This window comes from Deltaproteobacteria bacterium, assembly GCA_019310525.1.
In the GTDB taxonomy this organism is placed as follows: Bacteria; Desulfobacterota; DSM-4660; order Desulfatiglandales; family HGW-15; genus JAFDEE01.
Window position 1 is genome coordinate 1 of record JAFDEE010000011.1, and the last position, 52,337, is coordinate 52,337.

Here is a 52,337-nt window from a genome sequence, read left to right on the forward strand (position 1 = left end):
ATAGTCCCTAGAGGACAAATCTGCAGACCTCCCCGGGTAAGGGTAACGGCCTCCGCTCCACATCCGCCGCATTTACTGGGGAACCACTTGATGGCTATGGGCTTTGTCCTGTCATGTGGACTCACCCTGGTACCACAGCCTTTTATGCGATTCGTATTCCTCGGATCAGAGCTTTGCCTTAGGCTTCCTTCAGACCCCACCTCGCGGTGGACGCCCTTGCCCTCGGCTAGCAGTTTCCGCCATCAGGACCTGCAGGGGACTTCAACCCCCAAGCCGTTGCCCATGCCGGGCACACATGAACTACTATCGGCTGAAGCCGATAGCTTTAGGGGCCAAGGGTTCAGGGTTCAAGCGAAAATCATTTTACCTTTAATCCCATTACTGTCCAAAATAGAATTATTTTGCTGTTAAATAGAATTATTTTGCTGTTCATTTATAATAAAATCAGATGAATACCCATACATAACGTTTACTCTCAAATTCAGGTTCCTTTGCAGGTCAGCAGAAAGCAGACGCTTCGGATTTTCTCCGTAGCGGGCGTATTTCGGTCCTGAATCAGGACAGATGAAGGGCCAAAATCCGCAGTGAGCGAAGCCATGGAGGGCGGAGTGCTTGCCCGCCGGCTGTTTGGCGGGAACGTTAGCGAGGAGAACAAACAGCTCAGCCTCTGCTTGAAGCGGCAAACTCCTTATTAAAGCCATTGAAGTGGCTTTCTAATCGATGGACCCGGGTTCGGCTTATTCGAATTCGGCCACGAGAAAGGTATGATCGGAAGGCTTTGGTTTCAGCCGGGCCGCCGTGTCGACCCAGGCCTTGATGGATCTTTCGGCCAGGGGGGCCGTTGCGAGGATGTAATCGATCCGCCAGCCCATCTTCCTCTTCAGTGCGTTGGGGATGCGGTAGTCCCAGAAGGTGTAATGCCCTTCCCCCGGCTCGTGTTTCCTGAAAATATCCACCAGCCCCCAATCCAGGAACTCCCTCAGGATGGACTGCTCGTCGGGATGGAAACAGACCTCCCCCCGAAAGGCGTCCGGATCGTACACATCAATGTCCTCCAGGGCAATGTTGAAGTCCCCTGCCACCAGGAGGGGTCGGCCCGGATCATAGGTGGTCCTGATGTGGGCGAAAAGATCCTTTAACCACCGAAGCTTGTACTCGAACTTATCGGTGCCGACGGCATACCCCTGGGGAACATAGACGTTTACCACCGGGATATCCCTGACAACGGTACTGATGAACCTGGCCTGGGAATCCCCCTCTTCGTGCAGGTCCCGCCGAATCCCCTCCAGGGGATGACGGGATACGAGGGCAACCCCATTATAGGCCTTCTGGCCCCGAAAGGCCGTCCGATACCCGATCTCTTCAAAGACCCCTGCCGGGAAATCCTTATCCTGGACCTTGGTCTCCTGGAGGCAGAGGAGATCGGGGTTCCGTTTCTTCAGCCAGTCCAGGAGGATGGGCAAACGGGCCCGGATGGAATTGGTGTTGAACGTAGCGATGGTGAAAGGCATCATTTTTTCCCTCTCAGCACATTGCACTTGTTCGAAGTCGTTTCGACAATGGAGGCCGGATCTTCAGGATCGCCTCCAGCGGTGGATCACCCGATCACCCACGGCCACTGCCAGGTACACTGCCCCGGCCAGGGCTATGATGGTAGCCCCGGAAGGCAGGTCCGGGCCGTAGCTGACCATGATCCCCAGAGTAGTGAAGGATGCCGAAAAAAAAATGGAAAGGACCATCATCTGCCAGAGCCTCTTGGAAAAATGCCCGGCTATGGCTGCGGGCAGGGTGAGGAGCGCGATCACCATCACGATCCCCACCACCGTCACGAGGAGCACCACTGTCAGGGCGGTCATGCAGAGAAGCAGGATATAGTAGAACTCTACCCGGATTCCCCGGATCCTGGCAAACTCCTCGTCGAAACAGACGGCCAGCAAGGGGTTGTAGAAAAGGATCCCAACCAGGAGAATGAATACATCCAGACCGGCGATGAGCCACAGGTCATCCACTGAAACCATCAGGATGTTGCCGAAAAGATAACTCATGAGGTCCTCATTGTATCCCGGTGTCTTGAAGATAAAGAGAACGCCCACGGCCATTCCGATGGCCCACACGGCCCCGATCACCGTGTCTTCCCTCTGCCGTGCATTCAGGCTGACCATTCCTATGATGACGGCCGAAAGCAGGGCGGCCCCGACGGCCCCGTGTATGGGATTCAGCCATTGCCACCCGCAAACCGTCTCAAAATACCTTGCAGCCCCCATCCCCCCCAGCACGCTGTGGGCGATGGCCCCGGCGATGTAAGTGATCCTCCTCGTGACCACGTAACTCCCGATCATCCCGCAGGCAATGCTCGCCAGCAGGCCGGTCAATAGGGCGTACTGGAGAAAAGCCTGGCTCTCAAGATCCGACAAGAACTCACCCATGATCCTCGCCCCTTCCCTTCAGGGTGTCATGCCGGACCATGTGCATGTTGCACCCGTACATTTCATTGATCATTTCACCGGTGATCTCACTGGTGGGATGGACCACCACGCGCCGATTGACGCAGGCCACCCCCTTCACGTAGTGGGAAACAAACCCCAGGTCGTGGGTGACCAATACGATTGTCATTTTTTCGTTGAGCCGGTTCAGGAGTTCATAGAGCTCAGTCTCGATGGCCGCGTCCACGCTGGAAGTGGGCTCGTCCAGGAGGAGAATCTCCGGGTCCGAGACCAGTGCGCGGGCGATGAGGACCCTTTGCTGCTGCCCACCGGAGAGATCCGAGAAGGAACGATTCCTCACCTCGCTAAGTTCCACCTGCTCGAGGGCCTCCCTTGCGGCACTCCTGTCCCTTTTTCCAAAGAATCCGAAGTTGTCCCTGTTCCCCAGCCTGCCCATGAGCACTACGTCCATGACGCTTACAGGGAAAAGTGGATCCAGGGAGGCATGCTGGGGCATATATCCGATGCGGGCCCGGGCCTTCACCGGTGCTTGCCCGAACACCCTCACACTCCCTTGGGAAGGCCTGAGTAATCCCAGAATGAGCTTGAGTAGGGTAGTCTTACCTCCTGCATTGGGGCCGACGATACATAAAAAATCCTTCTCATAGACCCTGAGATAAACCTCTTCCAGAACAAGATGGCCGTCGTAAGAAAAGGAGACCTCTTCCATCTCTATTACCGGTTTCCTCTCCGCTTTCATTGTTTCCTCCCGGCCTCCGAAAGGCCCCCTTCATCCCTTTGAGTAAGGAGACCCTTTCGTAGCGCCTCGGCCATCCGCTCGAGGCCTTTCAGATAGTCCCTCGGGAGAGGATCTATGGGAACGACAGCCCCACCTATGGCCCGGGCTACCTTTTCCGCCAAATTTCTCGCAAACTGGGGCTGAACGAAGATAACCCTCACATGTTTCCTCCTGGCCCTCTCGATGAGTTCCGCCAGTTGTCTCGGGCCGGGTTGCTTTCCCGCTATTTCAACGGCCTCCTGCTTCAGGCCGTAGGAATCACCAAAGTACCCGAAGGCCGGGTGAAAGACAAAGAAGGTCCCCCCCTTCAAGGGCCCGAGAATATCCGCGATCCTTCTATCCAGCCGCTCCAGGTCCTCCAGGAAATTCTGGAGATTCCGTCTGAAGGTTTCGGCCCGCTCAGGGAGCAGGCGGCATAGGGTATCGCAGATGGTTGCGGCCTGGATTCTCACCCTCTTGGGATCCAGCCAGATGTGGGGATCCGGCACCTCGGTACCATCCCCGCGGCTCGTGGAAAAATAGCGGAGAGGCACTCCTTTGCGGGTATCCACGATTTCCAGGTTCTTGAAAGCAGCCTTCACCTTTCGGATGAATCCCTTCTCAAAAGGCGTTCCCACTCTGAAGTATACCCGCGCCCTCCCCAGCCTGGCCATCTGTTTCGGTGTAGGTTCATAGGTTGCCGGGGATTGACCGGGCCCCACCAGGACTTCTACATCCACGGCCTCCCCCCCGATCCTTTCCACGAAGTAGGCCTGGGGAAGGATGCTGACAAAGACCTTCAGCTTGTGGGATCCTGCGTCTACCTTTAGTCCCTGGCCAATCAGGAAACACCCGATGATCACCCAAAACCCTAATCTCCGCATCCTCTTTCTCCCGGGGTCTTTCCACTTCCTTCACTTTAAGAAGGCTCTTCACTTTTTGTGGTATGCGCACACCAGCACCCTTTCATCGCAGTCCCTGCATCGTTTCAAGGGGTGATGGAGGGCGAAGTCGTCCCAGTGGCGTTTCTGGTTCGGGGTGAGCATCCCGCTCCCGTTACAAAGGGGACATACGCTTCCCAGTGCGGCCATGACGGCCCTGCGGATAAACTCTGATCGGTTTGGAATGCCCTTGATGATTTCACGGAAGTCTTCATCCACCTTGAAGGTAATAATATCCTGCTTCTTTTTCATTTTCCCCCCGACTCCCCCTGTATTTTATTACTTTGTAACACCTACTGTATCACGATCGGGCATTCTGTCAATGCACCTTTTAAGTCAACGATCATCGGTCTAAGTCAATGGATTGAGGGTTATGGAAGGAAAAGAGGGGGCCAAAGAACACAGGACCACCGCGGTCAGGATTCAGAATAATTGGTGCAGGGTCAGCTCTTGGTCGGGGCCTGAAAGAGTCGTCTCGAGGGAACCGCCCGGATTTCAGGAGAGGTATTTAGCGCCCATCCATAAATGGCCAATTTCCGCAATCTCTGCGCCTGCCTGTGCCGGACCTATCTGCCATTCCAAGGGACAGGCAGGCACGGCAGACAGGTCAGACCCAGATTTTAATCCTCAAAATACTTCAATGTATGGTGCCTCTGCCGCTTGGCATTCTAAAGCGGGATGGTTAAAATCTTCGCCTTCCTTCGGCAAACTTGGCAATTGCTTAATCAGAGTTTAACGAAACCGACACGATGGCCCTTGATTCCGAGGGTGAAACGTACGATACTTTCCACGAGCATGAATGAACCTCTGTTTCGGGTATCTAGGGTGAACGCCCCAACCGATGGATTTGGCTCATGCTTTCAAGAGGGCTTTCTATCAGCAGATGGCTGGAGCTAAGACCATGAAGAAAGAGATGGATCCCCGGATGCACACCGCCGAACACATCCTGAATCAAACCATGGTCCGTATGTTTGACTGCGGCCGGGCCCTGTCCGCCCACATCGAAAAAAAGAAATCCAAGTGTGATTACCATTTTCATCGTCCTTTGACCGATGAGGAGATTCGAAAGATCCAGCAAAGGGTGAACGCCGTGATAACCGCCGATCTACCGGTCACGGACTTTTATCTGGACCGGGAGGAGGCTGCAAAAACATTCGATCTGGGAAGATTGCCGGAGGCGGCTGGCGAGAGCATCAGGATCGTGAAGGTAGGAGAGTATGATGCATGTCCCTGTATCGGCCCCCATGTGGAATCCACCAGTGAAATCGGGGCCTTCAGGATCGTGTCCACGTCCCACCATGACGGTGTCTTGAGGGTGAGATTCAAGCTCTCAAAGCCTGCTGCGGGGGTCTGAGGGATTTCCTGTGACTCCATCAGTGCTGAAGGAACAGAAAGGGCCTTCGCCATCGGTCTCAGCAGATGGCTGTTGACACCAGGATCCGCAGCCCCAGCAGCACCAGTGCGATCCCGCCGGCCCTTTCCGCCCAAGGCCCCAGGATAGACCCGATCCCCCGGCCCAAGCGTATGCCGATCCACGTCATTCCGATAGTCACCCCACCGATCACCGCAGCGGGAATCCAGACAGGGACCCCGATCAGGCCAAGAGAAATCCCCACGGCCAGCGCATCAATACTCGTTGCGACAGAAAGTCCTACTAAACTCAGGCCCCGGGTCGGGTCTAAATTCCTTCTTTGCTTTTTCGGTCTAAAGGATTCTTTAAACATTCGGGCCCCGATAAACACCAGAAGCCCGGAGGCGATCCAATGGGCAAAGGCGGCCGTGTAAGAGGAGGCCACCGATCCACCCAGCCACCCAAGAACAGGCATGGCGGCCTGGAAGAAACCGAAGTGCCAGGCCAAGCGGAAAACATGGCGGGAGGTCACCCTCTCGAGGCCCGCCCCGACCGCCGCCGCCACGGCAAAGGCGTCCATGGCCAATGCCCAGGCCGTACCAAGGATTGCAAGCACGTCCACTTTGTCCGGCTCAATCTCCTTCTATCGCAACGGGGAGCGGAAAAATCCCCAGGTTACTTTCACCTAAATTGAGCGATCTTCGAGTTTTCAGGAGACCTGCCCGAGGCAGGCAACGCAACGGATCCTGTGAAATCGGAAATCCCGAAGGGTTTCAAAATTTGATGATTTAAAGAAGATACATATGCCATGCCCTTGACCTTACTGGTTGAGACCTTACCCGAGACTACCGTGTACTCTTTTGATATATCTAAATAAAAGGATCTCGTCAAAATTTTGAAACGCTCGGTTTAGGTTTCAGCTGGGTGAATCTTCGTTCAACACTTCGCTTCCACGGGCGGCTCCACCGGGGACCCAACCCTTTTCCGGGAAACAACCTTTTCTCTCCAGCTTCACGTTGTTCCGAATGAGGCGCTTCACCAGTTCCAGGAGAACTCCTTTTTCCTCTGATGAAAGTCCTTTCAACATCAATTCCAGCCAATCGTCCTTTTCCTTCTCGATCTCCTTAAGGGCCTTTCTTCCTTTAGGAGTGATTTCCAAAAGGGTTACGCGTTCATCAGCGGGATCGGATTTCCTCACAATGAAACCCTTTTTTTCCATCCTCTTGGCGATCCCGGTCATGTTGGCGCCCGGCACGAGCATGATGCGACCCACATTGGTGATCCTGTTCCGGCCCCTGTCAGAGGCCTCCAGGACCCTCAAGATATTATACTGGGGGAAAGACAGCCCGAAGTTTCTGAATACGCCCGAATGGACCCTCTTGAAAATCTCAGCCGCCCTCACGATCGCCATGAGGACCTTCTCATTAGTACTCAGGTTGCTCCTGTAAGTGCTCTCCTCCATGGGTCCATCCTATACCCTTTGTCCAGCGTAAAAGCAATATGGAAGTTCGCCGGGCCCGGGGCTTTTCTCCCCGTGAGCCGGTGGACCTGCTCTCCGGCTCTTGAATATTAGCGGTTTACAGTGGGATGAGCCGGAGCACTTTCTATGCCGGAAACACTCATTTGTCTCCTTCAAAAAAAATCCTGTTTGGACAAACATGATCAATGATGTTAAACTATATTTTGGCCGGTTTTTTTCCACAAATGGAGCCACCCCCGGGTAATGGACCCTGAGGGACGTGAACTCCAAAGGACGCACCGAACCAGGAACGGTGACACCTCATGGAAAGGCCCGGTTTTCCCCCGATTCCCCTTTGTTCTTTACTGCGTTCTGCCAAGGATCGCGGGTCAGGGTGCTCCCTGATTTCCCGAACATTGATCATCCTTGCAATCCTTATCTGGCCCGCCCTTTCACCCTTCCCTTGCCCTGCCTCCCCACCCAGGCCGACAGAACTCGTTGTGGGTGGGGACCATAATTTTCCGCCTTACGAATTCCTTGACTCCAAGGGCGAGCCTGCAGGCTTCAACATCGATCTTATCCGGGCCCTTGCCCGGCGGATGGATTTCAGGCTTACATTCCGTCTCGGCCCCTGGTCCCGTGTCAGGAAAGAGCTTGTGACGGGGAAAATCGACCTGCTGGCAGGCATGTTCTTTTCGAAGGAGAGGGACCGGTTCGTTGATTTCTCAACACCCCACACCGTCTTACGCCATGCCCTTTTCACCCGCAAGGGGTCACCCGAAATTCGTTCCCTGGAAGATCTCAGGGGCAAGGAAATCCTGGTCCAGCGGGACGATATCATGCACGACTTCATACGGGAAAGGGTTCCAAAGGAGAACCTCTTCCTGGTAGACTCCCCCCTCGACGCCCTCAGGGTATTGAGCTCCGGCAAGCACGACTGTGCCCTGGTGGCGGAACTCCAGGGACTTTACCTGGCAAAGGCCTATGGCCTTAACAACCTCACCGCCAGGGACCTGGGCTTTCCCTCCAGGAAATACTGCTTTGCAGTAACCCAGGGGCGGGACATACTTCTGGGACAAATCAACGAGGGTCTGGCGATCCTCAAGGAGACAGGGGTCTACCAGGAGATCTACGACAAGTGGTTCGGGGTCCTGGAGCGGAAAGAAAGAACGCGCAGACAACTCTTTTGGATCGCCGGGCTGGCCCTCGTACCTATCCTCTTGATCCTGGGTTTTGTCTTCTTGTGGTCCTGGATGCTGAAAAAACAGGTCGCGAAAAAGACCCTCGAACTCAGGGAAGAAGTGGAGCGGCACCGGCAGACGGCCCAAGACCTCCGCGAGACCCAGGAACGTTTCAGACTGGCCCTGGAGGCCACCAAGGACGGGCTGTGGGAAATACGATACAGGGATGGCTCACACTTTTTCAGCGACAACATGTTCACCATGCTGGGATATGATCCCAAAGATCAAAAAAAATCCCTCGATTTTTTCATTTCCATCTTTCATCCGGAAGATCTCCCCGCCGTAAGGCAGGCCTTCCACAAGCTCCTTCATGACCGGGGCCGGGACGACTACGCCGTGGAGTTCCGCCTCAGGGCCCGGGACGGGGCCTGGCACAACATCCTCTCGCGGGGCCGATGCGTCGATAGGGGAGAGGACGGGAAGGCCCTCCGAATCATCGGCACCCACACGGACATCACAGATCTGAGGAGAACGGAGCAGGCCCTGGGCCTTGAAAGGGAGAACTTCAGGCTTTTGGTGGAGGAATCCCCATTAGGCATATCCCTCATCGATGGAAAGGGCACCTATCTTTACGTGAATCCCAAGTTCGTGGAGATCTTCGGGTACGACCTGAACGATTTTCACACCGGACGGGAATGGTTCCGGACGGCCTTCCCGGATCCGGAAACCAGGAGGCGGGTCATATCGGCCTGGACAAAGGACAACGAGGGTTCCAGGCCCGGAAACGCCGTGAGCCGAATATATACCGTGACCTGCAAGGACGGTAAGGAGAGGGAGGTCCATTTCAGGACGGTGCAGCTTAAAAACAACCAGTATCTTATACTCTACGAGGATATCACCGAGACCAGGAGACTCGAAAGACAGCTCCAGCAGGCCCAGAAAATGGAGGCCGTAGGGACCCTGGCCGGGGGGATCGCCCATGATTTCAATAACATCCTCAGCGTTATCATAGGCCACGCAGACCTGATCCTGACGGACCTTGACCCCCGCCTGCCTTTTTACGACAACATTCTGGAAATCCGGAAGGCTGGGGAACGGGCTGCTTCTCTTACTAGGCGGCTTCTGACCTTCAGCCGAAAACAGGTGGTGGAACCCCGAATCCTGGACCTCAACCAGGTCATTGACGGAACGAAAAAGATGCTGGAGCGGTTGATCGGGGAAGACATCATCCTGAAGACCCGGCTTGAGACCTCCCTCTTCCCGGTATTTATGGATCCGGGGCAGGTCGAGCAAATCCTTTTGAATCTAGCCTCCAACGCCCGCGACGCCATGCCCGAAGGAGGGACCCTGACCATTGAGACGGCCAACAGGGTCCTGGACCCTGCATTTTTCGCGGACCGGGGCGTCAAAGGCACCCCCGGGCCATATGTCATGATTCGGGTCTCGGATACGGGCTTGGGGATGGATGAGGCCACCAGGGAACGAATCTTCGAGCCCTTCTTTACCACCAAAGGGATGGGTAAGGGTACAGGTCTGGGTCTTGCCACTGTTTACGGGATCGTGAAGCAGAGCCGAGGGTTCATTTGGGCTGAGAGCCTGCCCGGAGAAGGCACCTTCTTTGAAATATTCATCCCCAGGACAGAAAGTGAGGGGGATTCCGCCCCAAGAGAATCCCAGAGCCGGAAACCGGAATCCGGAGGCACCGAAACGATCATGGTGGTTGAAGACGACAAGGACCTCAGGAATCTCGCCGCCAGGATCCTGGAAAGCCGCGGGTACACGGTTATTCTTTCCAGGGATGCAAGCTCCGCCTTACAGGTTGTCAGGGAATATCAGGGGCCTATCCACCTGCTCATCACCGACGTGGTAATGCCGGGGATGAGCGGCGTGGAGCTGGCCCGTCGGTTCCGTCCCCTGAGGCCCGGGGCCCGTATCCTATTCATGTCAGGGTACGCCGGTAACAACATCGAGCGTTACGGCCCGCTCGCCGACGGTGACAACCTGATCATGAAACCTTTTACCCCGCAGGAGTTCGTCCGCAAGGTACGGGAAGTGCTTGCCGGCGAACGAAGACCTGAACCCCCATGAGCCTGTATGCTGACCCGGTGAGGCCAACCATTCCATCCCTTTCATCCATCTTCCCCAAGATACCCCGCTGCTTGCAGCGGGACGCTTCATTTTCCTCCCCCACCGGACTAAACCCCTGGGCTGATTCTGCCGATATAGGGATGTGAACAAAAAGAAGGGCGAATCCGTTTTCAGGGTTCTCTACGAAAAGCACGAAAGAAAGGATCGATAGAAATGTCTCGGAAAATCCTGGTCATGGATGACGATCGGCATGTATGCAAGGTACTTAAAAAGCTTCTCGAGGAAGAGGGTTTCACTTGTACGCTGGCATACACCGGTGCAGAGGCACGGGAGCACATCAAGGAACAAACGTTCGACCTTGCCCTGTGCGACATCCGGCTGCCTGATGAATCGGGCCTGGATGTGGCCAGAGCCATCAAGGACCGGCGCCCCGAAACAGCCCTCATGATCATCACGGCCCTCGAGGACCAGGAAATCGCCAAGGAGGCCCTTGATATGGGGGTCTTCGGTTACCTGGTCAAGCCTTTTCACCGTTCCCAGGTATTGATCAGCGTGGTCAACGCCCTCAGGAGGCACGAACTCGAACAAAAGGAGCGTTCTTTTCGAAAGGTCCTGGAGGAAAAGGTGGCCGAGCGGACCAGGGAGCTCCGGGAAACCCTCCGGAGGGTCGAAGAGACCAAAGAGAAGCTCCGGGAGAGTGAGGAACAATTCCGCACCTTAGTAGAGCGATCTAACGACGGGATAGGGATCGTACAGGGTGAAATCCATGTTTACGTAAACAAAAAGTACCTGCAAATATTCGGCTATTCCTCCTTTGACGAGATCATGGGAAAACCCATGGCCCCCCAAATCCATCCCGAGGACCGGGAGAAGGTCTATGAGTACAGCCTGAGACGCCAGAGGGGTGAAAAGGTGCCTGAAAGGTACCGCTTCCGGTGCATTCGAAAGGACGGGAAGATCATCCACATTGAGGTCTCGGCCACCCGCATCCTTTACAAGGGAAGACCGGCCAGCCTCTCCATCCTCCGGGATGTCACAAAAGAGATCAGGATAACGGACGCCCTGCTGAAAAAAACACGGGAGCTCTCGGACAACAAGTCGGCCCTGCAAAAGGCCCTTTCCCAGACCTCCTCCCTGATCCAGCGGGTGGCTAAGGAAAAGAACTTCGGAATTCGGTTCGAAAATCCCAACCTCGTCACCTGCTACGAAATGATGGATTGCGAGGAAAAAGATTGTCCTTGTTTCGGCAAGGGTGCCACCCGGTGCTGGCAAACAAGGGGAACCTTTTGCGGCAAAGAGGGTGAACATCGATTCGAGGGTAAAGCCAGGGATTGCCTTGAATGCCCGGTCTTCCGCAAGAGCTGCTCGGACCCCTTCCACGAGATCGGCGAGCATTTCAACAACATGATGCATATCCTCGAGAAGAAAAACCTCCAGTTGCAGGAGGCGAACCGCGAATTGAAAGGGACCCAGGGCCGGATCATCCAGCAGGAAAAAATGGCCTCCATCGGCCAGCTCGCAGCAGGAATCGCCCACGAGATCAACAATCCCACCGGGTTTATCAACAGCAACCTGGGAACCCTCCTGGAGTACCAGGAAGACCTCCTGAAACTCCTCGGAGAATGCAGGGCATTGCTGGAGGAAATCCAGAAGAGTGAAAGTACCGATAACATCAAAGAGCGGGTGAAGCGCATTCTGGAGATGGAGGAAGAAGCAGATATCGATTTTCTGATGGAGGACATGCCTCAACTCGTCAAGGAATCCATCGAGGGGACTGAGCGCATCAAGAAAATCATAAAAGATCTCAAGGAGTTCGCCCATCCAGGAAAACAGGAATTGGTCTATGCCGACATCAACCACAACCTGGACTCCACCCTCAATATCGTCTGGAACGAGATCAAGTACAAGGCAACGGTAAAGAAGGATTACGGCCCTATTCCGGAGGTACGCTGCTATCCGCAGCAATTGAACCAGGTCTTCATGAACCTCCTGGTCAACGCGGCCCAGGCTATTGAAGAGAGCGGGGAAATCACCATCAAAACCCGGGAGGAGAACGGTTTCGTGCGGATCCAGGTAAGCGACACAGGAAAGGGCATTCCTCCTGAACACCTCTCACGTATCTTCGAGCCCTTCTTCACCACAAAGGAAGTGGGAAAGGGAACGGGTCTCGGTCTTCATGTAGCCTACGACATCGTAAAAAAGCACGGGGGAAGGATCCTGGTGGAGAGTACCCCGGGCAAGGGGACCACCTTTACCGTAGAACTCCCGACCGATGCCGGGGAAGGAGAAGAACATGATGAACCGCACGCTGCTGCTGGTAGATGACGAGCAAAACGTCCTTGGGGCACTTAAACGTCAACTGCGCCGGGAAAGGTACAAGATCCTGGAAGCCTGCTCCGGGCCCCAGGCCCTGCGGCTCCTCGAGGAACAAGAGATCGGCGTCGTCCTATCCGACCTGACCATGCCCGGAATGGACGGAATCACACTCCTGGGAGAGGTGAAGACCCGGTTTCCCGATACCGTAAGGATTCTTCTTACGGGGAACGGGACCCTGGAGAATGCCATGGAGGCCATCAACGGCCTGCAGGTCTTTGCCTTCCTGTCCAAGCCCTGGTCCCGGGAAGGACTGAAGGGAATCCTGGCCAGGGCCTTCGAGCATTATAACCTCATCAAGGAAAACCGGAGGCTCCTCAAGCTCACCCAGGACCAAAACCAGGAACTGATGCGATTCAACAGGGATCTTGAACGACTGGTCCGGGAACGGACCCAACAGATGGACCAGGCCGTGCGGGAGGGCATCCGGATGCTTGCAATCGCCGCCGAAGCCAAAGACGACGATACAGGGGAGCACGTAAAACGAATCCAGGAAATGACCCTTGATATATGCAGGAACCTGGGGCTTTCAGACGAAGAATCGGACCGTATCAGTTTCTTCAGTACCGTGCATGATATCGGAAAAATCCATGTTCCGGATGCAATCCTCAAAAAACCAGGCCCCCTTGACCCGGAGGAATGGGCGGTCATGAAGGCCCATACCCTGGTGGGGAGCCGCATCCTGGGTGTCCATCCCTTTTACCGGACAGCGAGGGAGATCGCCCGGAGCCATCACGAGCGATGGGACGGGACCGGTTATCCGGACGAACTTCGCGGACACGACATCCCCTTGCCCGCCCGGATCGTGGCGGTGGCCGACGTTTACGACGCCCTTACCCATTCAAGGCCCTACAAGGTGGCCTGGCCCGTGGAGAAGGCCCTGGAGGAGATGAAAGCACAATCAGGCAAGGCCTTTGATCCTGAGATCCTCGAAGCCTTTCTCCATGTAATCTCCGAAGAAGGCCTTTTCAACAAAACCGGGAGGAAAAACCACGCATGCCCCTGAAACGTAAACACACGATCCTGCTGGTCGACGACGAAGCGGCCATCATCAATGCCCTTCAGAGACTCCTGCGCAGGGAGGGTTTCAATATCCACTCGGCCTCCAACGGGAAAGAAGCCCTCGAAGTACTGAAGAAGCTCGGGAAAAGGGTATCCCTGATCATCTCGGACCAGAGGATGCCGGGGATGACCGGGTGCGAGTTTCTGGAGAAGGCCAAGGAGATGGCCCCTGACGCCATGAGGTTTCTCCTCACAGGGTATACCGATATGGACGTGGTGGTGGAGGCCATCAACCGCGGAGGGGTTCACCGATACATCAACAAACCCTGGAACGACAAGGAGTTTCGTCTCCAGGTCATCCAGGCCCTGGAGCAGTACGAACTGGTCCTGGAAAACCGTCGACTGACATTGTTGACGAAGAAACAAAACAGGATCCTCAAGGAACTCAACCAGAATCTTGAAAAGAAAGTAAAGGAGCGGACCCGGGAGATCATCGAGAAGAACCGCACCCTTTCCCGGATGAACAAGGAACTGGAGTCCAGCTTTTTCAATACGGTTCGGGCCTTCGCCTCCCTGGCCGAGATGCATGCTCCTCTGCTTGCCGGGCACGGGAGGCGGGTAAGTCTTCTCGCCCGTGATATCGCCCTCATGCTGGAACTGCCGGAAAACGACGTAAACCATATCGAGGTGGCCGGTCTCCTCCACGATGTTGGGAAGCTGGGGCTGCCGGATAAGGTGCTCAATTACCAGGAGGAGGCCTGGAGCGAGGAAGACAAGGTCGCCTATCACAGGCATCCTGAAGAAGGACAGACGATCGTACGTTTCATCAACAGACTGGGCCATGTGGGTCTCCTGATCAGGTCGCACCACGAGCGTTACGACGGCCTCGGGTACCCCGATCGCCTGAGCGAGGAGACCATCCCCCTGGGCTCCAGGATCATCGCCGTTGCCAACGCCTACGATAAGATAGCCCACCTGAGGGTGAACGGAAAATCTCTCCTCAGCGAATACCTCAGGGAAAGGGACACGACCGCAGACGATCTACCCAGGGACGAACTCTACCAGCAGGCCGCCCTTTTTCACTTAAAGAAGCACGCCTTTACCCATTTCGATCCGGACGTGGTAAAATCTCTATTGGGGGTCCTAAAAACAAGGGGAATCCGTTACAAGCAGGAGCAACTGGTTCCTGTAGAAGATCTCCGGCCGGGCATGGTGCTCACCCGTTCCATTTACACGAAGGGAGGGAGATTTCTCCTTCCCCACAATACCACCTTGACCCGGGACTACATCCAGAAACTGCAGGAGATCAACAAACGGGACCCCGTCCTTGAAGGTGTTTATATAATGGGCGAGTGACTTTACTCTAAACTGAGCGTTTCAAAATTTTGATGAGACTTTTTATTAGATATATCAAAAGAGTACATGGTAGTCTCCGGTAAGGTACCATAACCTGTGAGGTCAAGAGCATGCCATATGTATCTTTTTCAAATCATCAAATTTTGAAACCCTTCGGGATATCCGATCTTACAGGATCTGCTGCTTTGCCTGCCTGTGCGCCGTCCCAACGGGACAGGCAGGTCTCCGGAAGACTCGGAAATCGCTCAACTTAGGTTTACGGGAGGAATACAGAGAGACCATGGGTCATCCGAACATCCTAGATCAACTGGATCGCATCCAGGACCTGCCCGCCCTCCCCGCTGTGGCCAGGGAGGTAAACGCCCTGTTGTGCGATCCGGACACTTCCATCGATAAGCTCAGCAGGACCATTGAAAAGGACCAGGCCATCGCCTCATCTATCCTGAAGCTTGTGAACTCGGCCTTCTTCGGCCTGTCCCGCCGGGTGGGAAACATCCCCCACGCCGTGGTTCTCCTTGGTTTCAATACCGTCAGGAACGCTGTTCTGGCCCTTTCCGTGGTCGATCTTTTCAAGCCCGTTCCTTTCCCCGGGTTTGACGCCACCCTTCTCTGGCGACACTCCATCGCCACTGCGGTAACAGGCAGGTACCTTGCACAGGCATCGGGACTCTACCCGCCCGACGATGCCTTTGTGGGGGGGCTGCTCCATGACATGGGGAAATTTTTGCTCTCCCAGTTTTTCCAGGAAGATTTCCAAAAGGCCTGGGAGCTTTCCGAGGAACTGGGAATTCCCCTTCACGAGGCTGAACGGGAAAAGATAGGGATCAACCATGCCCAGGTCGGCAAAAGGCTTGCGAGAAAGTGGAAACTTCCCCCCGGGCTCACTGACGCCATCGGTTCTCATCATGCTTACAAAAAAAGCGCCCAGGAACCCCTTCTGTTAATCCTTGTCCATGCTGCCGATCACCTGGTAAACAGCCTTACCCAGAACCGTTCCAGAGCGATTCGGCAAGGGCTTTTTCCAGAGGCGGAAAAGGCCCTTGGAACGATTCTTGATGATCACGAAAACTGGTTTCCTGAAATATGCGAAGAGATTGATTCCGCCTGCAGATTCTTCCTCAAGGAGCGAAAAGAATGAAACCGGATCTGAAAAAAAATGCCGTTCTCATCGTGGACGATGAGGAAAACATCCTTGGAGCCCTGAGACGGCTGCTCAGAAAAGAGCCCTACAAAGTATTCACTGCATCGAGCGGGGAAGAAGGGCTGAACCGGATCAGGGAGGAAAGGGTCCAGGTGGTGGTATCAGACCAGAGGATGCCGGGGATGAGCGGCACCGAGTTTCTCGCCCGGGTGAGAGAAGAGTTCCCCGATATCATCCGGATAGTACTTACGGGCTACACCAACCTGGATTCCATCATGGAGGCCGTCAATAAGGGGCATGTCTACAAGTTGTTCCTGAAACCCTGGAACGACGAGGCCCTGAAACTGGAGATCCGCCGGGCCCTGGACCAGTATCATCTCGTTCAAACGAACAAAAAGTTGAGCCGTCAGGTCCTTGAACAAAACGAAGCCCTGAAGGCCCTCAACGAGAACCTAGGGAACCTCGTGCATGAGAGGACCAGGGAACTGGAGGTCCAGAACCGGGCGCTCGAACTCTCCCGTGAAATCCTCGAACATATCCCTCTACCAGTCCTGGGGGTCAGTTCAGACGGGTTGATCGTACTGAAAAACCGGGCCGCAGAGTCCCTGCCCTTTCCCCCAGGCGCCGCGGGCGTCGGAAAACACTTCTCAGAATGCTTTTCACCCCTGATGACCCGAAAGGCCAAAGCGGCTGTTTCCTCAGGCATTTCCCAAACCCTCACGGCCTGCCGGATCCTTGATAAACTGTACGATGTGGAGATGATTCCTTTGAAAGGGAAATTCGAGGGCAAAGGGGTCATCCTCGCATTTCTGCCTGCATCCGGATCAGGGGGTTCAGGGGGAAAGGAAGAGATGACCTTTCTTGAAGGAGCGAGAGCTCACCTCTGAAAAGAAGGGATAACGAACGGGGAGTGCCACAAGCTCCTGCCGGGGGAGTGTCGCTTTGGGATGAAACAGCCTTCCGCCGGCCCGAAAGGCCGACGGCGCCTTTTTTCCTTCCGGGGCTCCCGGATAAAATCCCGAACCACCGGCTCACCTGACCATGCTTCCCGGGGACGTCCTGGTATCCGGGGCGAGAAGGTGGACCCCTGTTTCGTCCTCGGCGGCCAGGATCATTCCCTTGGATTCCACGCCCATAAGCTTTACCGGTTCGAGGTTAGCGACTACGACCACCTGTTTCCCGACGAGTTCCTCTTCACTGTAATAAGCTTTTATTCCCGCCACGACCGTCCTCTCCTCGCCGAGGTCCACCGTGATCTTCAAGAGCTTCTTGGACCCGGGGATGGCCTCCACGGCCGTGACAGTGCCTACACGAAGATCCAGTTTCTGGAACTCCTGGAAAGAGATCAAAGGTCGAGTTTTTTCTGATTCCACTTTCTTCTTCCCTTTTCCGGCCGCTTTGACCGGGTGTTTCGCCTTCTTGATTTCAACCCTCGGGAAGAGGTGGGGGGCCTTTGAGACGAGTCCGTCGAAGAAGCTCATGTCCCAGCGGACCAGGTCCTCGAAGGACCAATCTCTGCCCCGCCTTGAAAGCCCAAGGAGTCCCTGGATCTTTTCAGCCGTATCAGGCATGATGGGCCAGAGGAGCACGGAGACTGTCTTCAAGGATTCCAGCAAGTGGGCCAGGACCGTCGCGTGGCGCTCCTTGTCGGTCTTGGCCAGCACCCATGGTTCCGTTGAAACGATGTAGCGGTTGACCTTTCCGATGAAATCCCAAAGAGCCATGAGGGCCTTGTGGAATCCCAGCTTCGCCATGTACCCCTTGTAACCCTCGACCAGTTCGAGGGCCGCCCCCTTCAATTCCTCGTCGATCTCCTCTGTAATTGCGGGCCGAGGGACCTCGCCTCCGAAAGATTTGTAGACCATGGTGAGAGTACGGCTTACGAGATTTCCCAGGTCATTGGCCAGGTCCGCGTTGATTCTCCCTACCAGGGCCTCTTCACTGAACTCGGAATCCAAACCGAAGACCATTTCACGCAGCAAGAAATAGCGAAAGGCGTCCAGGCCGTAAATGTCCACCAACTCCAGGGGCTTCACCACGTTGCCCAGGCTCTTGGACATTTTGCCCGTATCAATATTCCAGTACCCGTGGACATTGAGGTGACGGTAAGGCGGGATTCCAGCGGCCTTTAGCATGCAAGGCCAATAGATTCCGTGGGGTTTGAGGATGTCCTTGGCCACCAGATGCTGAGCCACGGGCCAGAAGGTCTTGAACTGTTCTCCGTCCGGGTACCCAAGGGCTGAGACATAGTTGATCAGGGCATCGAACCAGACGTAAGTTACGTAGTTCTCGTCGAAGGGAAGGGTGATGCCCCAGTCCAGCCGGGACTTGGGCCGGGAAATGCAGAGGTCCTCCAGGGGATCCTTAAGGAAGGAGAGGACCTCGTTCCGGTACCTCTCTGGACGGATGAATTCAGGGTTTTTCTTGATGTGGTCGATGAGCCAGTCCTGGTACCTGCTCATCCGAAAAAAGTAGTTGGATTCCTTGATTACTGTCGGCTCGGTCTGGTGATCGGGGCATTTTCCATCTACGAGCTCCCGCTCCGTGTAAAACCTCTCGCACCCGAAACAGTAAAGCCCCTCGTACTCGCTGAAATAGATATCACCCTTTTCCTGGACCCTGGAAAGGATCATCCTGACCACTTCCTGATGGTTCGGGTCCGTGGTACGGATGAAGGCGTCGTTGGAGATCTTCAGCTTCGGCCACAGGTCCCTGAAGAGGCTGCTGATCCTGTCCACGTATTCCTTGGGAGACTGCCCGGCCCCTTGGGCGGCCTTGACGATCTTGTCCCCGTGCTCGTCGGTTCCCGTGAGAAAAAAGGTTTCCCTGCCCGCGAGCCTGTGGAAACGGGCCATCACGTCCGCCACGATCGTGGTGTATGCATGCCCGAGGTGGGGTTCGGCGTTCACGTAGTAAATAGGTGTCGTTACATAAAATTTTTCGCTCAATGTTCTCCTTGGTTACTCCCTTTCTGGTGGTTTTTCCGCCCCTTTTGGTCGGGCCCGTTACAGAAGCGGGAAAAGGGAAACTCTACTTCCTCTCCTGATTCCAGGACCACGGTCAGGGTCCGCTTCAAAGCATTCTGCCTGACCACCTTTCCCTCTCCCTGTTCGACCTTCACCCGTTTACCGACCCTGGGGACATTCTTCTTGACCCTCTCGTAGTATTCGTACTCGTAAGCGAGACAACACATCAGCCTTCCGCACATTCCGGAAATCTTGGAAGGATTGAGGGAGAGATTTTGCTCCTTGGCCATCTTGATGGAGACAGGGTCGAAATTCTGCAGAAAGGAGGTACAGCACAAGGTTCGGCCGCAATTCCCAAGTCCGCCCACCATCTTGGCCTGGTGCCGGACGCCGATCTGACGCATCTCGATCCGGGTCCGGAAACGGCGCACGAGGTCTTTGACCAACTCCCGGAAATCCACACGACCGTCTGCCGTGAAGTAGACCATGATCTTGCTCCCGTCGAAGAGCCGGTCCACAGAGACGAGGCACATGGGGAGTTCCCTCTTTTGAATCCTTTCATAGCAGAAGTCGTAGACTTCCCTTTCCAGTTCGCTGTGCCTTTCAAATCGGTCCAGATCCTCAGGCGTCGCGATCCGAAGAACCTTCTTGAGAGGCCGATCCGGAAAACTCTCCAGGCAATTCATGGGTTCGCCGCAAACCGTTCCCAGAGCCGCTCCCAGATCGGTCTCGACCAGGACCATATCTCCCTTGGAAAGGGAGAAATCACCCGGGTCGAAGGTAAAGACATTTCCATATTTTCGAAGCTGTACGTCGACTATTTTTTTCATGTGATATTGTCACCTAAGGGGACTCCTCTTCCGGGACGATCGGAAAGTCTTCTCAAGGCCAGGATCGTGTTCTCCATCATCAGGTCCAGATTCCGCCCGCGCCTCAATTCCCTCTCGGATCTGTCCAGGATATGAACTCCCCGGATCAGGGCGTGTATTGTATAGTTTTCGGAAAAACTTTTCAACCGGCCCCAAAAATCCCCATGAATCAGGCGATCCTTCTCAGCACCCGTCTTGAGGAGTATGAGATCTCTGAAACAGGTCTTCCATAAGGCCAGCACCTCGGCGGGTTCAAGTTCCTCGATACCGGACCGATCACCCCCACTCTTCCGCCCTCCGGCCGGACGGCCGCGCGCAAGGTCAAGGAGTTCATCGTGGGGAAGAAACGGGATGCGAAAAAGCGCATCCAGGCAGCCTTCCCTCTTCTCCAGGAAACCCTCCTCCTCCATCCCCAGGGCCCGCCCAAGGCTCCCTTCAGCCAGATTCGCCAGGACCCTGGCCCTTTCGGCCTCAATCCCCTTCTCCTCCTGGAGCCATTTTGCTATGAGGGCGGGAGGGATCGGCCGGAAGGACACCTTCTGGCAGCGGGATACGATGGTAGGCAGGAGATCAAGGGGTTCTGTGACCCCCAGGATCAGGATATTTTCCCTTGGGGGCTCCTCAAGGGTTTTCAGGAAAGAATTGGCTGCCTCCTCGGTCATGGCCTCCGCCCTTCGGAGGATGGTGACACGATACCTCCCGGAAAGGGGCCTGTAAGAAAATGAACGGTTAAGCTCCCTGATTTGTTCTATCTTGATGGCCTGCCCGTCGGGTTCCACAATTGCGAGGTCAGGAAAATTCCCTCCCGCCAGTTGCCGGCAAACGGAACACTTACCGCATCCTTCCCCCTCCACTGGATCCAGGCAGTTCAAGGCCTGGGCCAGGGCCAGGGCGGTCGTGGTCTTTCCCACCCCGTGAATTCCCACGAAAAGATAGGCATGGGGCATCTTGTCCCGGGCCATGGCCCGTTTCATCAACAAGACGGCCCTGTCCTGACCGATAATCCGTGAAAAGGGAACGATTTCCATACTTCACCGTTTCCCCCCCATTCATTCAGAGGCTAAGCCCAGGCGAAGGCATCCTGCTTGTGGGCCCCTTCGGGGGATGGGAAAGGAATCCCCACATTCAGGTTGAAACTTGGGAAAGGGTTCGAGGGATCAAGAGTTCCCTGGGATGTGTATGAATTTCATCACTTGAACCCATGTACCCTTGAGTCCTTGAACCAACAAGCAATTCCGAACCGAAACGGTCGTTGACTATATGTACGGAAGAATCCGCTGAAGGATCTCCGCCTCTACCTGGTTTTCAGGGCGGGTGGCGTCGATGACCTGGAATCTTGCCGGTTCCGTTCGGGCCAGATCCAGGTAGGCGGCTCTGACCTTCCGGTGAAAGGCGAGGTCCTCACGGTCGAACCGATCCTGCCCCCTCTCTCCACTCCTCTCGTTGCGGCCCAAGGCCCGGCGGATGCCGGTCTCTTCCGGGCAATCCAGCAGGAAGGTCAGGTCCGGGGAGATTCCCCCCGTCACCCTGTTGTTGAGGAAACGGAGGAATTCCATGTCCAGCCCCCTCGCCGCCCCCTGATAGGCCATCGTGGCGTCGGTATACCGATCGCAGAGCACCCACCGGCCATCCTCAATGGCAGGCCGGATCACTTCATCCACGTGTTGGGCCCTATCCGCCTCGATAAGAATGAGTTCTGCAAGGGGCGTAAGGTTGCGGTGGCGGGAGTCCAGGAGAATTTTCCTGATCCGGGCGCCGATCTCCGTTCCTCCCGGCTCATGGGTGGCGATCACCGGAAGTCCACGCTCGACTAGGGTCTTCCGGAGGCGCTTGATCTGGGTGGTCTTCCCGCTGCCTTCTATGCCTTCAAAGGTGATGAACACGCCGGTCTCAGGTCCCGCCTTTCCCTATTCTTTATTCAATCCAAGGCCGGAGGCTCCCGTGCCCGGTCCCGGATCGCGAGGAGAGTATAGAGAAAAGGTGGTGGATAATCAAGCCGCACCGGGATGCACGGTGATTTTCACGCCTCTTTCGGAGATGAGGTCATCATGGCTTTCGATACCCGGGCGACCTTCACGGAAGGGAAAAGGGAAGTGTCTGTGTGGGGGATGAACTTCGCCGCGCTGAAACGGTTCATGAACTCCTGATTGACGTTCAGTTCGATGTAGGTCACGTTGTCCCTGATCCTTTCCGCCTCCTCCATCGCGCCGTAAGATAGGAGCGCAAGAGTAGCCCCTTCCAGAGAGGTGTTTCCCAGGGTGCGGAAACGATCAGGAGGCAGGTCCGGAAGCATCCCGATGGTGATGGCCGATCGGGGGTCGATGGTGGTTCCGAAGGTCCCCGCAACGAGGAAGTGATGAATTTCTTCAAAAGAAAGGTTGGCCATTCGGGTGATGGTCACCAGGATCGTATACATGGCGGCTTTAGAGCGGATCAAGGCGTCAAGGTCCGGCTGACCCAGGGTCAGGTCTTCCCCCGTCCCGGAAGCCCCGGCAGGTACCAGAACCAGGTGTGCAATCCCGTCTATCTCCCGAAGCTTGTCTCCACAGACCTCTTTCACGAACTTCCCGCGAAGATCTATCATCCCGGTCAGGAAAAGCTGGGCCGCCAAATCGATGAGGCCCGAGCCGCATATGCCCGTGGGCGGCTGATCACCAATGGTTCGGATTTCCGGTTCGCCGGAATCGGGGTCAATCCGCACCCTGTCAATGGCCCCCGGACCCGCCATCATTCCGATGGAGGCCACTCCTCCTTCCAGGGCGGGACCAGCGGCCCCCGCACATCCCATGAGCCACTCCCGGTTTCCGAGAACGACCTCTGCGTTGGTCCCCACGTCCACCAGGAGCGAAATCTCTTTCCGGCGGGCCATTCCCGATGCAAGGATCCCGGCGATCAGATCACCCCCGAAATAGCTCCCCACGTTCGGGAAAACCAGTACCGGCGCATTCGGGTGAATAAAAAGACCCAATGCTTCAGCCCGGAGTATCCCTGTCCTGTTCACCACCGGGATATAAGGCTCCCGGCAGATCCAGAAGGGATCAAGCCCAAGGAAAAGATGGGTCATCGTGGTATTTCCCGCCAAAACCATGCCTGCCAGAGACTCCTTTGCAAGGCCGTGCCTCCTGACCAATACCCCGATTTTCTCGTTGATGCCCTTGATTAAAGCCGAGTGGAGGGCATAGAGTCCATTCTCTCCTGAAGCGAAATGGATCCGGCTCAAAATATCTTCGCCCATGGGCCTCTGGGGGTTCAAAAAGGATACTTCATCCACTCCCCTTCCCTCGGCCAGGTCAACGAGCCGGATCACCACGGTGGAGGTACCGAGGTCCACGGCCAATCCGAAAAGCCTCGGTGTCTTCCGGGCCGGGTAAAGATCCATGACCCGCCAGATATCCCCATCCCGAAAGAGCACCACCCCGACCTTGAATCCCGATTCCCTCAAAAGGGACGGGAGGCGCCTCGTCAAAGGGAGGTCCATTGTGACATCGCCGGCCCCCAGGACCTTCCGGGCCTCCTTCAACAGGCGATCCCTGTCGGCCGTGTTATCTTTCAGGCTGGGCCGGGAAATCTCCAGAACCAGTCCTTTTATCCATGCCTGCCGTGTCTCAGTTGGTTGCATGGGGGCGACCTTTCTTCACGATCTTGAGTCCCCGGCCCCGGGAAGCAGGATCATTCCAGGGTCTCCCGGGACCGCCGGGTGCCGAGATTAATACGGAAATCCCGTTGATGTCAAACCCGCCCTCTTTTCCATGGACCTGCCGGCCCTAAGGGCACGATAACTCCGTGAAGACATACCGAATCATTCTTTTTGGAGGGGAACACAGGAAATGTCTGAATTTTCTTGACCTTGGGATTTAAATTTTTCTAAGCTTAAGTTTGAAAACAACAACTCTTGCTAATTTGCTATAATTTATCGAAACCCGCTACCTCCTTGAAATAAAAGCGTCTTTTCCCCGAGATTCCCGGGGCGCCGGATCCCCGCGCCTTTAAAACAACCTGCCGGGGGGATCCGGCAAGACCCTATTCGGTTCAGGGGGGTGGGAAAGTGTTTTCGAAGAAGCCCGAAAGGGCGTTTTCCGCCGCCCCGCCAAAACCCGCGTCAAGAGTCAGGCAATGGATTACATCGACTGGCTCCTAATCATGGTCGATGACTTCTTGATCGGCCCTTACCGCTGGTTTCACCATCCCTTACTGGGCTGGTGGGCCGGAACCTTCATTCTTGCCCTTTGGGCGAGTATTCTGGGTGAGCTGACCCTGGCGGTGGCCTACCGCGTGAACCGCTCCGCCGTGAATGAGAGGCTTGAGGAGACGTCTCTTTATCACCAGCGTTCTCTCAATGCGCTCAAGAGCGGGGACAAAAAATCCTACAAGGCCATAAACAGGCTGGCCAACGAGGCCTTTGGAAAATCCTTTTTCCTGATGATGGCCATGGGGATGTCCTCCCTCTGGCCTGCCTTCATGGCCGCCGCCTGGCTGCAAAAACGATTTGGCGATATCCGGTTCCCCTTCCCTTTCGTGGAAAATGGGCTGAACTTCGTACCCTATTTCATTGTCTGTTACGTCATGGCCCGTATTCTCGTGGGAGCTGCGAGAAGGAAACTGAAAAAACGAACCGCCTGTTCCGGGGGAAGAAATTCAATCGGATGATTTATTCCATTACGGAGGCATGTTTTTATGGATCCTGAATTGATGAAATCCAGGGCTAGGAGATACCAGTTCCTTTCCGCCCTCTATCGGGACGAAATCCCCCTCTCCCTCATTGAAGCCATGCAAAAAGAAGATTTTCTCGACAGGTTCAATGAGGCTGTTACGGGGTGCGGGTTCATCGACCTTTCAAGCGGGGCGGAGTTGATGACCCAGTACCTGAAGAGCGGGCCCGCCGAAGAGCTTTACAAGGAACTCCGTTATGATTATGCCGACCTTTTCCTGAACGCCGGACCCAATCCCGTCTTTCCTTACGAGTCCGTGATAAAGAGCGGGGAGCCCGTCGTCATGCAGGAACCGGTCTTTGAATTGAGGAAATACTTCCGGAGGGCCGGCGTCCGAAAGAACCCTAACTATAAAGATCTCGAAGAACACATCGCGGTCCAGATGGAACTCCTGAGGATCCTCCTGGAAAGGGGGGATGAAGACCTTTATTTGGACTTCTTCAAAAACAAGTACTGCAAGTGGGTGCCCGCCTTTTGTGATCAACTCATCGCCGCCGCCCCATCCAAAAACAATTTCTACCAGGGGCTCGCGGCATTCACCCGCGGTGCCCTTATGTGCGAGAGCCTCAGGATCGAAGGATTCACCCGAGGCGAAGAAACCACGAAGAAAATGCTGGGAGCAGTGGATTCCCTGGGACTCGATCCGGGCTATGTCACCCTTGAAGAGGGGCCGCTCGAGGAGGAGCCCGAGAAGAAGATACCGAGCCATTGTTACACCTGTGGAGCGCTTTGCGGCATCACGGCGCGGCTCAAGGACGGGATCCTTGTGGCCACCAGCGGGCTCCAGGGAGATCCAAAGAGCGGCGGAAGGATCTGCCCCAAGGGAGCCGCGGCCCCCAAGCACCTCTATTCGGCCTATCGCTTGAAAACTCCCCTTATCAAGGAGGACGGGCGCTTCCGAAAGGCCACCTGGGACGAGGCCTTGGACAGGGTGGTTGAAGCCTTCGGTAAGATCGAGCAGGGGAAGATAGGTTACATGAGGGGTAATGACTGGGCCAACAATATCCACGAGGCCCTCTTCGATCACCTGGGTTGCCCCAAGACCACCCACCGGCCCATGTGCGACAACTCGAACCGCATGGCCAACGAAAAGAACCTGAACGACAAGAGGCCATGGATCAACTATCAGGAGGCCGACTATATCCTTCACTTCGGCATGAACGAACTGGCCACCTCTTATGGCCAGCGCAAGACCGCCGAGTTGCGGGCAGCCCTGCGGAGGGGAGCCAAACTCGTCGTTTTTGACCCACGGCGTTCCGAAACCGCAAGCGCCGCTACCGAATGGATCCCGATAAAACCCTCGACGGATGCAGCCGTGGCGATGGCTATGGCCTATGTAATCATCAAAAACGAGCTTTATGACAAGGAATTCGTCGAGAACTGGACCCATGGATTCGAGGAGTTCAAGAAGAGGGTCCTGGGCGAAGAAGACGGTGTTCCCAGGGATCCGGAATGGGGAGCAAAAATCAGCGGTGTTCCAAAGGAAACCATCGAGCGGATTGCCATGGAGTTCGCCTCCGCCCGGAACAAGGGTTGTATTTCCTGGACAGGTCTGGCCCAGACCCCGAACGGGATGTACGCGACCGCCGCGATCCAGGCCCTGAATGCCTTGTGCGGCACCTTCGACGCACCGGGCGGCCCTTCCCTTCCATTCAAGCGCAAGCTGAAATCCCCCTGGGGCAAAGGCCAGGAAAAGCCACCCGCCAAGGAAGCTCCCAAGCTCAACAAGTTCGGCATCTGGTCAGGTTGGGCCCCGGCTTATCTTCTGGCGGACGTGGAGGCCGGAAAGCTGAAGGGAATGATCAACTATTTCGGGGATCCGGTGCTGTCCTGGGGTAACCAGGAGGCCATAACCCGGGCCATAGAAAAAATGGAATTCGTGGCCACCATCGACGCCTTCATGTGCAATACCGCGCTCTTGAGCGACGTTATCCTCCCGGACGCCACGTGGCTCGAACAGAGCCAGGTCAAAGCGGATTGGATGTACGAGGCCTTTATCGCCTATTACGCGGAAGTGGTGCCTCCCATGTACGATTCAAAGCCCATGTTCCGGATCACTGTGGAATTGGCCAAGAAACTGGGTCTCGGGAAATACTTCCCCTGGGAAAGCGCCGAGGAGGCCGAACGCAACCAGTTGGAGGGGACTCCCTGGTCTTATGACGAGTTGAAAGAGAAAGGTTTTATCGTCACGGATCCTGCCCGGTATTACAAGTACAAGAATTGGGGGTCTTTCAACGTTCCCGAAGGGTACGGTTCTTCGGGCAAGACCTCGACGGGGAAATACAATTTCCTCAATCCCGTGGCCCGGGAAAAGGGGATCGATCCCCTTCCCGACTACAAGGAACCGGATCCCGAAATCTTACCCGATGATGAATTTCCCTTTATCTTTGGCAACTTCCGGTTGTTCATCCACGAGCATTCCTCGACCTTCAACAACTACCAGCTCATGAAGGCCCAAGGGACCAATCCCCTGTGGATCAACAAGCTGGACGCCCAGGAACGGGGGATCGAAGAGGGAGACAGGGTTCGACTCTCTTCCCCCTGGGGCGCGGTGGAATTGAGGGCCCATCCTACCTGGGGTATCATGCGGGGAGTGCTGGGCTCCGCCGGAGGTTTCGGACACATCCGGGGTCTCGAGGGAGATCCCAAGTACCCTCAATTCAGGGGAGTGAATGCCCCCGGCATCATGAAACCAAATTACACGGAAGACGTGGGCGGCACCCCTTTGCTCAAATACATCAAGGTGAAGGTGGAGAAGATGTAAATCGCTATCGGCTGAAGCCGTAAGCTTAGGGGCCAAGGGGTTCAGGGTTCAAGGGTTCAAGCGCAACCTACTTTACCTCTAATCCTTTTTTCTCACTTGACCCCTGGACCCCTCGAAGCCTTGAACCCTAATAAAAAACCATTGGACTGAAGTCTTCACCTGAAGGCACAGATTTCTCCCATTTTACAAATGGGACAATAACGTCCCAGCGATCCCTTGATTCCGGGAAAAAGAGGCCGGGCAAGCCCGGCCTTTTCTTTTCCTTCGCCCTTCCCGTCTCCATTCAAGGGGTCCGGAAAGACATTGACAGGCCCTGTCCCAGGACTGATAATTCCGGTGTCTCCGTGCCGGAGGATGAAATTTCCCGCTGTAAGCAGGGGGTATCCCAGGCAAAGGCGAATGGAGAGGAGGTAGCGGGACCATGCGCCCCATCGTCGGCATCACCATGGGCGATCCATCAGGGATCGGCCCTGAAGTGCTCCTGAAGGCCCTATCAGACAAGTCCCTGTACGAAATCTGCCGTCCCGTGGTCTTCGGGGATGCCGGGGTATTGCTCAGGACCCGGGGAAGACCCGCAGATTTACGGATCCGGGAAATCGACCATCCCCGTGAAGCCCTGGGAACCTTCGGACAGGTGGAGATCATCCCCCTCTCCTCTCTTCCTGATGAGGCCACATTCCCGGGAAGGCCCGGGATCCAGGGCGGAAAGGCCATGGTCCAATACATCCTCAGGGCAGTGGAATCGGCCCTGGAGCGGGAAATCGAGGCCGTGGTCACATGCCCCATCAGTAAGGCCCTCATGCAAAAGGCGGGTTACGACTTCGAGGGGCATACCCCCCTGATCGCTCAACTTACCCGCACGGAGAATTACGTCATGATGCTCGCCGGCGAAAGCCTCAGGGTTTCCCTGGTCACAGTTCACTGTGCCCTCAAGGATGTCCCGGCCCTTCTGGACATCGAGGCGGTTTATAAAACCATCGCCATCACGGGGGCGGCGCTTGAGCAGGATTTCGGGATCCCTTCCCCACGGCTCGCTGTGGCCGCCCTCAATCCCCACGGAGGGGAGGCCGGGCTCTTCGGACGGGAAGAATCGGAGATCATTCTTCCCGCCGTCAATAAGGCCAGAACCCGGGGAATCAGGGCGGAAGGGCCTTATCCACCCGACACCCTTTTTTACAAGGCCCGCCTGGAGCGATTCGACGCCGTGGTGGCCATGTACCACGACCAGGGACTGATCCCCTTGAAACTTCTCCATTTCTCCGATGCGGTCAACGTGACCCTGGGGCTCCCTATTATCCGTACCTCCGTGGACCATGGCACTGCTTACGATATCGCGGGAAAGGACATGGCCGACCCCTCGAGCCTGAAGGCCGCACTTCGCATGGCGGTCGAGATGGCCCGCCACCGGGAAGCCCGCCGGAGGCGAAACCGGGATCCACTGGCGACCGACTAGGCGAAGCTGGATCCTTCAAGGCAGGGATCGGAGGAAAGACTCCGTACAGGATACTTAAAAGAAATGTGACTGCGAACCTCCGCTCTTCCATGAAGACGGGAGCGGTGAACGATTTTTTTACCCGGATTCCCATGACCGCTGAATTCATCAAAATACGGGGTGCACGCCAGCACAACCTCAAGGACATCTCTCTGGACATTCCCCGAAACCGGCTTGTCGTCATCACGGGTCTTTCCGGTTCGGGGAAGTCTTCCCTGGCCTTTGATACCATTTATGCCGAAGGCCAGAGGCGTTACGTGGAATCCCTCTCGGCCTATGCCCGGCAATTCCTGGAACGGATGGACAAGCCGGAGGTGGAGTCTATCGAAGGTCTCTCCCCGGCCATCGCCATTGAGCAGCGCTCCACGGGCCGCAATCCCCGTTCCACGGTAGGGACGGTCACGGAAATCTACGATTACTTGAGGCTGCTCTTCGCGAGGATCGGACGACCCCACTGCCCCCGGTGCGGCCTGGAAATCTCCGCCCAGACAACCCAGCAGATCGTGGATCAGATAATGGAACTGGAAGAAGGGACCCGTGTGCAGATCCTCGCCCCCCTGGTGGAAGGGAAGCGGGGGGAACACCTCCAGCTCCTGCGGAAACTTCGGAAAGACGGGTTTATACGGGTCAGGATCGATGGTGAAATTCGTCTCCTGGACGAAGATATACGCCTGGAGAAAAACAGGAAACATTCCATCTCCGTGGTGGTGGACCGGATCGTCATCAAGGAGGGAATCCGCAGACGCCTTACGGATTCTATGGAACTCACCCTGAGTCTGTCCGACGGCAAGGCCCTTCTGGATATCGTCGGCAAGGGGGAAATTTTATTCAGCCAGAAAGCAGCCTGTATCCGGTGCGGAATCAGCCTGCCGGAGCTGACCCCGCAGATGTTCTCCTTCAATAACCCCCAGGGGGCCTGTCCGGAGTGCACGGGTCTGGGGCTCAAGCGGTATTTTGATCCCGAAAAGATCGTCCCGGACCCCTCCCTCTCCCTTAGAGAAGGGGCCCTGGCACCCTGGGAAAAACGGGCCTCGGGGTATTATCATCAGATGCTCGACGCTGTTTGCAGGCATTATAAGGTTGACGGTTTCACCCCATTCAGGGACCTCCCTAAGAAGGTCCGGGACATCCTGCTATACGGGTCGGGCAAGGAAGAAATCCACTTCGACCTCAAGGGCGATACTCATCGCCACTCCTTCACCCGCCCCTTCGAGGGGATCATACCCAACCTCGAACGTCGTTACCGCCAGACCGGATCCTACCAGGTCCGCGAGGAACTCGATAATTATATCAGCCTGCTTCCCTGCCCCGCATGCGGGGGGGCGAGGCTGAAACCCGCCAGCCTGGCTGTGAAGGTAGGAGGAAAGTCCATCCACGAGATCACCTCCCTTTCCGTGGAAAAGGCCTGGTCCTTTTTCAGGAACCTGAAGCTCAGCGAGAAGGAGCAACACATCGCTGAAAGGATCCTGCGGGAAATTACGGAACGCCTGGGTTTCCTGAACAGCGTTGGGCTTTACTACCTCACCATCGACCGCTCCTCGGCCACCCTCTCCGGCGGGGAAGACCAACGAATCCGGCTGGCCACCCAGATCGGGTCCGGTCTGGCCGGGGTACTTTACGTCCTCGACGAACCGAGCATCGGGCTTCACCAGCGGGATAACCGTCGGCTGCTCGAAAACCTCCGGCGCCTTCGAGATCTCGGCAACACCGTCTTAGTGGTGGAACACGACCTCGAGACAATCCTCTCCGCGGAACATGTCATCGACATGGGTCCGGGGGCCGGTATCCACGGTGGCAGAGTGGTCTTCGAGGGGCACCCCGAAGACCTCTTGAAAAGCAATGAATCCATAACAGGGCAGTACCTTTCCGGGTTTCGCCGGATTCCCCTCCCTCGATCCAGGCGAAGAGGAAACGGGAAAAAGCTCGTGATCAGGGGGGCACGGCAGAACAACCTGAAAGGCATCACCGTGGAAATTCCCCTGGGGACCCTGACTTGTGTCACCGGGGTGTCAGGATCAGGGAAAAGCAGCCTGATCAATGAGATCCTTTACCCGGCCCTGGCACGGAAGCTTTACCGCTCAAAAGAACCGGTCGGCCGTGTGGATGCCATTGAGGGGATCCGGCATGTGGATAAGGTCATCCGAATCGACCAAAGTCCCATAGGCCGTACTCCCCGTTCCAACCCCGCCACCTATACCGGGGTTTTCACCCATATCCGGGACCTTTTCGCCATGCTCCCTGAATCCAAGATGAGGGGATACAAGCCAGGGCGTTTCAGCTTCAATGTCCGGGGCGGACGGTGTGAGGCCTGCAACGGGGACGGGATCATCAAGATCGAAATGCACTTCCTGCCCGACGTGTATGTGACTTGCGAATCCTGCAGGGGGCTCCGGTTCAACCGGGACACCCTGGAGGTCAAGTACAAGGGATGCCATATCGCCGAGGTTTTGAATATGACGGTGAATCAGGCCCTCTCCTTTTTTGAGAACGTCCCCGGGATTCGCCAGAAGCTCAAGACCCTCTTGGATGTGGGCCTGGGATACATCACCCTCGGCCAACCGGCCACCACCCTTTCCGGTGGAGAGGCCCAGAGGCTCAAGCTCTCCAAGGAACTGAGCAAGAAAAATACAGGAAAGACCCTCTACCTCCTGGACGAACCCACGACGGGACTTCATTTCGAGGACATAAAGAGGCTGCTGGAAGTCCTCAATCACCTGGTGGGCCTCAATAACACCGTGTTGGTGATCGAGCACAACCTGGACGTCATCAAGACCGCGGATTACATCATCGATCTAGGACCCGAGGGGGGGGACCGGGGAGGATACCTGGTGGGGACGGGAACGCCGGAAGAGCTTGCCCGAAACAACTCCTCCTATACGGGCAGGTTTCTCAAAAAGGTCCTTCGAACTTGATTTTATACGTTCTCTATCCGTGGCACAAAAAGAGGCCTCCCCGTCGGGAGGCCTCTTTTTTACGTAAGTATTCTTACCCACCGAAGGATTTGACGATCGCCTCGAGCATGGGGGCCAGGTCGGGGATCTTGAATACGAGGATAAAGCAGATGAGCAATGCGTAAATACAGAGGGACTCGATGAGCGCCAAACCGATGATCATAGTGGTCATGATCTTTCCGCTGGCCTCGGGATTCCTGGCCGTTCCCTGCAGGGCCCCGTTGATCGCATTTCCCATGCCCACGCCGGTGCCCAGGGTCGCGAGCCCGATACCCACGCCGCAAGCGATGGCGATACCAAAGAAGGCCCACAAACCCGCCGCCATTGCAGATCCGTCATCCGCGAAAGCTACTGATACCACTCCCAGGACCAGGACCGCCGTTAATAGTCCAACAACACCTTTCTTCGCCATACTGACCTCCTTCCATTTTTTCATCTGTTGCCTTCTTCCAAAAAACCTAAATTAGGTCGATAACCCTCTTTCCATGTACTGTCCCGCCCCACGGCGGATCTATTTTTTAGTTTTACAGGGAGCTTCTCTCCCCACTGGTATTGTCTTCCACCCTTTCAGCTTACCTGTTCAAGAGTCTGATCAGTGGGCCTCCTCCATGGCACCCACGAAATACACGATGGAAAGGAGCATGAAAACCAGCGCCTGAATAAAACTGACCAAGATCCCTAAGAACAGGATGGGCAATGGGGCCAAATAAAGACCCGCCAAAGCGAAAAGGATGCCCAGGATTTTTTCCTTTCCCATAATGTTACCGAAGAGACGAACGCTCAGGGACATAACCCTTGCCAGGTGCCCTATGCTCTCGATGATGAACATTATGGGGGCCAAGGCCCATACCGGTCCCAAAAAATGCTTGATGTACTTCACCCCGTGGAACTTGATTCCTATGGCATGGGTGAGGATAAAGGTGCATATGGCCATAGAAAGCGTTGTATTGATATTGGCGGTCGGGGAGAAGAAGCCGGGAATCAGGCCGATCAGGTTTGAAACCAGGATATACAGAAAAATGGTCGCGATAAAAGGAAAGAAGGCCCTTCCTTCGGGACCGGTGATCTCCACCATGAAATTTTCCATGGTTCCGATAATGATTTCAAGCAGGTTCTGCCCCTTGACCGGAACCAATTGAAGCCCTTTAGTGAGGAGGATGGAGCCGACGACCAGGATGATCATCACGAACCAGGTATGGATCACATGACTGTATTCATACGCGAAATGACCGAGCCCGACAGCAGCGAGGATTTCGTTCAGAAAATAATAGTGATGTTCCATTTATGTCGCCTCCCCCGTCTTTGATTTGATAACCATGAGGATTCCAAAAACGACAATACTCAAGACAACGGTACTGAGGCCTACGGCCAGACCGATGGGATCCACCACCCTGTATGAAACGAGGAAATAGATGAGGACCCAAAGGGCCAGAAGCCTGAGGTAATATTTTGCTATGATGGGGCCCTTTCCACTCTTCTGGCGCCCCTGGTGGTCAAAGGCCCTCGTCAGCGTGCGCTGCATGAGGTTGAAGTTGGCGATTATCGCCAGCCCCCCGAGAATGACCCCCAGGGTGAGGGAAGGACTCATGAAGAAAAAACTCAAGGAGGAAAAGACGAGTAGAATCGCCCAATTGAGTTTTCCCAGCACCCCTGCTTGAATTGTCCGGTTCATTCCGATTCTAAAGGCTATTTATCCTTTATCCTTTTGTACATGATCTGGAGATTTCTGAATGCCGCTGCAATTCCGAATCCCAAAAAGACGATGAACAGCCACGGCCTGGTTCCGAACCTCCTGTCCAGGTAATCACCCAGTAACGCTCCTATCCCGATGGCGAAGGCCATGGACAGACCCACGGTACTCAGGTACCCTAAGGTCCTGATAAGTTTCTTGGTCTCATTGTCCATTTATTGGCAGTGAGCGGCGGGTCTACTCGTAAAAAATTGAATGTGAACGGTTGTCCTTATCACAGGTACTTCCTTCTAGTCAATACTTTTGTCCCGAAAATCGCGGAAACTCCTTGCCGCGCAATCGATGGTCTTTCTGAGGTCTTCTTCGCCATGGGCCAAGGAAACAAACCAGGCCTCGAATGCGGAAGGTGCCACGTAGACCCCTTGCTCCAGCATGGATCGGTAAAAGGCCTTGAAGGCCCGGACGTCGCCCGTCTTGGCCGATGCGAAATCCGTAACGGGCCGGTCCGTAAAAAAGAGGGAGCCCAGGGAACCGACCCGGTTCACCCTGACCTTGACCCCCGCTGCGGCCGCGGCCTCTTCGAGGCCTTTGAAAAGCATGCCCGTCTTTGCCTCCAGTTCCTCGTAGATCCCGTTTTTCCTTAGGATTTCAAGGGTGGCGATACCTGCCGCCATGGCCAGGGGGTTCCCGGAAAGGGTTCCTGCCTGATAGACGTTTCCCTCCGGTGCCATATGCATCATGAGATCCTTTCTCCCCCCATAGGCTCCCACCGGCAGACCGCCTCCGATGATCTTTCCCAGACAGGTAAGATCAGGCATGATCCCGTAAAACCCTTGGGCACCGCCCGGTCCCACCCGGAAACCCGTGATAACCTCATCAAAAATCAAGAGTGAGCCGTGCCGGCGGGTGATTTCCCTCAGGCCTTCCAGAAATCCTTTTTTTGGAACGATCACACCCATATTTCCCGCAATGGGCTCCACAATGACGGCTGCGATCTCGGAACCGAACCTTTCAAAGGCCTCCTTGACTTCCTCCAAATCGTTGAATCCCAGGGAAAGGGTATGACGGGCGAGATCCTCCGGGACCCCCGGGCTACCTGGAATGCCCAAGGTGGCGACCCCTGATCCGGCGGCGACCAGCAGGCTGTCTGCATGCCCGTGGTAGCACCCCTCAAACTTTATGATCTTGGATCTTCCTGTGTAGCCCCTTGCCAGGCGGATGGCACTCATGGTGGCCTCGGTCCCGGAGTTGACCATCCTCACCATCTCCACCGAAGGCACCATGTCCACGATCAACTCCGCCAGGCGTACCTCAAGTTCGGTGGGAGCCCCATAACTGGTCCCCAGTGAAACCCTGTCCCGTATCGCTTGTACCACTTCAGGATGGGCATGACCCAGGATCATTGGGCCCCAGGAGCATACATAATCGATATAGCGGTTGCCATCCGCATCCCAGAGGAAACACCCCTGCGCCTTCTCGATAAAAGGCGGGTTCATGTCCACGGCCTTTCCGGCACGAACAGGGCTGTTGACGCCCCCCGGTATCCTCGCCTTTGCCCTTTCAAACAGGCTTTCGGATCTATCCCCCATTTCCTAACTCCATAATAGTTTGCTCAAAAGCCCTGGTATTTCCGCGGGACCGCTCCGGTTATCAGTCCCCCGCTTTTATACAACCTAATCTTCGAAATATGCCATGCTCGTCTTCTTGAATTCCTTTTCACTGAAAAGAAGAGTGAAGTCTTTGATCCCGGATTTCCGAGACATTCGCTCGGCAATCCGATAACAGGTCTCCCGGTTTTCACCGTGTACCATGGTGTAAAGGTTGTAGCGAAGCTCCCCTTGGGGCCGTCTTTCGTAACAATGGGTCACCTCCCGGAATCCCGCCATGATCTTCCCGACTTCCTCGATCCTTTCCTCCGGAACCACCCACGCAACCATGGCGTTCGAATTGAAACCGGCCTCCTGGTGCCTGAGGGTGGCCCCGAAACGCCGGATCACACCCTTCTTCTTGAGAGACGAGATCCTTCTCAGGAACTCCTCTTCACTGATCCCCATCCCTTCCGCCAACTGCCGAAACGGACGGGGTTCGAGAGGAAGATCTCCTTGAATGAGTTGGATAATTTTCCTGTCCATTTCATCGATCATTTTCAAATCCGGTAGGCATCGGCTCGTCCCCTCCTGCGTCGGTGGCGACCCAAAGAGCGCGGCCCTGCAAGATGTTTCCGGGAACATTGACTTGATCCGGGAATTTCCTCGTGCCCATATCCAATCCCCGTTTCCTTGTCAAGCTGAAAGGGCGCCAAGGAAGGAGTCTGTCTTGAAAAACGGGCCGGAATGGATTATTGTTCGATTCCGGGGAGGACTGGGAAAAGGAGGAAATATCCGAGACCGTGCTATTCGACAACCCCATCAGAAAAATCGCTGAAAGAAAGATCCGGGAGGCCCAGGAAAACGGAGAGTTCAACAATCTTCCTGGAAGAGGTAAACCTCTGAAGCTTGAAGACGACCGGAATATCCCCGAGGATCTTCGCATCGCATACAAGATCCTGAAAAATGCGGACTGCCTTCCACCCGAACTCGAGGCCAAAAAAGAGATCAGGCAGATGGAGGACCTGCTGGAAACCATCCCGGACGAAAAAAAGAAATACAAACTCATCAAGAGGATCAATTACCAGATCATGAAATTGAACATGATGGGGAAAAAATCGCCCCTGCTCGAAGAAAAGCAGGTTTATTATCAAAAGGTCCTGGAAAAATTTTCCAGGAGGAAATGACCGGCCCGTCCATCCGGGGAACCGAGCCCGGCTGACTACCCTGGAATCGGGGATCTACCTGCCTCTTTCACTCCTTTTGCCCGTTCTTAGGGTTCCGATCAATTCCTTGATGGATTCGACACGTCTCTCCACGCAATAGGCCGTAAGACCTTCCAGGATATGAACCGTGGCCAAAGGGTCCACAAAGTTGGCAGTGCCCACCTGAATGGCGCTTGCACCGGCGATCAGGAATTGAAGGGCATCGCGGTAATCCATGATCCCCCCGATGCCGATGACCGGGATCTTCACAGCCTTTGCCGCCTGGTAAACCATATACAGAGCCACAGGCCGAATCGCGGGGCCTGAGAGTCCACCGGATACGTTGGCCAGAACGGGAGTTCGGGATTCAATATCGATAGCCATTCCCGTAAGGGTATTGATCAGGGAGAGTGCATGGGCCCCCGCGCCCTCTGCGGCTCGGGCAATCTCCCGGATATCCGTCACATTGGGGGAGAGCTTGACGATGACCGGCTTGTCAGTGCTTTCCACAACTTTTCCCGTAACCCTTGCGGTCATCTCCGGGTCAACCCCAAAGGCCATTCCCCCCTCTTCCACGTTTGGACACGAAACATTCACCTCCAGGGCCGATACCCCTTCAACCCCCTTGAGGGCAGAGGCCAGTTCGCCATATTCCTCCACGTGATGGCCGTAAATGTTGGTCACTACATGGGTGTCCAGTCCCCTCAGCCGGGGAAGCATATCCTTCAGAAAGGCCTCGATTCCCATGTTGGCGAGCCCGATGGCATTGAGCATGCCGCAAGGGGTCTCCACGATCCGTGGTGGGGGATTTCCAGCCCTCGGCTCGAGAGAAAGCCCCTTTACGACAACCGCCCCCAGGCGATCCAAATCAACAAGGGGTTGGTATTCCTTCCCGTACCCGAAGGTGCCGGAAGCGGTCATAACCGGGTTTTTAAGTACCAAGGGGCCCAGCTTGACCGATAGATCAGGTTTGAATGGATCCATTGCACCCTCTAAGAGCTTAAACCCTGAGTCTTGTAAGATCTGGGGCTTAAAGGTCTCTCTACTCTAAAGGATTCTGGAAGGCGAAATCACGAAACGTTTCTCCCCCCAACATCCCGGAATCTCAGGAATCTCTCCAATCGATTGCGGCCGCGGGAAAAACCGGCCCGTCCCGACACACATGGAAATAAAAGCGCCCTAATCCTTCTGCCGCGGGTACGGCGCAACCCTGGCAAGCCCCGAGCCCGCATGCCATCCGGGCCTCAAGAGAAACCTCGCAGGGGATCCCGCGTTCCAGGGACAGCATCGCCACTTTCCTGAGCATGGGTCGGGGTCCACAGGCAAAAACCTTCACTTTTTTCCCCGACCTTCCGGTCTCTTCAAGCCGCCTTTCCAGGAGATCCGTGACAAATCCTGCATAGCCCTCACTCCCGTCTTCGGTCGCCGGATGGAAGCCTACGTCAAAAATTCCCACCAGATCCGGAGTGAGGATATCTTCGGCGCTCGGGAAACCCGCCAGAAAGGACACCTCCTCCCCTTTTAAAACATGAAGCAGAAAAAACAGGGGGGCTACACCGACTCCACCACCTACGAGAACCGGCTTCTCCCCACCCCTCGGCCCTTCAAAACCATTGCCCAGAGGCCCCAGAAGAGATACGCGCTCACCGGGCACCAGGCCTGTCATGAGACGTGTTCCCTCCCCGACCACACGATAAAGCACCTGGATTACGTCCCCGGACAGCCCACATATGGAAAAAGGCCTCCTGAGCAAAGGAGACACCTCTTCTCTGACCCGTATCATAATGAATTGACCGGGTTTGGCGGCCCGGGCGATCTCGGCGGCTTTCAAACCGAGCAGCCAAGTGTCGCGATTCAAAGGCCGGTTATACGCTGTCTCAGCCGATTTCTCGAATATCATGGACACAAGATATCCTATCAGGACCCGGCAGGGAAAGGAAAAATTGCCACCTGAAATCTTTCAGGCGTCGAGTTTATCGAAGATGCAAGGCATCCAACGCGGTAGATTTAGTAAAATCGACCCTCCGGAAGGGTAGACAATCTTAAACCCGGATTATGCGTGAACGCTTGTTCGCCTCGGGCGCGGCCTGCCCAAGAAAGGGTAAAGAGATTTTCCCGGAGCGGCCTATTTTGGCTCTGGAGCAGCCTGCCTGCCGCAGGCAGGGAGAGCGGAAGAGCCGAAATCCACAGTGAGCGGAGCCATGGACGGCGTAGCGCCTGCCCGCCGGCTGTTTGGCGGGAACGTAGCGGAGGGGACATCTCATTACCCTTCACCTATCGGGTGCTCTCAGAATGCTTCAACATATTGTAATAAAGATCAATTTCATTTTTCACGAATAATTTGGGTTGAAATATTGCTCATTTTGCTCTCACTCTTCGGGTTAAACTTCCCCTTTTCCCGGTTATGCAAAAAACCCCAGGGTGCCCAGAAAAATGTGCGTATTTTCACAGAAAATCCAGGCCGGGTTTCCTGGATCTGTTCAAAAAGGCCCCATCAATCAAGAGCGCCGTCCCACCTGGATATTAAAATGATTCATCAAAACAAGACATTATCTCCCTCCTCCACCCTAGTGGGCGGATCTATCCAAAACCTTTAGCGGTTCGGGTCCATCCTGGCATGGTACTTGATGAATAGATCCCGAAAGTTGGATTTGATGAGGCGCCACAGGGACTAGAAGAAAGGGGATCCAATGAACCGGATGATTGCTTACTGCGGCCTTGCATGTGATGAATGCAGCATCTACCTCGCCACCAGAGAGGACAACGAGAAGAGGAGGGTTGAAGTTGCTGAGTTATGGTCCAACTTGTATGGGCGGAAAATCCTTCCAGAAGAAATCTATTGTGACGGCTGCAGGTCTCAAACAGGTCGGCTTTTCTCTTTCTGCTCACAATGTCCCGTAAGACGCTGCGCCCTTGAAAACGACCTCGAACTCTGTATCTATTGTACAAATTTCCCGTGCTGGCGGTTGAAATCCGTCTTCAAGGCTGTACCGGAATCCAAGACCCGGCTGGAAAATCTGAAACAATCTTGTGTCCATCCATAAACAGGCAATTTTGTTCAAGGTCAAGGAAGGCGAAGATTTTAACCATCCCGCTTTAGAATGCCAAGCGGCAGAGGCACCATACATTGAAGTATTTCGAGGATTAAATATATCACGGGGAAGCAGCCCTTTCAATCTCCCTCCAGAGAAAGGGCCCCTTGCGGTGGGATAGTTACAGATTTCACCTCTCCAGCGGTTGACTAAGGCAAGCCCTCCCGCCGCTGCTCACGGGAGATCCTGAAAGCAATGGAACCTGCTGATTCGGCACATATTTTCAGGCGTTTTCCATTGACAGGAAAGGGGGTTTATCCGTATACTGGTCATAAAAATTGGGTGATCAACAGAGAACCGAAGCAACTACAACCCTTCAGGCAGGTGCAAGATGAGATCAAGCGGGAACCTGGACGCCGAAGACTTCCACAAAATCATTGAAAGGCTGGAATACAACGAGGACATCTCTCAACGTTTTTTCGAGGTGGAGGTCAGCATTCTTTCCACTCTCAATTTTGCGGACTTCTTTGAAAGGCTGCTCACAGAGATCAAGGAAAAATTCGATATCCCGTACGTCTGGCTTTCCCTTATCGACGAAAACGACCTCGTCCCCCTTATCGGGGCACTGGCCTCCTCCCCGCTCCTCAAAGAACGGTTGAATATTATCGACCGAAAAAATTTTCTGGAAATAGTGGGGAACAGAAAAGAACCCTTACTCGTAAACGAAGACCTGAGGCCTTTCTACCGGATGTTCCCCCCGAACGAAAAATATCTTATCCGCTCCGCCGCCATCCTCCCAATCTTCCTGAACCAGGAACTGATCGGAAGTCTGAATCACGGGGATCCTTCGGCCGAGCGGTATGTTCCAGGGATGAACACAACACTGTTGGAAAGGTTGGCGGTAAAGATTTCCATTTGCCTTTCCAATGTAACAGCCCACGAAAAGCTGAGGATTCTCGCCTCAAAGGATCCTCTCACAGGACTCTTGAACCGCGGTGTCATCGAGGCGGTGATGCAGCGGGAGGTCAACCGGGCCCTACGATACGATACCCCCCTCTCCCTCATCTTCATTGACCTTGACGATTTCAAGACTGTCAATGACAGCCACGGACATGACGCCGGGGATGCCCTTCTGAAGTACCTGGGTTCCCACCTTGTTGAAAAAAGCCGGGAAAGCGATGTGGTAGGGCGTTTCGCGGGCGACGAATTCGTTATTCTCCTTCCTTCCACCAACTCCCGGGAGGCCTTGAAGCTGGCCCAGCGGATCAAGCGCAATCTTCTGCAAAATCCCTTGAAATACAACGGGAAGACCATCCCTGTATCCTTCAGTTACGGGATCAGCCACATCCATGATGACGGGGTCAAGGACCCGGCCTCTCTTGTAAAAAAAGCAGACGAGAGGTTATATCGTGCAAAACGGCGGAAACGCTGAAGCGACTTCCTCCCCACCGGTCCCTCCTTTCGATAGTCCAAAGAGGTCGGCACCCCTGCCCCTTGGGACCCTGAGCCCGGAACCCGGTAGACCATCAGCAGGCTGCTCCCTTCTCCAGGATCGCCTTCAGTTTAGGGGGCAAACGGGTGGGTTTTTGCTCTGAATTGATGCAGGCATGAACGGTGTGACCGGAGACCAGGAGTCGGCCCTCTTCGTCGAAAATCCGGTACTCGAAACGGACACGGATGCGCTTGAAGGGAAAGGCCCTAGTCCTTACCGTGATCATGGCGTCGTAGCGGGTATTTCCATGATATTGGGCGGTGGCCTCAGTCACCACCAGACCGTACCCTTCGGCTTCAACCTTGGCATAAGGGTAACCCAGGGCACGCATGTATTCGCTCCGGGCCACCTCGAAGAAGGTAAAGTAGTTGCCATAATAGACAAGCCCCATCCTGTCCGTATCCTTGTACCGGATCCTTATCCTGGTCTCATGCCAACTCACCTCTTCGGCGCATCTTGCCTCCATACCTTCTCCTTTCAGATCCTTGAAGAAATCTTCGGCCCTTGTGATCGGCAGCTATTGTTAGAGGTAGCCTGGTCCGTGTCAAGGACTTTCCCCGAATGCTTGACACGAAGAGATCCCCCCTCTATATTCCACACATTTCACTTGTCTCGTGTTTCTCTGAGTTTCGCAGTGAAAGACGATTCCCTTTTCGACCCCAGCCGGCCAGCGATCCGGAGGACCGAACCTAATGAACAAGACGGAAGATTTCATCAAGGCCTACTATGAGTTCAAGGATACGGTCGATTTCTCCAAGAGCGGCTACCTCCCTGATCTTGACAATCTCGTTTGGATGCTTCTCATGGGGATTCCCAGCGTCCCCGCCGACAAGGACACTTCCGATAAGGCCTCCATGGAGGCCGTTGATCAGAGGATCAGCATCCTCAAGGCCGTGTTCGTCGAGGTGAACAGGGAACAGCCTGAGGAATTCCTCGACAAGGGTCTTCTCACCTACGATCAAGCCGGTAAGATGGCCAAACTCATGCTAAACGAAAAGCATTCCAAGTCAGGTTCCCGGTGCTCCAGCCGGCGGTCAACCGGAAAAAAGAACAAGGATTCCTGATTCATCCTTCCTCAAGCCCTCTCCTGTATCTTTTGTTTGAGCCCACCTTGAATCCCCAAGAGAGAAACGTCAAAAGCTTGACACTTCCAGTCCCCAACCTCGCCCTTTCCCTCATATTTGCAGGCCGTATTGATCGTATCCAAACCAACTTATCAAGCTGATATTACGCGATTTTCCAGACAAAGACCCTGGTGGCATGGATTCTGCTTCATTTAGTGTCCATCCATAAATAGGCAATTTTGTTCAAGGTCAAGGAAGGCGAAGATTTTAACCACCCCGCTTGGGATACCAAGCGGGACAAGCATCCATACATTGAAGTATTTCGAGGATTAAAATCTGAGCCTGACGCCGCTTGTCACGCCGTAGCCATAACGAAGGCGGAAGATTGGGCAAAAGGGCCATTTATGGATGGGCACTATTTAATTCCATAGCATTTGTTTGTTCCCCGAGGATCGAAAGAGCGGCCCCGGGAGAGAAGACAATTCCTTAAAGAACAGGAATTCCCTTTTGAAGGCCGGTATGGATCTTAAATCTGGAAAAAAGAACAAAGACGAAAAGGCGGCCCAGGGCAAGGAGAACCTTGCCCTCTTCTCAAAGCTCCTGGCCTTGAACGCCACATTCGAGGCCGCGAGGGCAGGTGCTGCCGGAATCGATCTGGCGATAGACACCGAAGCCTTCAGATCACTCCTGTTCCAGGACATGGAGCTTCACGGGCAGGCTTCTAAATCTGATGAAAACCGCTGGTGATGTTTTTCGGCGAAACGGGTAGGGATAGGCACGAATAATCGGGGGCTGAAGAGCTTCAGGAAGCGCCCTTTTTTGATCTCCCGTTCAAAAGCGCATTGAACCCTTCGATGGCCGGCCGCCAGGCCTTGTGAAAGTGTTCCCAAAAGAAGGATTGGGCCAGAACAAGGCGATTGTGGGAAGATCCTGCATGCCTCATCTTTCGGTCCCAGGAGGCCTGCCACTCTCTCATTTCTTTACGGAATTCCGGATCCTCGATACTGTTGAGCAAGTCCTCCACGGCCTTTTTCCGCTCTCTTTCAAAGGAGAGCCGATCCTCCTTGAAAAGCTTGTGCAGTCTGGCATGCTCCCGCAAGGCCTCTTCACGGATCCGCTCCTTTTCCTTCTCCCAGTTCCATTTCTCCATGATGATTCTCCAGCAAGGCATCCTCGAACGACTTCATCCGTCAATCTACTACCCCTTGGGTTTCATTTCAACTTGAGACCTTTGAAAAACGTTCAATTTTGTTCAAGGTCAAGGAAGGCGAAAATTTTAACCGCCCCGCTTTGTATCCCAAGCGGGACAAGCATCCATACATTGAAGTATTTCGAGGAATAAACTACTATCGGCTGAAGCCGTAAGCTTAGGGGCCAAGGGGTCGAGGGGTCAAGGGGTCAAGTGAAAAACATCTTTCTTTAAATCCCGGTTTCTCACTCGAACCCTGGACCCCTTTAATCCTTGAACCCTATTAAAATTTCAGCCTGACGCAGCCTGGTCGCGCCGTAGCCGCGGCGGAGGCGGAAGATTGGGCAAAAGGGAGCGTTTTTCAAAGGTCTCTCCTGCTCAAGAGGTCCAGTTACAATTGAAATTTGGGGACCAAGGATTAACGCTTTCGATCTTTTTCTCCTTGGAAGGAAGGTTCGAGCAAGGGCCGATGGCTCCTTTTCTGAAGTGACTGGCGGGAGGGCGCCGTGGTTTTCGCGGCTTATCAGTGGGGGAAGCCGCAGCTCACGCTCTCTTAGAGCGGGAGAATGCGGAGGGGGCCGGCCCGCCAGGAAGCGGCGGGCAGGTGTCCCCCGCTGATAAGCCGCTGAAAACACCAGCCCGGGAGCCTCCGAACGAAAGAAAAGGTGACATCGGCCTTTTGGAGGTTGGTATCGAATTGAAGTACTCACCGGATTATAATGAAGGGGCATGGGGATCTTTTCCTCGTTCCCGAGTCTCACGGCCTGGTTATTTCAAGGGGTTAGGGACGGGGGAGTTTTGCCCCCTCCGCCGTTCTCCCGCTTTTACAAGCGGGAGCCGGGGTTTCCCCCATCCCTAACCCCTTGAAATAACGAAGGCCTCCCAACAGGTCACTTCCGAAAAGATCCCCATGCCCCTTCTCCCGGTGGTGCAGGCAATGGTTTTCAGGTGAAATACTTACTCCAGAGAGACCTTTCCTGTTTTTATTCCGCTGAATTAGGAGGTGTGATATGCCTATTACGCCCGATCATATGTTTTTCAGGGATCAACTTTCCCGGTTTGTGAAGGATCGCATCCGGCCCCTTGCGGCGGAGATCGATCGATCAGATACCTTTCCAAAGGAGCTCTTTCGTGAAATGGGGCGCCTGGGGTATTACGGGATCCGGTACCCGAAAAAAAGCGGCGGCCTTGAAGCTGATACCCTGACCTGTTCCATCTTTGTTGAGGAAATCGCCCGCGGTTCCCTTGCCTTCGGCGTGATCTGCCTCATGCAAATCCTGATGGGTACTGATTTTCTCTTCAGGTTCGGGAGCCGGGAAATCAAGGAGCGGCTCTTTTACCCGGCCCTCAAGGGTGAAAAAATAGGGGTCATCGCCTTCACCGAACCCGATTGCGGCTCCGATCTCGCCTCCATTCGCACACTTGCACGCAAGGAAGGAAACGACTTCGTTCTCAAGGGTTCGAAGACCTGGATCACCAACGCCCCCATTGCGGACTTTTTTACCGTGGCCGCATCCACCGACCGGAGTCTGGGACTTAAAGGAATCAATTTCTTCCTTGTGGAAAAGGACACCCCCGGCTTTGAGGTGGGAAAGAATATCGAGAAAACCGGCGCCCTGGGCTCCTGTACCGGGGAAATATTCTTCGACGACTGCCGGATCCCAGGCGACCACCTTCTGGGAGCCGAACTCAACAAGGGATCGGTTTATCTACTGGAGATCCTGGGGGATATTCGAATCATGGTGGCATCCCTCGCCCTGGGTCTGGCCGGTGCAGCCCTTGACGAATCCATCTCCTATGCCAAGGAGCGCCAGGCCTTTGGAAATCCCATCGCCAAGTATCAACTCATCCAGGAAAAGATCGCCCGAATGGCCACGGAGATCGAGGCCTCTCGGTGGTTGATCTACCAGGCCTGCACCCTTAAGGACCAGAAGGCCCCCTTTGCCCGGGAAGCAATGATGGCAAAGGTCCATGCTACTGAAACCGCCATGATGGCCGTGGATGAGGCAAGGCGCCTTCACGGAGCCTATGGTTTCTCCAGGGAATACACGGTGGAAAGGTTGTACCGGGACGCAGGGTTCCTCCTCTTCGGTGGCGGCACTCACGAGATTTTGGCCCTGAATATCGCGAGGGACATCCTCAAAAACGCCTAGGCGCCCCGGTCGGCCTCTACCCTTTTTTCTTCAATCTTTCCAGTATCTCTTCTGCGACCTTCCGGCCCGAGAGAAGCATTCCCCCGAAGATGGGTCCCATCCTTGGTCCTCCGAACGTAGCGTTGGCGGCCATCCCTGCCACGTAAAGCCCGGGGAAGACCTCACGGGTATTTTCCAAAGTGAGGGACTCGGCGCGATCGGACCACATGGATTTCTCCCCTTCAATATTCCCCGTCGGGGTCTGAAGGTTACCCGGGACCTTCCTATGGGCGACTTTCACAACTTCTGTGGCGTGTCCGGTAGCGTCGATAACAAATTCCGCCCTCATGGTCAGGGGATCCACGTGAAGTCCCGCCATTTCCACAGGCGACCAGTTCAAAACAAGGCCCATGATCCGGTCCTCCCTCATCATGACATCCTCAATACTCACACAATTGAATATCTTGAGGCCCGCCCGGAGCGCCGCAGTGACCAGGGACGCCACAGCCTCGACGGAATCCGCGGTGTAATAATGATCCTCGTATTTTCGAACCCGAACTCCGATACGTTCCAGGATGTCCAGGGCGGCGTCCTGGACAACGATCTCGTTGAACATCATCCCGCCGCCCCACATGCCACCCCCGACACTCAGCTTGCGTTCAAAAAGAACGGCCTTGCAGCCAGCCTCGGCCAAGGTATATCCTGCCACCAATCCGGCGGGTCCACCACCCACAATCGCCACCTCACTCTCCATGGCGGAACGGAGTTTCTCCACGTAACGATCGATGATTGCCCTGGTGATGACGACTTCATTCAATTCCATAGCGCTCTTCTCCTTTTTTAAAAAAAATTCATAAAAAAAGACCGTTTCCCCTTCATGAGAAACGGTCCTGGTTGAATACACTTCCGGCCCAGGCTCGTTTCCCTACGCAGGCATGATCCTGATCAGGTTCAAAGGGTTGCCCGGAACACCGGGCTCTCAGATGCTGAGCAACACCCCTAACGAGCGAAAACCATCCTAGGAGAACCGTGCGGGCATGTCAAGCATTTCCTATCAACTTGCTCTGATATACACCCATCCGGTTCTTCTTGACGGCGGTATATGAATGTTCTAGTCTTCTTTCAAAGGGGAAAAAGCGCACAGCATTTCTCTCTTCCTGGTAAAATCACGTAGAAAAAATATTCAGAGGAGGATGGCCATGAACGTCCTTGACCTGCAGTATGCGGAATTCGAAAAACTCCCGAGTGAGGCCAAGATCGAACTCTTCAATCGGGACGGGCGCCTCTTTGATATGATCATTTCCCAGCAACTGAATCGGAAGATCCTTGATGATATTTACATCATCACCAACCGATTGCGGACCCTGGCCAAGAGCAAAAGCGGCTCCCTCTTCCTCCAGGATCTACTCCGGCATAAAAGGGCCATGCTCTATTTCGCCCAACCCTCCTCCCGGACCTTCCTCTCCTTTGAAAACGCCTGCCACATCCTGGGCATGAAGACCTCTGAGATCCGGGACACCCGGGTGTCCTCTGAGGTCAAAGGGGAAAGCTTCGATGACAGTTTGAGGACTTTCTCTTCTTACACGGACCTGATCATCATGAGACACAAGGAGCCCAACAGGGCGGAGAGGGCCGCCTGGCTTCTCAACACTTTTTCCTACAGACCTGTCCCGGTGATCAACGGGGGTTCGGGCGCCGATCAGCACCCCACCCAGGCCATTCTTGATGTCTATACCCTGCAGAAGTCTTTCGAAAACCAGGGAGGATTGGACGGAAAGACGATCCTGATGTGCGGGGATCTCCGAAGGGGGCGAACGGTGAGGTCCCTGAGCTACCTGATGAAAAACTTCGAGGGGGTCAAAATCATCTATGCCGCTCCAGATGGGTTTCAGATGAAAGAAGATGTTCTCACATTTCTCGAGGGAAAAGGCATTCCATATGTCATTGAAACCGAAAGCCTCGAAAACGTTCTGCCCGAGGCCGACGCCATTTACATGACACGCATCCAGGATGAACACGACCTCGTCGCAGGTGAGTCCGACTTGATCGATACCTCCAGGTTCAAGCTCAAACCCGAAGACATGCGAAAAGTGCGCCCCAATGGTATAATCATGCATCCCTTTCCGAGAAGGGATGAAATCGACGTGGCCATCGACTCCGATCCCCGTGCCATGTACTGGAGGCAGGAACGAAACGGGATGTGGACCCGTGCCGCGCTTATTGCTTACATCTTCAACGTCGAAGGGCAAATCATGGATTACTGATGTCTTAAAAAAGAAGGCCTGGCGGGGCCCTATACCTGCCTCCTGTCGCCCCCCACCAGACCCCTCTTTTTTTGCCAAGTATAAAGGAAACCGGGGTCTTTAACCGGCCACCTCCCGGATGGATTCCTCCAAGATATTCAGGCAGGTGTCGACCTCCTCCTCAGTTACGGTGAGCGCCGGGCTGAAACGGATACTGTTTTCCCCACATCCCAGGAGAAGAAGGCCTCTTTTAAAGGCCGCCTGAATTATCTCGTCCCGCCAGTCCTTAGCGCGTTCTTTGCTCACCCGATCCTTTACCAGTTCCACAGCGACCATGAGGCCCAGCCCCCTCACGTCGCCCATACACTCATAGGACCTCTGCATTTCCCTTAGCCCCTCCAGCAGGCGTTTCCCTTGCTCCTCGGCGTTCTTCATGAGGCCTCCTTCCAGGAGTTCGATAGTCGCAAGGGCGGCCTGGCAGGAGATGGGGTTTCCCCCGAAGGTGGAGGCATGGGAACCGGCCTCCCAATCCATGATTTCCGCCTTTGCCACCATGGCACCAAGAGGCATGCCTGAAGCAATCCCCTTGGCCAGGGCCATTATATCAGGCGTCACCCCGAAGTGCTCCATGGCGAACATTTTCCCGGTCCGGCCCATTCCCGCCTGGACCTCGTCGGCCACGAAAAGGATACCGTATTGTTTTACGACGTCATACAATGCCTTGTGAAAATCAGGAGGCGGTACGATATACCCCCCCTCTCCCTGGATGGGCTCCACGAAAATTGCGGCCACCTCTTCAGGCGCCATGGTGGTTCGGAACAGGGTTTCTTCCACCCAGCGGACGCACTCCAGGGAACACTGGGGGTAGGTGAGATTGTATGGACACCTGTAGCAGTAAGGATAGGGGATGTGGGTGATTCCGGGAACGAAAGGATAATAGTGTTTTTTCTGAATCGTCTTGCTGGCGGTGAGGGATAAGGCCCCCATGGTGCGGCCGTGAAAGGCCCCGAAAAAAGCTATATTCAGTTCTCCGCGGGTGTGCCAGCGGGCCAGCTTGAAGGCGGCTTCCACGGCCTCAGCCCCTGAATTCCCGAAATAAACCTTTTTTCCTCCCTCCCCGGGCGCAAGGGAGGCGATTCTTTCTGCGAGCTTGATCTGTGGCACATAGTAGAAATCGGTTCCGGACATGTGCAGAAGCTTTTCCGCCTGTTCTTTGATGGCTTCAACCACCTTGGGGTGACAATGTCCTGTTGCGCATACCGCGATGCCGGCGGTGAAATCCAGGAAAAGGTTCTCATCCACGTCCCGGATCCAGACCCCTTCGGCCTTTTTCACTACAAGAGGATAGGCCCTCGTGTAAGAAGGGGACACATAGGTATGATCCGTTTCAATCAACTCCGAGGCCCTAGGCCCCGGCAGCGCCGTCTTGATAACCGGTTGTTTCATTTCTCACACCTCCCTCAAGGGAAAAACGAATTGATTCAAAAACAATCTTCACCTAAATTGAGCGATTTCCGAGTTTTCTGGAGACCTGCCTGAGGCAGACAAGTGCAAGGCGTGCGAGCCACGCCAAACAGCTGGCAGACAAGTCCGCGAAACTTCCCAAAAGGCCTTGATCAGTCAGCGAATCATTCTCTAACGAGCGCATCTATTTTTTCAAGAGAATTTTTGATAGAAACCCCTTATCGGAGCTCATAAAAAACGCCTTCAAATCCGTCAAGTTTTCCTGAAGACCCGGATAGCCGAATGTCATCCAATCTATGGAAAGGAGAGGCCATGGAAGGAGAAAGAAAGAAGACCCGTTCCCAGACCCTCCGGCAACACATGATTTCCCTCCTGGAGGAAGAAGGAATGAGCGGCAGGGACCTGTCAAAGGCCCTTGGCATCCGGGAAAGGGCGGTTTATGAACACCTGGCCCACGCCGCCAAGTCCGTTTCCAGAGCGGGAGGGCAACTGGTTGTGCTCCCCTTCAGGTGCCTCTCTTGTGGGTACGTCTTCAAGGACCGGAGGCGATTTTCCCCACCCGGCCGCTGTCCACAGTGCAGAAAAGCTCATATCGAACGGCCTGTTTATCGGATTCTCAGGTCTTCTTCGGGCCGGTCCCAGCAGCATTCATCCTGAATTTTTTAATGGGACACCTCTTGTGCCGCCCTTTTGGAAGTAAAAAAATCGGTTGTTTTCCATTGATTCAGTTTACGTAAAGTATTATACCCGGGCAAAACCTAACAGGGTGTTGAAAGCGAAGGTTTCCCTTATTTTCCGCGTGGGACAAAAAAGAAGGTATATTTTAAAACCATGGAACTCTATCTTTTCTCCGTAATCCTTCTCATGGCCCTTGCCGTTTTGGACCTCATCGTGGGCGTCAGCAACGATGCCGTCAACTTCCTGAATTCTTCATTCGGGTCCAAGGTGGCTTCCCGCACCGTGATCATGATCATCGCCAGCCTCGGGATTCTCGTGGGTGTTACCTTTTCAAGCGGCATGATGGAAGTCGCCAGGAAGGGAATCTTCCACCCTGAATATTTCTATATGACCGATATCATGGTCATCTTCCTTGCGGTTATGCTGACCGACATCCTCCTCCTGGATTTTTTCAACACCTTTGGTTTTCCCACTTCCACTACGGTCTCCATCGTCTTCGAACTCCTTGGATCGGCCGTGGCCGTATCTCTTATCAAGATCCACCAAAAAGGAAGTGGCTTCTCCGGCCTGGCCCACTACATCAACACCGATAAGGCGTTGGCCATCATCATGGGTATCCTGCTCTCGGTGGTCGTTGCCTTCTTTTTCGGTATGATGGTCCAATTCATCAGTCGCCTCATCTTCACCTTTGATTTCAAAAAGCGTCTGCGGCGGTACGGGGCACTTTGGGGCGGTTGCGCCCTTTCCATCATCAGCTATTTCATTCTTATCAAGGGGGCCAAGGGGGCCTCCTTCATCAATCCCGAAACCGCCCGATGGATCATGGATCATGCCCCCATAGTCATGCTCTGGACATTCATGGGATCGGCCTTTTTTCTTCAACTTCTTATGATCTTCACTCGGATCAACATCCTGAAACCCATCGTACTCATCGGGACCTTCGCCTTGGCCATGTCCTTCGCCGCAAACGATCTTGTCAATTTCATCGGTGTGCCCCTTGCCGGGATGACGGCTTACGGCATCGCCAAGGCACAACCCTCTCCCTTGGGCACCCTTATGGAGGCATTGAAAGAACCGATCCAGACCAACACCTTCCTGCTGCTCGCAGCGGGCGCTATCATGGTCGCAACCCTATGGCTGTCCCGCAAGGCGCGCTCCGTGACCGAAACCGAGGTCCGCCTGGGCCGGCAGGAAGAAGGAATCGAACGGTTCGGATCTTCTCACCTTTCCCGGATCATCGTCCGCATGGGTTCATCCCTTTTCGAGGGGATCAAACGCTGGATTCCCAGGCTCTGGAGACGGAGAATCTCCCAGCGCCTTGATCCGAATCGTTACAAGGCGGTCGGAGTGGAACTTGACGGCCCTCCTTCCTTCGACCTCCTAAGGGCTTCGGTCAACCTAGTCGTGGCCAGCGCTCTTGTCTCCTTCGCCACCTCTTTGAAACTGCCTCTTTCCACCACTTACGTAACCTTCATGGTGGCCATGGGGACCTCCCTTTCCGACCAGGCCTGGGGACGGGAGAGCGCAGCATACCGGGTGGCGGGGGTCCTGGCCGTGATCGGAGGATGGTTCTTCACGGCCTTCTGTGCCTTTACAGTTTCCCTCCTTTATGCCTTCACTATTTACTTCTTCAAGTTTCCCGCCATCCTCGGCCTCTTGGGACTCTCCCTCTTTCTGATCCGACAGAACTATCGTGTTCACCACAAACGGGTTCAGGAGGCCGACGAGATCGAGGTGATCGATCTGAAGAGGCTCCGGGACGCGGAGTACGGTATGCGGAAATCTTTCGAGCACAGCGGTTTTTTTCTGAAACAGGTCAACCTTTCCCTCGCCGCTGCCCATGAGGCCCTCTATTCTCAGGACCGCCGCAAACTGAAACGGACCCGAAAGGAAACCAAAAAAATCCAGAACATGGCCAACGTCATTATCGCCAACATCTTCAAGACCCTCAGGCTCCTCCATTCCGAAGATCAGGTTTACACCCAGACTTATTATCAGACCATCCGTACCATTCAAGAGATTGCTGAAAGCCAGAGGGACTTCATCATCCGCGCCTTCGTTCACATCGATAATCACCACAAGGGCCTCCTAAAGGCCCAAGTCAGTGAATTGAGAGAGGTTTTTTCCAAGCTTACCCGGATCCTGGAGCACTCCTCGATGATTCTTATGAAAAGAGAACCGATGGATTTCGATTCAATCTCTAAGGAAAAACAGGAACTTGAGGAAATGGTGAAGGTATTCAACAAGAGGCAGATCGTCAGGATCCGGGCAGGCGCCTCCAAAACCCGGCTGAGCATCCTTTATTACGCCCTCCTGAGGGATGTGCAAAAAATCGCTGATGCGACAGTGAACCTACTCGGGGTTTTCCAGGAATCCTTTAGCTTCAAGCAAAACCTTTAGCTTCCACCACCCCCTCTTGAAGACACCCCTTTTTTCCCCGCCCATGTTCCGGGAGGTGTTGTGCCGGGTCACCCATCGGCACGAAGGTTGATGATTGACATGGGCCGGCAAATATCCTATAGAACCTCTTCGAGCGGATTCTTGATAAAGAACCCTTAAATTCGGAGTGTGCAAAGAGCAGGAAACAAAACGTAATCCCTGAATTTGAGACCTTTGAAAAATGCTCAATTTTGGTCAAGTTCAAGGAAGGCGAAAATTTCAACCGCAGGAATACATTTAGTATTTTGAGGATTGAAATTTGAGCCTGACGCCGCAATT

44 protein-coding genes and 1 riboswitch are annotated in these 52,337 nt (G+C 54.7%); of the genes, 20 read left to right on the forward strand and 24 right to left on the reverse strand.

Annotated elements, in window-relative coordinates; translation table 11 throughout:
- Positions 1 to 737: 737 nt before the first annotated feature.
- From xth to JRF57_02760, 5 genes are all read right to left on the reverse strand, one after another.
- A complete protein-coding gene (gene xth, locus JRF57_02740) occupies positions 738 to 1,511 on the reverse strand; it encodes an exodeoxyribonuclease III (protein MBW2302611.1) in 774 nt (257 codons plus the stop codon).
- A 63-nt stretch (positions 1,512 to 1,574) separates the two neighbouring features.
- Positions 1,575 to 2,426 (reverse strand): metal ABC transporter permease, encoded by an 852-nt coding sequence (locus tag JRF57_02745; GenBank protein ID MBW2302612.1) that lies wholly within the window; start codon positions 2,424 to 2,426, stop codon positions 1,575 to 1,577.
- On the reverse strand, positions 2,419 to 3,183 hold the full coding sequence (locus JRF57_02750; protein MBW2302613.1) for an ABC transporter ATP-binding protein: 765 nt from the start codon (positions 3,181 to 3,183) through the stop codon (positions 2,419 to 2,421). Before JRF57_02750 ends, JRF57_02745 begins: the two co-directional genes overlap by 8 nt.
- Positions 3,180 to 4,085 (reverse strand): zinc ABC transporter substrate-binding protein, encoded by a 906-nt coding sequence (locus JRF57_02755; protein MBW2302614.1) that lies wholly within the window; start codon positions 4,083 to 4,085, stop codon positions 3,180 to 3,182. Before JRF57_02755 ends, JRF57_02750 begins: the two co-directional genes overlap by 4 nt.
- A gap of 48 nt (positions 4,086 to 4,133) precedes the next feature.
- On the reverse strand, positions 4,134 to 4,394 hold the full coding sequence (locus tag JRF57_02760; protein MBW2302615.1) for a CopG family transcriptional regulator: 261 nt from the start codon (positions 4,392 to 4,394) through the stop codon (positions 4,134 to 4,136).
- A 649-nt stretch (positions 4,395 to 5,043) separates the two neighbouring features.
- On the opposite strand from JRF57_02760, the gene JRF57_02765 reads away from it, so the two are divergent.
- A complete protein-coding gene (locus tag JRF57_02765) occupies positions 5,044 to 5,496 on the forward strand; it encodes a hypothetical protein (GenBank protein ID MBW2302616.1) in 453 nt (150 codons plus the stop codon).
- Positions 5,497 to 5,554: 58 nt separating this feature from the next.
- Here the strand turns inward: JRF57_02765 and JRF57_02770 are convergent, their stop codons facing one another.
- Together JRF57_02770 and JRF57_02775 are read right to left on the reverse strand one after the other, a co-directional pair.
- Positions 5,555 to 6,115, reverse strand: coding sequence for a manganese efflux pump (locus tag JRF57_02770; GenBank protein MBW2302617.1), 561 nt, complete (start codon positions 6,113 to 6,115; stop codon positions 5,555 to 5,557).
- Between the two features lie 294 nt (positions 6,116 to 6,409).
- Positions 6,410 to 6,955 carry a MarR family transcriptional regulator gene (locus JRF57_02775; protein ID MBW2302618.1) on the reverse strand — a complete coding sequence of 182 codons (546 nt, stop codon included), beginning with the start codon at positions 6,953 to 6,955 and terminating at the stop codon, positions 6,410 to 6,412.
- A gap of 413 nt (positions 6,956 to 7,368) precedes the next feature.
- Here JRF57_02775 and JRF57_02780 point away from each other — a divergent pair, with 413 nt between their 5' ends.
- From JRF57_02780 to JRF57_02805, 6 genes are all read left to right on the forward strand, one after another.
- The gene (locus tag JRF57_02780; protein ID MBW2302619.1) at positions 7,369 to 10,221 is read left to right on the forward strand and encodes a transporter substrate-binding domain-containing protein; all 2,853 of its coding nucleotides are present in this window, start codon (positions 7,369 to 7,371) and stop codon (positions 10,219 to 10,221) included.
- Positions 10,222 to 10,434: 213 nt separating this feature from the next.
- A complete protein-coding gene (locus JRF57_02785; protein MBW2302620.1) occupies positions 10,435 to 12,546 on the forward strand; it encodes a response regulator in 2,112 nt (703 codons plus the stop codon).
- Complete coding sequence (locus JRF57_02790) at positions 12,515 to 13,600, forward strand: response regulator (GenBank protein ID MBW2302621.1); 1,086 nt, start codon at positions 12,515 to 12,517, stop codon at positions 13,598 to 13,600. Before JRF57_02785 ends, JRF57_02790 begins: the two co-directional genes overlap by 32 nt.
- Positions 13,591 to 14,952 carry a response regulator gene (locus tag JRF57_02795; GenBank protein MBW2302622.1) on the forward strand — a complete coding sequence of 454 codons (1,362 nt, stop codon included), beginning with the start codon at positions 13,591 to 13,593 and terminating at the stop codon, positions 14,950 to 14,952. Before JRF57_02790 ends, JRF57_02795 begins: the two co-directional genes overlap by 10 nt.
- Before the next feature lie 280 nt (positions 14,953 to 15,232).
- The gene (locus JRF57_02800) at positions 15,233 to 16,090 is read left to right on the forward strand and encodes an HDOD domain-containing protein (protein ID MBW2302623.1); all 858 of its coding nucleotides are present in this window, start codon (positions 15,233 to 15,235) and stop codon (positions 16,088 to 16,090) included.
- Positions 16,087 to 16,980 carry a response regulator gene (locus JRF57_02805; GenBank protein ID MBW2302624.1) on the forward strand — a complete coding sequence of 298 codons (894 nt, stop codon included), beginning with the start codon at positions 16,087 to 16,089 and terminating at the stop codon, positions 16,978 to 16,980. The genes JRF57_02800 and JRF57_02805 overlap by 4 nt, the downstream gene beginning before the upstream one ends.
- A gap of 144 nt (positions 16,981 to 17,124) precedes the next feature.
- Here the strand turns inward: JRF57_02805 and metG are convergent, their stop codons facing one another.
- The 5 genes from metG to JRF57_02830 all read right to left on the reverse strand — a co-directional run bounded on the left by metG (position 17,125) and on the right by JRF57_02830 (position 23,547).
- Positions 17,125 to 19,041 (reverse strand): methionine--tRNA ligase, encoded by a 1,917-nt coding sequence (metG, locus tag JRF57_02810; GenBank protein MBW2302625.1) that lies wholly within the window; start codon positions 19,039 to 19,041, stop codon positions 17,125 to 17,127.
- A complete protein-coding gene (locus tag JRF57_02815; protein ID MBW2302626.1) occupies positions 19,038 to 19,889 on the reverse strand; it encodes a stage 0 sporulation family protein in 852 nt (283 codons plus the stop codon). The genes metG and JRF57_02815 overlap by 4 nt, the downstream gene beginning before the upstream one ends.
- On the reverse strand, positions 19,886 to 20,956 hold the full coding sequence (gene holB, locus JRF57_02820) for a DNA polymerase III subunit delta' (GenBank protein ID MBW2302627.1): 1,071 nt from the start codon (positions 20,954 to 20,956) through the stop codon (positions 19,886 to 19,888). Before holB ends, JRF57_02815 begins: the two co-directional genes overlap by 4 nt.
- A gap of 228 nt (positions 20,957 to 21,184) precedes the next feature.
- Positions 21,185 to 21,811, reverse strand: a complete 627-nt coding sequence (locus JRF57_02825) for a dTMP kinase (protein MBW2302628.1) — start codon at positions 21,809 to 21,811, stop codon at positions 21,185 to 21,187.
- 137 nt (positions 21,812 to 21,948) lie between these two features.
- Positions 21,949 to 23,547, reverse strand: coding sequence for a DUF4445 domain-containing protein (locus JRF57_02830; protein ID MBW2302629.1), 1,599 nt, complete (start codon positions 23,545 to 23,547; stop codon positions 21,949 to 21,951).
- A gap of 494 nt (positions 23,548 to 24,041) precedes the next feature.
- Here JRF57_02830 and JRF57_02835 point away from each other — a divergent pair, with 494 nt between their 5' ends.
- The 4 genes from JRF57_02835 (at position 24,042) to uvrA (ending at position 31,805) form a co-directional block, all read left to right on the forward strand.
- A complete protein-coding gene (locus tag JRF57_02835) occupies positions 24,042 to 24,575 on the forward strand; it encodes a hypothetical protein (protein ID MBW2302630.1) in 534 nt (177 codons plus the stop codon).
- A 27-nt stretch (positions 24,576 to 24,602) separates the two neighbouring features.
- The gene (locus tag JRF57_02840; protein MBW2302631.1) at positions 24,603 to 27,401 is read left to right on the forward strand and encodes a molybdopterin-dependent oxidoreductase; all 2,799 of its coding nucleotides are present in this window, start codon (positions 24,603 to 24,605) and stop codon (positions 27,399 to 27,401) included.
- A gap of 421 nt (positions 27,402 to 27,822) precedes the next feature.
- Positions 27,823 to 28,854, forward strand: a complete 1,032-nt coding sequence (gene pdxA, locus JRF57_02845; GenBank protein MBW2302632.1) for a 4-hydroxythreonine-4-phosphate dehydrogenase PdxA — start codon at positions 27,823 to 27,825, stop codon at positions 28,852 to 28,854.
- A gap of 131 nt (positions 28,855 to 28,985) precedes the next feature.
- Entirely contained in the window at positions 28,986 to 31,805 is a 2,820-nt protein-coding gene (uvrA, locus tag JRF57_02850; protein ID MBW2302633.1) for an excinuclease ABC subunit UvrA, read from the forward strand.
- A gap of 73 nt (positions 31,806 to 31,878) precedes the next feature.
- On the opposite strand, the gene atpE is transcribed toward uvrA, so the two are convergent.
- From atpE to JRF57_02880, 6 genes are all read right to left on the reverse strand, one after another.
- The gene (gene atpE / locus JRF57_02855) at positions 31,879 to 32,256 is read right to left on the reverse strand and encodes an ATP synthase F0 subunit C (protein ID MBW2302634.1); all 378 of its coding nucleotides are present in this window, start codon (positions 32,254 to 32,256) and stop codon (positions 31,879 to 31,881) included.
- A 180-nt stretch (positions 32,257 to 32,436) separates the two neighbouring features.
- The gene (gene atpB / locus JRF57_02860) at positions 32,437 to 33,126 is read right to left on the reverse strand and encodes a F0F1 ATP synthase subunit A (GenBank protein MBW2302635.1); all 690 of its coding nucleotides are present in this window, start codon (positions 33,124 to 33,126) and stop codon (positions 32,437 to 32,439) included.
- Positions 33,127 to 33,516 (reverse strand): ATP synthase subunit I, encoded by a 390-nt coding sequence (locus JRF57_02865; protein ID MBW2302636.1) that lies wholly within the window; start codon positions 33,514 to 33,516, stop codon positions 33,127 to 33,129.
- Between the two features lie 14 nt (positions 33,517 to 33,530).
- On the reverse strand, positions 33,531 to 33,749 hold the full coding sequence (locus JRF57_02870; GenBank protein ID MBW2302637.1) for an AtpZ/AtpI family protein: 219 nt from the start codon (positions 33,747 to 33,749) through the stop codon (positions 33,531 to 33,533).
- Between the two features lie 75 nt (positions 33,750 to 33,824).
- Complete coding sequence (hemL, locus tag JRF57_02875; protein MBW2302638.1) at positions 33,825 to 35,123, reverse strand: glutamate-1-semialdehyde 2,1-aminomutase; 1,299 nt, start codon at positions 35,121 to 35,123, stop codon at positions 33,825 to 33,827.
- Between the two features lie 84 nt (positions 35,124 to 35,207).
- A complete protein-coding gene (locus JRF57_02880; GenBank protein ID MBW2302639.1) occupies positions 35,208 to 35,678 on the reverse strand; it encodes an AsnC family transcriptional regulator in 471 nt (156 codons plus the stop codon).
- 263 nt (positions 35,679 to 35,941) lie between these two features.
- Here JRF57_02880 and JRF57_02885 point away from each other — a divergent pair, with 263 nt between their 5' ends.
- On the forward strand, positions 35,942 to 36,307 hold the full coding sequence (locus JRF57_02885) for a DUF1992 domain-containing protein (GenBank protein MBW2302640.1): 366 nt from the start codon (positions 35,942 to 35,944) through the stop codon (positions 36,305 to 36,307).
- 54 nt (positions 36,308 to 36,361) lie between these two features.
- On the opposite strand, the gene JRF57_02890 is transcribed toward JRF57_02885, so the two are convergent.
- Together JRF57_02890 and JRF57_02895 are read right to left on the reverse strand one after the other, a co-directional pair.
- Positions 36,362 to 37,309 (reverse strand): dihydroorotate dehydrogenase, encoded by a 948-nt coding sequence (locus JRF57_02890; GenBank protein ID MBW2302641.1) that lies wholly within the window; start codon positions 37,307 to 37,309, stop codon positions 36,362 to 36,364.
- Positions 37,310 to 37,430: 121 nt separating this feature from the next.
- Positions 37,431 to 38,225 (reverse strand): dihydroorotate dehydrogenase electron transfer subunit, encoded by a 795-nt coding sequence (locus JRF57_02895; protein MBW2302642.1) that lies wholly within the window; start codon positions 38,223 to 38,225, stop codon positions 37,431 to 37,433.
- Positions 38,226 to 39,015: 790 nt separating this feature from the next.
- On the opposite strand from JRF57_02895, the gene JRF57_02900 reads away from it, so the two are divergent.
- Together JRF57_02900 and JRF57_02905 are read left to right on the forward strand one after the other, a co-directional pair.
- Positions 39,016 to 39,369: a DUF3795 domain-containing protein gene (locus tag JRF57_02900; GenBank protein MBW2302643.1), complete on the forward strand. Its 354-nt coding sequence runs from the start codon at positions 39,016 to 39,018 to the stop codon at positions 39,367 to 39,369.
- A 379-nt stretch (positions 39,370 to 39,748) separates the two neighbouring features.
- Positions 39,749 to 40,789, forward strand: a complete 1,041-nt coding sequence (locus tag JRF57_02905) for a sensor domain-containing diguanylate cyclase (GenBank protein MBW2302644.1) — start codon at positions 39,749 to 39,751, stop codon at positions 40,787 to 40,789.
- A 94-nt stretch (positions 40,790 to 40,883) separates the two neighbouring features.
- On the opposite strand, the gene JRF57_02910 is transcribed toward JRF57_02905, so the two are convergent.
- The gene (locus JRF57_02910; GenBank protein MBW2302645.1) at positions 40,884 to 41,315 is read right to left on the reverse strand and encodes an acyl-CoA thioesterase; all 432 of its coding nucleotides are present in this window, start codon (positions 41,313 to 41,315) and stop codon (positions 40,884 to 40,886) included.
- A 226-nt stretch (positions 41,316 to 41,541) separates the two neighbouring features.
- Between JRF57_02910 and JRF57_02915 the strand changes: the two genes are divergently transcribed.
- Together JRF57_02915 and JRF57_02920 are read left to right on the forward strand one after the other, a co-directional pair.
- On the forward strand, positions 41,542 to 41,913 hold the full coding sequence (locus tag JRF57_02915; GenBank protein ID MBW2302646.1) for a hypothetical protein: 372 nt from the start codon (positions 41,542 to 41,544) through the stop codon (positions 41,911 to 41,913).
- Positions 41,914 to 42,432: 519 nt separating this feature from the next.
- A complete protein-coding gene (locus JRF57_02920) occupies positions 42,433 to 42,660 on the forward strand; it encodes a hypothetical protein (GenBank protein ID MBW2302647.1) in 228 nt (75 codons plus the stop codon).
- Between the two features lie 55 nt (positions 42,661 to 42,715).
- Here JRF57_02920 and JRF57_02925 read toward each other — a convergent pair whose 3' ends face one another.
- A complete protein-coding gene (locus tag JRF57_02925; GenBank protein MBW2302648.1) occupies positions 42,716 to 43,063 on the reverse strand; it encodes a DUF3135 domain-containing protein in 348 nt (115 codons plus the stop codon).
- Between the two features lie 1,070 nt (positions 43,064 to 44,133).
- Between JRF57_02925 and JRF57_02930 the strand changes: the two genes are divergently transcribed.
- Positions 44,134 to 45,255, forward strand: coding sequence for an acyl-CoA dehydrogenase family protein (locus JRF57_02930; GenBank protein MBW2302649.1), 1,122 nt, complete (start codon positions 44,134 to 44,136; stop codon positions 45,253 to 45,255).
- Between the two features lie 16 nt (positions 45,256 to 45,271).
- Here JRF57_02930 and JRF57_02935 read toward each other — a convergent pair whose 3' ends face one another.
- Complete coding sequence (locus tag JRF57_02935; GenBank protein ID MBW2302650.1) at positions 45,272 to 46,057, reverse strand: thiazole biosynthesis protein; 786 nt, start codon at positions 46,055 to 46,057, stop codon at positions 45,272 to 45,274.
- Between the two features lie 82 nt (positions 46,058 to 46,139).
- A riboswitch (TPP riboswitch) is annotated at positions 46,140 to 46,245 on the reverse strand.
- A gap of 188 nt (positions 46,246 to 46,433) precedes the next feature.
- Between JRF57_02935 and JRF57_02940 the strand changes: the two genes are divergently transcribed.
- Positions 46,434 to 47,498 carry an aspartate carbamoyltransferase gene (locus tag JRF57_02940; GenBank protein MBW2302651.1) on the forward strand — a complete coding sequence of 355 codons (1,065 nt, stop codon included), beginning with the start codon at positions 46,434 to 46,436 and terminating at the stop codon, positions 47,496 to 47,498.
- 99 nt (positions 47,499 to 47,597) lie between these two features.
- Here the strand turns inward: JRF57_02940 and JRF57_02945 are convergent, their stop codons facing one another.
- Positions 47,598 to 48,923: an acetyl ornithine aminotransferase family protein gene (locus tag JRF57_02945; GenBank protein MBW2302652.1), complete on the reverse strand. Its 1,326-nt coding sequence runs from the start codon at positions 48,921 to 48,923 to the stop codon at positions 47,598 to 47,600.
- 330 nt (positions 48,924 to 49,253) lie between these two features.
- Between JRF57_02945 and JRF57_02950 the strand changes: the two genes are divergently transcribed.
- Complete coding sequence (locus JRF57_02950) at positions 49,254 to 49,598, forward strand: transcriptional regulator (GenBank protein MBW2302653.1); 345 nt, start codon at positions 49,254 to 49,256, stop codon at positions 49,596 to 49,598.
- Between the two features lie 174 nt (positions 49,599 to 49,772).
- The gene (locus JRF57_02955; protein ID MBW2302654.1) at positions 49,773 to 52,019 is read left to right on the forward strand and encodes an inorganic phosphate transporter; all 2,247 of its coding nucleotides are present in this window, start codon (positions 49,773 to 49,775) and stop codon (positions 52,017 to 52,019) included.
- Positions 52,020 to 52,337: the final 318 nt, after the last annotated feature.

Coding starts and splice junctions, on each gene's coding strand:
- xth (MBW2302611.1), bottom strand. CDS start 1,511: ATGCCTTTCACCATCGCTACGTTCAACACCAATTCCATCCGGGCCCGT.
- JRF57_02745 (MBW2302612.1), bottom strand. CDS start 2,426: ATGGGTGAGTTCTTGTCGGATCTTGAGAGCCAGGCTTTTCTCCAGTAC.
- JRF57_02750 (MBW2302613.1), bottom strand. CDS start 3,183: ATGAAAGCGGAGAGGAAACCGGTAATAGAGATGGAAGAGGTCTCCTTT.
- JRF57_02755 (MBW2302614.1), bottom strand. CDS start 4,085: ATGCGGAGATTAGGGTTTTGGGTGATCATCGGGTGTTTCCTGATTGGC.
- JRF57_02760 (MBW2302615.1), bottom strand. CDS start 4,394: ATGAAAAAGAAGCAGGATATTATTACCTTCAAGGTGGATGAAGACTTC.
- JRF57_02765 (MBW2302616.1), top strand. CDS start 5,044: ATGAAGAAAGAGATGGATCCCCGGATGCACACCGCCGAACACATCCTG.
- JRF57_02775 (MBW2302618.1), bottom strand. CDS start 6,955: ATGGAGGAGAGCACTTACAGGAGCAACCTGAGTACTAATGAGAAGGTC.
- JRF57_02785 (MBW2302620.1), top strand. CDS start 10,435: ATGTCTCGGAAAATCCTGGTCATGGATGACGATCGGCATGTATGCAAG.
- JRF57_02790 (MBW2302621.1), top strand. CDS start 12,515: ATGATGAACCGCACGCTGCTGCTGGTAGATGACGAGCAAAACGTCCTT.
- JRF57_02795 (MBW2302622.1), top strand. CDS start 13,591: ATGCCCCTGAAACGTAAACACACGATCCTGCTGGTCGACGACGAAGCG.
- JRF57_02800 (MBW2302623.1), top strand. CDS start 15,233: ATGGGTCATCCGAACATCCTAGATCAACTGGATCGCATCCAGGACCTG.
- JRF57_02805 (MBW2302624.1), top strand. CDS start 16,087: ATGAAACCGGATCTGAAAAAAAATGCCGTTCTCATCGTGGACGATGAG.
- JRF57_02815 (MBW2302626.1), bottom strand. CDS start 19,889: ATGAAAAAAATAGTCGACGTACAGCTTCGAAAATATGGAAATGTCTTT.
- holB (MBW2302627.1), bottom strand. CDS start 20,956: ATGGAAATCGTTCCCTTTTCACGGATTATCGGTCAGGACAGGGCCGTC.
- JRF57_02830 (MBW2302629.1), bottom strand. CDS start 23,547: ATGCAACCAACTGAGACACGGCAGGCATGGATAAAAGGACTGGTTCTG.
- JRF57_02835 (MBW2302630.1), top strand. CDS start 24,042: ATGGATTACATCGACTGGCTCCTAATCATGGTCGATGACTTCTTGATC.
- JRF57_02840 (MBW2302631.1), top strand. CDS start 24,603: ATGGATCCTGAATTGATGAAATCCAGGGCTAGGAGATACCAGTTCCTT.
- pdxA (MBW2302632.1), top strand. CDS start 27,823: ATGCGCCCCATCGTCGGCATCACCATGGGCGATCCATCAGGGATCGGC.
- uvrA (MBW2302633.1), top strand. CDS start 28,986: ATGACCGCTGAATTCATCAAAATACGGGGTGCACGCCAGCACAACCTC.
- atpE (MBW2302634.1), bottom strand. CDS start 32,256: ATGGCGAAGAAAGGTGTTGTTGGACTATTAACGGCGGTCCTGGTCCTG.
- atpB (MBW2302635.1), bottom strand. CDS start 33,126: ATGGAACATCACTATTATTTTCTGAACGAAATCCTCGCTGCTGTCGGG.
- JRF57_02865 (MBW2302636.1), bottom strand. CDS start 33,516: ATGAACCGGACAATTCAAGCAGGGGTGCTGGGAAAACTCAATTGGGCG.
- JRF57_02870 (MBW2302637.1), bottom strand. CDS start 33,749: ATGGACAATGAGACCAAGAAACTTATCAGGACCTTAGGGTACCTGAGT.
- hemL (MBW2302638.1), bottom strand. CDS start 35,123: ATGGGGGATAGATCCGAAAGCCTGTTTGAAAGGGCAAAGGCGAGGATA.
- JRF57_02880 (MBW2302639.1), bottom strand. CDS start 35,678: ATGATCGATGAAATGGACAGGAAAATTATCCAACTCATTCAAGGAGAT.
- JRF57_02890 (MBW2302641.1), bottom strand. CDS start 37,309: ATGGATCCATTCAAACCTGATCTATCGGTCAAGCTGGGCCCCTTGGTA.
- JRF57_02895 (MBW2302642.1), bottom strand. CDS start 38,225: ATGATATTCGAGAAATCGGCTGAGACAGCGTATAACCGGCCTTTGAAT.
- JRF57_02900 (MBW2302643.1), top strand. CDS start 39,016: ATGAACCGGATGATTGCTTACTGCGGCCTTGCATGTGATGAATGCAGC.
- JRF57_02905 (MBW2302644.1), top strand. CDS start 39,749: ATGAGATCAAGCGGGAACCTGGACGCCGAAGACTTCCACAAAATCATT.
- JRF57_02910 (MBW2302645.1), bottom strand. CDS start 41,315: ATGGAGGCAAGATGCGCCGAAGAGGTGAGTTGGCATGAGACCAGGATA.
- JRF57_02915 (MBW2302646.1), top strand. CDS start 41,542: ATGAACAAGACGGAAGATTTCATCAAGGCCTACTATGAGTTCAAGGAT.
- JRF57_02920 (MBW2302647.1), top strand. CDS start 42,433: ATGGATCTTAAATCTGGAAAAAAGAACAAAGACGAAAAGGCGGCCCAG.
- JRF57_02925 (MBW2302648.1), bottom strand. CDS start 43,063: ATGGAGAAATGGAACTGGGAGAAGGAAAAGGAGCGGATCCGTGAAGAG.
- JRF57_02930 (MBW2302649.1), top strand. CDS start 44,134: ATGTTTTTCAGGGATCAACTTTCCCGGTTTGTGAAGGATCGCATCCGG.
- JRF57_02935 (MBW2302650.1), bottom strand. CDS start 46,057: ATGGAATTGAATGAAGTCGTCATCACCAGGGCAATCATCGATCGTTAC.
- JRF57_02940 (MBW2302651.1), top strand. CDS start 46,434: ATGAACGTCCTTGACCTGCAGTATGCGGAATTCGAAAAACTCCCGAGT.
- JRF57_02945 (MBW2302652.1), bottom strand. CDS start 48,923: ATGAAACAACCGGTTATCAAGACGGCGCTGCCGGGGCCTAGGGCCTCG.
- JRF57_02950 (MBW2302653.1), top strand. CDS start 49,254: ATGGAAGGAGAAAGAAAGAAGACCCGTTCCCAGACCCTCCGGCAACAC.
- JRF57_02955 (MBW2302654.1), top strand. CDS start 49,773: ATGGAACTCTATCTTTTCTCCGTAATCCTTCTCATGGCCCTTGCCGTT.